Origin of the sequence: Cypionkella sp., from assembly GCF_030652235.1 — a bacterium.
Classification (GTDB): domain Bacteria; phylum Pseudomonadota; class Alphaproteobacteria; order Rhodobacterales; family Rhodobacteraceae; genus Cypionkella.
In genome coordinates, this window is record NZ_JAUSBA010000010.1 from 57,074 (window position 1) to 114,744 (window position 57,671).

Below are 57,671 nucleotides of genomic sequence, written 5' to 3' on the forward strand. Positions count from 1 at the left end.
AGATAGCTTGAGAGCAATTCGTCTACCAAGCACGCAAAAGTGGAGAAGGCGGTGGGTCGGAAAAGACGAAAGCCGCGTAACCCTTTAAGGATACGCGGCTTTTCGCATAGTAATGGTGCCCAGGAGAGGACTCGAACCTCCACGTCTTGCAACACTGGTACCTGAAACCAGCGCGTCTACCAATTCCGCCACCAGGGCAAGTGTCGTGAAGGCGATGTAGCCAAGCCGGATGGGGGAGTCAACGGTGCCCAAAAGAAAATCTGGGCGGCCGCACAGAAAATCTGGAAAATCTGTCGCGGTGAATAGACTTGCCGCTGTGGCCCGGTCAGATTATTCAGTCGGAAACGCAAAGCACGGCCAAAGGGGGTTCGCATGAGCAAACTTGTCACGATCTACGGCGGATCGGGTTTTGTCGGCCGCTACATCGCGCGCCGGATGGCGAAAGAGGGCTGGCGCGTCCGCGTCGCCTGCCGCCGCCCGAACCAGGCGTTGTTCGTCAAACCCTACGGCACCCCCGGCCAAGTTGACCCGGTGTTCTGCAATATCCGCGACGATGCCTCGGTTCTGGCCGCAATGGCCGGATCGGATGCCGTGGTGAACTGCGTCGGCACCTTTGATCGCGGCGGTAAGAACAACTTCATCGCCGTTCAATCCGAAGGCGCCGCCCGCATCGCCCGCCTTGCTGCCCGGCAAGGCATCGCTGCCCTCGTGCATATCTCGGCGATCGGTGCCGATGTGAACGGTGCCAGCCTTTACGCCCAATCCAAAGGCGCAGGCGAAGCCGCCATTCTTGCAGCCTTCCCCACGGCAATGATCCTGCGGCCTTCGGTGATTTTCGGCAATGAAGATGGCTTCTTTAACCGCTTCGGGGCGATGGCCCGCTTGGGGCCGATCCTGCCCTTGGTCGGCGGCAACACCAAATTCCAGCCGGTCTATGTCGATGACGTCGCCCAAGCCGCCGTCAAAGGCATCAAGGGCGAGGCGCGTGGCATCTATGAACTCGGCGGCCCCGATGTGGAAACCTTCCGCACCATCATCACCAAAATGCTTGGCGTGATCCGCCGTCGCCGTCTGGTGCTGAACCTGCCGTTCCCCATCGCTTTGATTCCGGCCACCCTGCTTGATTTCGCGTCCTTCGCGACGGGCGGCATTTTCAAGAACAGCATGATCACCCGCGATCAAGTCGCCTCCCTGCGCAGCGACAACACCGTCGCCCCCGGCGCGAAAACCTTGGCTGACCTGGGCATCACCGCCACCGATTACGCGTCGGTGATCCCGGAATACCTCTGGCGCTACCGCCCCTCTGGCCAATACGCAGCCATCAAAGAATCGGCGAAGCACCTGAAGAAGGTCTAAATTTTGGAACACACCCTGACCGCCGCCCTGCTTGGTCTGCTCGAGGGGTTGACCGAATTTATCCCGGTATCCTCAACGGGCCACCTGCTGCTGGCAGGCCATTTTCTTGGCTTCCAATCCGCAGGCAAGACGTTCGAGGTGGTGATCCAGCTTGGCGCAGTCCTTGCCATTCTTACCGTCTATTTCGGCAAACTCGTCACCGTGTTCGGCACCGCCCACCGCGACCCTGCCGCGATGCGTTTCATCGTATCGGTGCTGCTGGCCTTCCTTCCGGCGGTGGTGATCGGCGTGATTGCCCACGATTTCATCAAAACCGTGCTGTTCGAATCGCCGATGCTGATCGCCATCATGCTGATCGTGGGCGGGATCGTCCTGCTGTTTGTCGAACGCATCGCCCCGCCCGCCACCATCGACAGTGCCGAAACCATCCCGTTCCGCAAAGCCCTCGCCATTGGCTTGATCCAGTGTCTTGCCATGGTCCCCGGCGTTTCGCGCTCTGGCTCTACGATCATCGGGGCATTGATGCTGGGGGTCTCAAAACGCGCCGCGGCTGAGTTTTCGTTCTTCCTGTCGCTGCCGACAATGGCTGGGGCCGTCGCGTACGACATCTACAAATCCCGCCACATCCTCGACTTCTCGGCGTGGTCCGACATTTCTGTAGGCTTTGTCGTGGCGTTCCTCACCGCCGTATTCGTGGTGCGTGGCCTGCTAAATTTCGTCAGCCGTAACGGCTTCGCGCCCTTCGCATGGTGGCGAATCATCATCGGATCACTTGCCCTCGGGGCACTTTTGGCAGGGTTCTAGGTCGATAGGTATCACGTGCTGACATAATATTGATGATATCAGTCAGAAATGTTGACCTGCCATCGAAAAAACCCAAACATAGGTCAGTCATGATGACTTTTATTTAACTCCGTTCCAAAGTATCAACGCCCGACAGTGACATTCCACCTAAGGGGCAGATTATGGCCGGGCAGAAAATGCTGAAATTCGTGACACTGGGCAAAGAGATGCCCACCAAGCGCGAAGCCGACCTCCGCAGCCATGATTTCGATGAAATCTATCGCCAATTCGCGGTCGATAAAGCCGCCGAGCAGGCGTCGCGGTGCAGCCAATGCGGCGTGCCGTATTGTCAGTCACACTGCCCGTTGCACAACAACATCCCCGACTGGCTGCGCCTCACCGCCGAGGGCCGCTTGGAAGAAGCCTACGAGCTTTCCCAAGCCACCAACACCTTCCCGGAAATCTGCGGCCGCATCTGCCCGCAAGACCGCCTCTGTGAAGGCAACTGTGTGATTGAGCAATCCGGCCACGGCACCGTCACCATCGGCGCGGTCGAGAAATACCTCACCGACAAAGCCTGGGAAATGGGCTGGGTCAAACCGATCAAAGCCCACACCCAGCGCATGGAATCCGTCGGCATCATCGGCGCTGGCCCCGGTGGCCTCGCCGCCGCCGATGTGCTGCGCCGCGCAGGCGTGCAAGTCACCGTCTACGACCGCTACGACCGCGCAGGCGGCCTGCTCACCTACGGCATCCCCGGTTTCAAACTGGAAAAACCCGTGGTCATGCAGCGCATTGAGCAGCTTGAAATCGCAGGCGTCACCTTCGTGCTGAACTGCAAAGTCGGCGAAGACCTGTCCTTCGACGCCATTCGTGGCCAACATGACGCCATTCTGATCGCCACCGGAGTCTACAAAGCCCGCGACATCGAAGCCCCGGGCGTCGGGGCCAAAGGCGTCGTCCGCGCGCTGGATTACCTTACCGCCTCCAACCGCAAATCTTTCGGCGATGATGTGGTCGAATTTGACTCGGGCGAACTCAATGCCGACGGCAAACGCGTCGTCGTCATCGGCGGCGGTGACACCGCGATGGACTGTGTACGCACCGCGATCCGTCAGGGCGCCACTTCGGTGAAATGCCTTTACCGCCGCGACAGAGCCAACATGCCGGGCAGCCAGCGCGAAACCCAAAACGCCGAGGAAGAAGGCGTCGAGTTCGTCTGGCTCTCGGCCCCGAAAGGCTTCACCGGCGGCACCACGGTTGAGGGTGTCATGGTGCAAAAAATGCGCCTTGGCTCACCGGATTCCTCTGGCCGCCAAACCCCCGAACTGATCGAGGGTGCCGATTACATCGAGCCCGCTGATCTCGTCGTGCAAGCCCTTGGCTTCGAGCCCGAAGCGATCCAAACCCTGTGGGGCGTTCCTGACCTCGCCGTCACCCGCTGGGGTACCATTAAGGCTGACTTCCGCAGCCACGCCACCTCGCTCGCCGGCGTCTACGCCGCAGGCGACATCGTGCGCGGAGCCTCGCTCGTCGTCTGGGCCATCCGCGACGGGCGCGATGCCGCCGACTCTATCTTGGCATATCTGGCGCAACCTGCTTCGGTTGCGGCAGAGTGATCGCACAGATCGCACCCACAAAGGACATCACCATGCGGACTGCCCTGCTTTTCCCGCTGTTCTTCCTAGCCACTCCGCTGCTCGCGGGCAGCTTCATCCCACCTGAAGGCTGCACCGCTACCCTCACCGTGCAATCGCGCGGCTGCTATGTGGCGAACTACTACACCTGCGAGAAAGACAATCCCGGCGACAAATGGCGTGCGGATTTTGATCAGGAAGGCATGTTCTACATGTCGAAAATCGACCGTGAAACCCAGTGGATCGAAAGCTATGACCTGAACCCGACGGTCGTTCAAACCCTCGATCCGAACCCCAAAGACCCGGCAAATTTCTCCAGCCTGCTGGCCACTGGCCGCGATGATTTCGACTTCAGCCTTAGCAAAGACAACGGCGAACACACCAATGTCAAAGGCTACGACAAGCTGACAGGCGAAACCGCCATCATCGACGGCGTCACCCTGCAACGCACCGAATTTGAATATGTCGAGACTGACGATGCTGGCAACGAATTGCGCAAGGCACGTGGCCACGAATACATCAGCGCCGAGTGGCGGAACTTCTTTTCCGGCCAGTCCGAATGGTGGGACGGCACGCAATGGCTACCCCTCGAAGGCAGCCCGGTGCAATTCATCCTGTCCGGCGAAAAAGGCTTCGCCGCCACCCAACCGATCTTTGAATGTGATGCCGTGATGTCCGAAGCCACGCCGCTTGAGCGGTTGTGGCGGGCATCATCCCAAAATCCGACCGGAGCCGCAGCCGCAGCCCCAATCGCCGCCAGCCCGAAGGAGTAAGCCATGACGATCTATGATGAAGCTTGGGTGAAGGCCGAAGAAGCCAAACGCGCCTATATGGACGCCAACAGCCTGTATAAAACCGAAGACGAACATTCGTCCTGCGGCGTTGGTCTGGTGGTGGCGATCTCGGGCAAACCCAGTCGCAAGGTCGTCGAACACGGCATCAACGCGTTGAAGGCGATCTGGCACCGCGGTGCTGTCGATGCCGATGGCAAAACTGGTGATGGTGCGGGCATCCATGTGCAGATCCCGGTGAAATTCTTCTACGACCAAGTCCGCCGCACCGGGCATGAGCCCGACATCCACAAGCTGATCGCCGTCGGTCAGGTTTTCCTGCCACGTACCGATTTCGGCGCGCAAGAACGCTGCCGCACCATTGTCGAGGCCGAAGTTTTGCGGATGGGCCACTACATTTACGGCTGGCGTCACGTTCCGGTCGATACTTCGGTGCTGGGCGACAAAGCCAACGCCACCCGCCCCGAGATTGAACAAATCCTGATCCGCAATGACAAAGCCATCGACGAAGAACAGTTCGAGCGCGAGCTGTACATCATCCGCCGCCGCATCGAAAAAGCCGCCCTCGCAAGCCAAATCCAAGGCATGTATCTGTGCAGCTTGTCGTGCCGCAGCATCATCTACAAAGGCATGATGCTGGCCGAACAGGTTGCCACCTTCTACCCCGACCTGATGGACGACCGCTTTGAATCCGCCTTCGCGATCTACCACCAGCGCTATTCGACCAACACCTTCCCGCAGTGGTGGCTGGCGCAACCGTTCCGCATGTTGGCCCATAACGGCGAAATCAACACGCTGAAAGGAAACATCAACTGGATGAAATCCCATGAGATTCGGATGGCATCGAACAACTTTGGCGATGCCGCCGAAGACATCAAACCGATCATCCCCGCAGGCACCTCTGACTCGGGCGCGCTGGATGCGGTGTTCGAAGCGCTGGTGCGGTCGGGCCGCAATGCCCCGCTTGCCAAGACAATGCTGGTGCCGGAAGCATGGAGCAAAGCCACCACCGATATGAAGCCCGCTTGGGCCGATATGTATGCCTATTGCAACTCGGTGATTGAACCTTGGGATGGCCCCGCCGCCTTGGCGATGACAGATGGCCGCTGGGTCTGCGGCGGGCTTGATCGCAATGGCCTGCGCCCGATGCGCTATGTGGTCACCGGCGATGGCCTGCTGATCGCGGGCTCTGAGGCCGGCATGGTTCCGGTGGACGAAGCCACCATCCGCGAAAAGGGTGCGCTTGGGCCGGGGCAGATGATCGCCGTCGATATGGCCGAGGGCAAACTTTACCACGACGTGGCGCTGAAGGATAAGCTCGCCGCCGCCCAGCCTTACGGTACATGGATTGAGAAGATCGTCGATCTCAACGTGTTGCTGCGCGACGTGCCGGAAGTGGCGATGTTTGAAGGCGCCGATCTGCGCAAACGCCAGATCGCGGCGGGCTTTACGGTGGAAGAACTGGAACAAGTGCTGGCCCCGATGGCCGAAGACGGTAAGGAAATGATCGCTTCGATGGGCGATGACACCCCCGCCGCCGTGCTTTCGTCGGTCTACCGCCCGCTGTCGCATTTCTTCCGGCAGAATTTCAGCCAAGTCACCAATCCACCGATCGACTCGCTGCGCGAAGGCCGGGTGATGTCGCTGAAAACCCGCTTTGGCAACCTGCGCAACGTGCTGGACGAAAACAACGCCCAGAACGAAATCCTTGTGCTGGAAAGCCCGTTCCTTGCCAACGCCGAGTTTGACGTGTTGGTCAAACGCTTTGGCGATCAGGTTGCCTTCATCGACTGCACCTTCCCGGCCAACGCTGGCCCCGATGCCCTGCGCCAAGGGCTGGAACGTATCCGCGCCGAAGCCGAAGACGCCGTGCGCTCGGGTGCAGGCCAGTTGGTGATGACCGATCAGCATCAAAGCCCTGAAAAGGTGGCGATGCCGATGATCCTTGCGACCTCGGCGGTCCACTCTTGGCTAACCCGCAAGGGCCTGCGCACCTTCTGTTCGATCAATGTCCGCGCTGCAGAATGTATCGACCCGCATTATTTCGCCGTTCTGATTGGCTCGGGGGCCACCACCGTCAACGCCTATCTTGCGCAAGACAGCATCGCTGACCGTATCCGCCGCAATCTGATCGACGGCAGTCTGGTCGATGCGATGCGCCGTTATGGCAATGCGGTCGATGCGGGCCTGCTGAAAATCATGTCCAAAATGGGCATTTCGGTGATCTCGTCCTACCGCGGCGGTCTGAATTTTGAGGCCGTCGGCCTGTCCCGCGCCATGGTCGCCGAATACTTCCCCGGTATGCAAAGCCGCATCTCGGGCATCGGTCTGCACGGCATCCAGATGAAGGTCGAAGAAGTCCACGCCAAAGGCTGGCTCGGTGGCGCAGACGTTCTGCCCATCGGCGGCTTCTACAAAGCCCGCCGATCCGGCGAAAAGCACGCGTGGGAAGCGCAGACCATGCACATGCTGCAATCGGCCTGCGACCGCGCCAGCTTTGATCTGTGGAAGCAGTATTCTGCCGCCATGCGCTCGAACCCGCCGATCCACATCCGCGATCTGCTGGACATCAAGACTTTGGGCAAACCGGTGCCGATTGAGGAAGTGGAATCCATAACCTCGATCCGCAAACGCTTTGTCACACCTGGCATGTCGCTGGGGGCCTTGGGGCCAGAGGCGCATAAGACCCTTAACGTCGCGATGAACCGCATCGGCGCGAAATCAGACTCAGGCGAGGGCGGCGAAGACCCCGCCCACTTCCTGCCCGAACCGAATGGTGACAACCCTTCGGCGAAGATCAAACAGGTGGCGTCTGGCCGTTTCGGTGTCACCGCCGAATACCTCAACGCCTGTGAAGAGTTGGAAATCAAAGTCGCCCAAGGTGCCAAACCCGGTGAGGGCGGCCAATTGCCCGGCATGAAAGTGACCGAGCTGATCGCCCGCCTGCGCCATTCCACCAAAGGCGTGACGCTGATCAGCCCGCCGCCGCACCACGATATCTATTCCATCGAAGACCTCGCGCAGCTGATCTACGACCTGAAACAGATCAACCCGCGCGCCAAAGTGACGGTGAAACTGGTCAGTGCGTCGGGCGTCGGTACCATCGCCGCAGGTGTCGCCAAAGCGAAAGCCGACATCATCCTGATTTCCGGCCATAATGGCGGCACCGGGGCTTCTCCGGGCACCTCAATCAAGTACGCGGGCCTGCCGTGGGAAATGGGCCTGACCGAAGCACATCAGGTGCTGTCGATGAACAACCTGCGCGAACGCGTGACGCTGCGCACTGATGGCGGCCTGCGCACCGGCCGCGATGTGGTGATGGCGGCCATGCTTGGGGCCGAGGAATATGGCATCGGCACCGCCGCCCTGATCGCGATGGGCTGCATCATGGTGCGTCAGTGCCAGTCGAACACCTGCCCGGTTGGTGTCTGCACCCAAGACACCGCTTTGCGCGCCAAATTCACCGGCACGGCGGATAAGGTCGTCAACCTGATCACCTTCTATGCACAGGAAGTCCGCGAAATCCTCGCCCAGATCGGCGCGCGGTCGATGGATGAAATCATCGGTCGCGCCGACCTTCTGTCACAGGTCAGCCGTGGCTCCGCCCATCTTGATGATCTCGACCTCAACCCACTGCTGATCACCGTCGATGGCGCGCAGAAGATCACCTACGACCGCTCTAAACCCCGCAACCATGTCCCCGATACGTTGGACGCCGAAATCGTCAAGGACGGCGCGCGGTTCTTTGAAGACGGCGAGAAGATGCAGTTGTCCTACGCGGTTCGCAACACCCTGCGCACCATCGGCACGCGGGCCAGCAGCCATATCGTCAAGAAATTCGGCATGCGCAACAACCTGCAACCCGACCATCTGACTGTGAAACTGCACGGCTCTTGTGGGCAGTCGCTTGGGGCTTTCGCGGTCAACGGCCTGAAACTAGAGGTCCAAGGCGACGCCAACGATTATGTCGGCAAGGGCTTGTCGGGTGGCACAATCGTGGTGCGCCCGCAAATGTCGTCGCCACTGAAAGCCGAGGATAACACCATCATCGGCAACACCGTGCTTTATGGTGCAACCGCAGGCTACCTGTTCGCCAGCGGTCGCGCGGGCGAGCGTTTCGCGGTGCGCAACTCCGGCGCGTCGGTGGTGGTCGAAGGTTGTGGATCAAACGGTTGCGAATACATGACCGGCGGCACGGCCGTCATCCTCGGTAAAATCGGTGCCAACTTCGGCGCGGGCATGACCGGCGGCATGGCCTATGTCTATGATCCCACCGCAATCGCGGAAGATTTCATCAACGATGAAACGGTTCTGACCTGCGCCGTCGCCCATCCGCATTGGGAGGCGCAACTGCGCCACCTGATTGAACGTCACGCCAAAGAAACCGGATCGCGCCTCGCCATCCGCATCCTTGCTGATTGGGCGACCGAGCGCGCCAACTTCCTGCAAATCTGCCCGAAAGAAATGCTGCCGCACCTCGCACATCCGTTGTCTGATGAAGTGCAGAAAGTCCCGGCCGAATAAGCCATAAAAAAAGGCCCCCAACCTGGGGGCCTTTTCCACACAAAACCGCCAAACTTACTTCAGGCGGGTCACTACGCCGTCAGCGAAGGCATTGACCATCGCATTGTAATACACCTTGGTATCCGCATCCGCCGCCGTGAAGTCATAGCCCGCCGGCAGCAACGGCTTGGCGGCATTCACATCTACGGTCAGGTCATAGGCATCGTCCTTGGTGTGGTTCATGTCGTCCTGCACCAGCACGTTGCCGGTCAAAGTCGTCTCACCCAAACCGAGTTTCTCCTGAAATCCATTCGCCAACGACACATCGTCGATGCGGATCTTGACCACGACGGCGGCCTCGTCATCGCTCGGCGCCACTTTGGTCAGGATCGAGGCCTTCAGATCGTCTTGCAGCGTGCCCCAATAAGCCGCTGCCTGCGGGTTGGCGATGCCAGCGGTATCAACGGTGACTTCAACCTCGCGCACGGGTTTCAGGTCTTGTGCGAAGGACGGAAAGGCCACGGCGGTTGCCATAAGAAAAGCTGCGATAGAAGTGCGAAACATGATGATCTCCATTGTTACACAGCGGCTCGGTTGCTCAAGCCCTATGCAGCAACAACCCCGCACATCGGTTTTCGTTCCCCCACCCGCCACGATTTCCACCGTGACGCCACGTTAGGCCCGCAGCCGCAGCCCTTCGGGATCAATGAACGCCCGCCGAGTGACCCGCGCTTTAACGCCGCCCACCGTCACCTCCGCGCCCTCCACCGCATGGCCCTTTTCGATATGGGCCGAGGCCAAAACCGCCCCCACCGAATAGCCGAAATCGCTGTAGGTCACATGGCCAATCTGCCGCGCTTCGGCCATCACCGCAGCGCCCTCAGCCGCCGGAACGTCGCCTTCCATCCGCAACCCGACCCAAGCCGTCGCCACCCCGGCATCGCGCAGCCGCAACAGCGCCTCGCGGCCAATAAAGTCGCCCTTGTCAAATTTGATGAACGCATCGGTGCCGACATGAAACGGCGTCAGCGTTTCATCCATATCAATGCCATGCGCCGGATACAGTTTCTCTAACCCCAAAGTGAACATCGCCTGCACGCCGTAGGGGCGCAGCCCAAAAGCCCCGCCCACCGTCAAAAGCCCGTTCCAAACCCCCGCCGCCTCATCCGCAGGCACGAACAACTCAAACCCCAATTCCCCCGTCACCCCGGTGCGCGAAATCATCACTTGCGTCTCGCCAAAATGCCCCCAAGTGAACTGCCAGCGCTTCAACGCGCTCAAATCCGCATCCGGGATCAATCCCGCCAACACCTCCCGGGCGCGCGGCCCCTGCACCGTCGGAAACGCAATCGCCGCCGTAATATCGGTCACATAAGCCCGCCTGCCTTGGGCGTGCTGCATCGCCCAGTCGCGAATTTTCAACCGATTGCGCGAACCCGACACCATCAGAAAATGCTCATCCCCCAACCGGAACACCGTCAGGTCGTCCATAATTCCGCCATCCGGCGTACAGACGCTGGCATAGCGCGCCGCACCCACCTTCATCGCAGCGGCGTCATTGACGATCAGATGATTGACCAAAGCCTCTGCTTCCGGCCCCTTCACGTCAATCTTGCCCATGGTGGAGAGGTCCTGCACCCCGACATTGGCGCGGGTGTTCAGATGCTCGGCCTTCACATCGCCATAATGATGCGCCGAGACAAAGCCGCCCCCCACAGGCCCCATCTGCGCGCCATAGGCCGAGGCCAGAGCATAAAACGGTGTGCGGCGTAGCGGCATAAGGGGCTCCGGGGTGAGAGTTTCACGAAACCTAGCAAGCTGACTTGCCATCGCAGCATCGCCAGCGACATTTTTTGTCGCGATCAGAGGGGCTCAGTCTCGTAAAGCAAACGGCAGATCACGCGCGGCATGTAGGACGCGCTGGATGATCACGCACCGTTCGGTTTCACTGTAAAGTGCCAGTTGTGGAAAACCCTTCACGGGCCAAAGGCGCAGCCCAGAAATCTCCAGCTTTTCTGCCAGTCGTGGCGCGCCGCGGGCCGGAAAACCTGCAAGGTGGTCCATACAGCGATCCGATGCGGTCAGAAAACCCGCCGCAACTTCGACACCTGCCGCGATCAGATAGTGATCAATAATTGCGCTCAGATCAGCCTCAGCCGCTGGGCTGATGATCACGGCCGTCATTCAGCCGCCTTCATCCCAGACCTTGCCGCCTCAATCCGCGCCCGCAATCGCGCCGACACATCCTCCGCAGGCTGCGGGGCGCCCGATTCCATGCCCTCCATCACCAAAGCCCGCAGCCGCTCAATCGCGTCTTTGCGCTCACGGATCAGCGCGCGCATGTATTCACTGGTGGTGGCAAAGCCGTTGATGCGGACCTGCTCGTCGACAAAGGCCTTCATGTCGTCGGGCAAAGAGATGTTCATGGTGCTCATGCCGGGCAGCTTAGCCGGATTGGCAAGATTTGACAAAATTTGCCATCGGCCAGCAGACACCTGCGGCAATGCTTAACAAATCCTGAACAGATCCCAGCTAACCCATTGAAATCATATAAACGCCCAACCTGTCCACGCGTGGGCACGGTCAAAAAACCCGTCAAACCCTTGACCAAACCGCAAGCTTCGGGCCTAAGCTGCGACATGGTCGACATCCCAAAGAAACCGCGCAAAAAGGCCGTGCCCCAGCCCCAGCTGATCGCCCCCTTGTCCAAGGGTGGTCAGATCAAACGCTGGCTTTTGCGGGGGTTGGCGGGCATCGCCGGGTTCTACGGAGTCCTGATCCTGCTGTTCAGCTTCCTGCCGCCCCCGATCAACCTCTACCAACTCGCCGAAAGCTGGCGGCTGGGGGGCATCCGCAAAGACTGGGTCAGTTGGGATGAGATTGCCCCGGTGATGGGTCGCTCGGTCGTCGCGGCTGAGGATGCCAATTTCTGCCTGCACTGGGGTTTCGATATGGCCGCCATCCGCGCAGCAGCAGAACAAGGCGGCAATCGCGGCGCGTCCACCCTGACCCAACAAGTCGCCAAGAACGTCTTTCTTTGGCAAGGCCGAAGCTGGCTGCGCAAGGCCATCGAGGCGACGCTGACCCCGGTGGTTGAGCTGGTCTGGTCCAAGCAACGCATCTTAGAGGTCTACCTCAACGTCGCCGAATTCGACGAAGGCGTATTCGGCGTCCAAGCCGCCGCCCAGCACTATTTTGGCGTCGATGCCCGCGATCTGTCTGCCCTGCAAGCCGCCCGCCTCGCCGCCATTCTGCCCGACCCGAAGGGCCGCTCGGCCAGCAAACCCAGCAGCTTCGTGCGCAAACGCACCGGGGCGATCATGTCAGGCGCCGAGACCATTCTGGCGGATGGCCGCGCGAAGTGCTTTCAGGACTGAAAACAGCCGGGATTGTGGTTGAATTCCGCGCCCCTTCGCGGCATTGAAGATCAAAACCCGCATACAAAGATCCATCCCGCATGATCCGCCTCTATCACTTCCCGCTCTCGCCATTCTGCCGCAAGGTGCGCCTGACTCTGGCCGAAAAACGGCTGGAGGTAGAGCTGATCGAGGAGCGTTATTGGGAACCCTCGCCAGATTTCCTGCGCCGCAATCCGGCGGGCAAAGTCCCGGTGCTGCGGATCGAAAACAAGGTGCTGTCGGAAAGCCAAGCGATCTGCGAATATCTGGAAGAAGCCTTCCCCAACCCAGCCTTGATGCCGCGCGACATCGACATGCGCTTTGAGGTCCGCCGCCTCTGCGCGTGGTTCGATGACAAATTCCACGCCGAAGTCACCTCAAAATTGCTGTATGAGCGGGTCAACAAAAAGATCATGGCGCATGGCTACCCGGATTCCAAAGCGGTGAAATCCGGCGCTGGGCGGATCAAATACCACATCGACTATCTGGGTTGGCTGCTGGATCAGCGCCGGTGGCTGGCGGGCGATGTGATGACTTTGGCCGATCTGACGGCGGCCGCGCATTTGTCTTGTCTGGATTATATCTCGGATGTCGATTGGAACCGCTCGGCCACGGTGAAAGACTGGTATGCCAAGATAAAATCGCGCCCCTCGTTTCGAAGCTTGCTGGCCGATCAGGTGTCGGGCTTCCCGCCGCCTGCGCATTACGCCAATCTCGATTTCTAGCTGAAACCACCGGGGCGCTGCCCCCAGTCCATTGGTTTCTCGAACCAATGGCGATACCAATGGACTACCCCGGGATATTTGAGCACAGAGGATGACCATGCAGTCTCTGAAGGATGCTCTGATCGCCAAGGCTTTAGAGGAAGGTTTCTCCAAAGTCGGCATTTGCGCCCCCGATGCGGTGCCGGAAACCGCAGGGCGCTTGCGGGGATTTCTGCAAGCCGACCGCCACGGCCAAATGACGTGGATGGCCGAGCGGGAACATTGGCGCGGCAATGCCGCAGCGCTGTGGCCCGAGGCGCGCTCGGTGATCATGCTGGCCGAGGTTTATACGCCCGAGGTCGACCCAATGGCAGTGCTGTCTCAGCGCGACCGCGCGGCGGTGTCGGTCTATGCGCAGGGCAAGGATTACCACGATCTGGTGAAGCGGCGATTGAAACGTCTTGGCGGTTGGTTTGCAACTGCCGCAAAAGCCGAGATCAAGGTGTTCGTTGACACCGCGCCGGTGATGGAAAAACCCCTTGCCGAGGCAGCGGGTTTGGGCTGGCAGGGCAAGCACACCAACCTGCTGTCGCGCGACTTAGGCAACTGGTTTTTCCTTGGCGCGATCTTCACCACTGCCGATCTGCCCAAGGATGCGCCCGAGGTCAGCCATTGCGGCACCTGCACCGCTTGCCTTGAGGCCTGCCCGACCAACGCCTTCCCTGCACCCTATCAGTTAGACGCGCGGCGCTGCATTTCCTATCTGACCATCGAGCATAAGGGGCCGGTCGATCCTGACTTGCGCGCGCTGATGGGCAACCGGATTTATGGTTGCGACGATTGTCTTGCCGCCTGCCCATGGAACAAATTCGCCCAAGCCGCCCGCGACATTGGCTATCAATCCAAGGTCGGCGCACCCGAATTGGCCGATCTGGTCAGCCTTGATGACACCGCCTTTCGGGCGCGCTTTGCGGGCAGCCCGATCAAGCGCATCGGCCGGGATCGCTTTGTGCGCAATGTGCTTTATGCCATCGGCAATTCTGGCCTGCCGCGGCTCGCGGCCCACGCAAGCCGCCTTTGCGACGATCCAGACCCGACCGTGGCCGAGGCAGCGGCTTGGGCGATCTTGCGGTTAAAGGGCAGCGCTCAGTAAGCGACGGTCACGGCGACATTGTCGCTATTGTTGACCGTGACGCTTGCGGTCTGGTCAACGGCTTGCGCCAACTGGGCCGGAACACTGCCGAAATCCAGCGCCGTTGTCGAGACATTGCAGCTAGAGGCCGCCATCCGGCGCACCGCAAAGCTGCCCGCCGCCACCTCCTGCCCAAGAAGATTGCAGGCCAACACGCCGACGCGCAGCTTCACACCGTTTGCCCACCACTGCGATAGGTGGCGTTGCAAGATGTGGTCGGCAGTTGCACCGCGGCTGACAGGATATCGGCAAAGATCGGCACGATGGCGCTGCCATTGCCAAGCACCATCACAACCGAGGCAAATATCTGCCTAATCATTGCTTTCCAGCCCATAGCGTTGCGCGCATCCCGCCTCAATCAAGAAATCCAGCAAGCCTTTCTTCAGCAGGTTGCGCGCAACATAGAACGACACCGAGTGGGTCAGCCGCCGCTACGCGTTCGACCGCTGATAGGTCGTCTTCAACCGCAACGTATCACTGCCGCCGCATCATATGGGAACCGACTGAAGCGCAAGCGACTTGATACCACTGCGGACGGCCCGTGTTGGCAGGTCAGAAAACTGCGCGGATTTGGGTGCAAACGTTAAGAAAGTGTAAAAACGGCCACCTTATGATATTGAATCAAAAAGAAAATTTTTGGTCCCGAGTTGGGACCACATCCCAGCCCATGCTCAAGGCGCCGTCAAATTCAGTAACCGCTGATCCATCGAGATCAGCTTCGTCCGCTTCACCCGCGCCACAAAGGCGTCCGCAGGCTCAATCATCGGCCCCGCCTCCAGCGCCGCCTCTGAACGCAGCACCAAAATCATCACCAGCCCCAACCCCGCCGGATTGACCACCAGCGCGGGCCTGCCGATGCCAGACTCTGCCACCGAAAACGCCACCCGCAGCTTGCCCGGATCGGGCTGCGAAACCCCCGGCAAAAGCTGCAGCACCTGCCCCGATCCATCTAGGACCGCGACCGAAACATACCCCGCGCCCTGCGGCACCGTCAGATCAATCACCGGGTTCTGCCCGGTCACATAGCGCCCCTCCGGATTAGGATCGGCGCTGTCACCATAGCCCAGCGCCACCGTAACGTTCCCCGAGCCCAGCGGCGGCAGCGCGTTCAGCACGGCGCAGATCGCGGGGTTCAGCGGCTTAATCTCCAGCTGCAGCGGGCGCTTTCCGGTCAGGGCGACGAGGCTGGTTTTCAGCGCGGTTAGGGCGGCAACAGAGGCAACATGGCCACTGATTTGCACCAGATCGGCCTCGGCATAGCCCGCAGCGGCTGGGTTGGTCAGACTCAGCGGGCCACAATCTTGCGATTGGGCCAGTAGGTCTGTCAGGTCTGTGACAGGCAGTGGCGCGGGGGCAGCCTGGGTGGGTTCGACCAGCGCGGGTTGCTCGGCGGGCGCCGCTTTTGCAGTGGCTGCCACACTGGGCGCAGGCGCAGCAGTGATCTGCACGGGTTTCGGGGCGAAGGCCCCGGAGAAATAGGCCATGGCGCCGGCGGCCAGAATAAGCGCCATCGCGATGGGCAGGATCAGCGATGTCTTCGCGGGCGCAGCGGCCTCGGTCCTGGACGGCGCGGGCGAGGCGGCAGCGCCGAACGGGCTGGCGTCTTGCGTCGCAGACGCGGCGGCATGCGGCAGCGAGCCGCCGATCTGGGTTTTGTTCGGATCTGGTAGCATCGGGATCAGCGCGGGGTTGTCCAGCGCCGCGATCACCTGCGCCATCGTCTCGGGCCGCGCGGCAGGGTCTGGCGACAGCATCCAGCCGAGCAGCGGCACCAGCCTGGCATCCACCCCCGTCAAGTCCGGCACAACTGCGCGCTTGCCGACGGCATCGACGATGGAATCGCCCATCGGCAGCACCGCCCCCTTGCTGGCCGCCGCCGCCACCAAGGCCAGCGAATAGATATCTGACCGCCCATCGACATGGCCGCCAAAGGCACCCAATTGCTCGGGCGCGACCCAGTTGAATTTGCCCGCGAACTGGCCTTGCAACAGCGTACCCGCCCCAAGCGCCGAAGATTTTGCGATGCCAAAGTCGATCAGCTTGGCATGTTCGACCAAGCCTTCCTCTAGGATGATGTTGTCGGGCGACATATCGCGGTGCACGACACCCGCACGATGGGCCTTTTCCAGCCCCGAAGCGACGCGGCGCAGCATCACCTTGACCTCGTCCAGCGGCATTGGCCCGGTTTCAATGCGTTCGGACACCGGGGTGCCAGCGACGAACTCCATCACCAGACAGGGTCGCCCGATCACCGGGTCATTGGTAAAGACATGATAGCGCACGATGGCTTCGTGGCTGAGCCGCGACAGCGTGGTGCTTTCTTTTTGGAACAGCGCCACGATTTTCGGGTCATGCGCGAGGCTGGGCAGCACGATCTTGATCGCAACCGGCTCGCCATTGTGGATGTTGTGACCGCGATAGACCTCGCCCATGCCGCCCGCGCTGATCAGCTTGTCGATCTCATAGGTGCCGATGATGCGGGTGCCACCCGAGACGGTGGTGGCGCGCTTTAGCGCGCGCGGGGTAGCGGTGCCGGGATCGGTGGGGGTCTGTGCCATCTACTTACACCCGCCCAAAGCCCATTCTTTCAGGCCGATTCTGAAAGGCACACCCAAGGGATGCTGCTTGGTCAATGCCTCTGCCGCTTCGGGTTTGGTGTAGGTTGTGGCCTGGTCGCACAGGCTGGCTTCGGTCCAAGCGTGGCAGTTGGCACAGGATTTGTCGCGCCAGACTTCTTCTGGCAGGCCCTCAATCGGGGCGAATTGTGGGCTGGCGGTGGCAATCAGACTGGCAATCGACCGACCCTGAATGTACTCACCCACCGGAAACGGCGTGGTAAAGGTCAACCCGGTAAGGTCTGCCATCGGAGCGGCGGCAGGATCAGGGGCGGACATAGGTTCAGCCGGAGGGTTCAGAGCCAACAATGCCAATTCGCTTTGCGCGAGGGTGGCGAACAGGCCCTGCGGATAGGCAGCAAGATAAGCCTGATAATCGGCGGCAGATTTCGAGGTTTGGGCGGTGGTGATCAGGTCGTGTTGCGCAACATAGCCTTCAACCGCCTCAATCGGCATCAGACCCAGCCCGCGCGCAGCCGCGATGTTTTTCGCCAGCAGGGCGTTCGCCTCGGCCAGATGCGGGCTTTGCGGGTGATCTTTCACGAAAGCTTGCAGCAGGCCGATGTCTTGCGACACGAGGGCCGTTTGCCACGCCGCAGTCTCATCGGTTTGCGACTGCATCGGCACCCCAAGAAAAGCCAGCACCAAAGCCAGCGCGTACATTACCCCACTCTGGCGCATCTATTGCTGCACCAAGGCAAATTCGATCCGGCGATTGCGGGATTTATGCTCGGGCGTTTCGTTGTCGAAGATCGGCTTGTCCTCGCCATAGCCTGTCGCGGTGAAGCGATCAGCGGTAAGGCCCTTGTTCACCAAGTAGCGCACCACGGCTTTGGCGCGTTGCTGCGACAGGTATTGATTTGCTGCGGGGGTGCCATCGGCGTCGGTGTGGCCGGACACTTCGATCTTGAGGCCGGGGCAGCGTGAGACAATGTCGGCCACGCTATCCAGCAACGGCGCGCTATCGGCTTGCAGCCGGGCCGAGCCGGAGTGGAAGTTGATATTGCCGCTGCGTGACAGGATTTCAAAGCGGCCCTTGCAGGCCTCAAGATCGAGATCGCCAGTGGGTTCTTGCGCAACAACCGCAGGGATAACGGGATCTGGCGCGGCGACTTCTGCGGCAGGCGCTTGCGGTGTGGCCGCCACGACAGGCACATCGGCGACGGGGGCAGTTTCTGCCGGGGCAGGGGCCGCAGGCGTCACCCCGCCACCGTTACGCTTTAAGGTCAGATCAAAGCTGATAGTGCCCGAGGGAATGATCACCACATTTGCCGCCTCTTGCAGCTTTTGCACGCCATCGGCCAGCCCAAAATCATCGGTGGCGATCACCACGGGCGTGGTGGAAGACACCACGACAGTATCATCTTGCACCATGGTCACGGCCACATCCGTCTCAAGCTCTTTCTTCACGCCGTGCAGATCAAGCGTATAGGTGAGGTGAATGGTTTTGCGCCGCAGCGTGGGCAGATCGGCCAGATCAGCGGCATTGATCTTGGCGGTGATCACAGCCTCGGGGAAGCGGAAGGTTTCAAACAGCAAAAACCGCATCCGCACATTGCGCAGGTCGATCTTGGTGTCGACAGAATCCAGAAACACATGCAGAGACAACGTGCCATCCGCCGAAAGCCCACCAGAGAATGCGGCAAAGGTGCTGGATTCAACCTTGGTGACGTTCTTGACCGACTGAAACCGCAGCTGCGAGCTTTGCGCGTCAATCTGCCAACCGGGCGCAAAGCTGGCATCTTGTGCGAATAGCGGCAGCGGGACCAAAAGCGCGATCAGCGCCAGAGTAAGCCGCATACGGATCAAAGCGTCAAACAAGCCGATCATCGAAAATGCTCCTGAATCACAATGGGTACGGGGCAGTCTGGCGGCGATTAAGACGGCAACAGGTTAAAAAAGGCCTATGCTGTAAGCGTATCGAAAGCCCACCCACCACGCAAGGCCGGCGGCATCATCTCGGTGGCAGCGAATCAGCCACTGGCCTGAAGCAAAAACTGGGGCTGCTGTGCGGTAAGCTTGCTGAATATATGGATTATTAGAAACAGCACGCTGATACTGTTTCCAACCTGGCGATAGTCCGAAGGGTGCAAATTGACGGTTTTGTCAGGCAAATCCCCCATGACCTGGTGCGGCTCAGATCTGCCACACCCCAAACACATTAATGCCGGGTTTCAATCTCAGGCAGTTAAGGGTAACTTGCAAAAACAACCTAAGGATGAGTCATGTCAGTTGTCATCTCCAGCGCTTCTGCTGCACCGGCTTCGGTGATCACTATAGCTGCCGGAAGCTCGGCTGCCACGATTCAAGCCGCAATCAACTCTGCCGCTATAGGTACGCATATTGTGCTGCAGCAGGGCACCTATACTTTCAACAAAACCGTGGTGTTGAACAAGGATGGCATCACGCTGGAAGGTCAGGGCAACGTCACCATCATCGCAGATAAATCGCTGGCCGGGGCGCCTGCGCTGCAAATCGGCTCGGCTTTGTTTCGCGAGGCCGAAACCAACGCCACCCACCTGACAGAGGGTGTCAATCTTGGCGCAACCTACCTGCACCTGACCAGCAGCACTGGCCTGAAAGTCGGCGACGTGCTTTGGATTGAACGCCCGAATGATGCCGCCCTGTTCACCGAGATCGGCGATACCCTGTGGCAGCAGGACAAGCCTTTGCGCACTGCGATGGTCACCGTCACAGCGGTGAACGGCAACACGGTCTTGCTGGACCGCCCGCTGCCCTTCGCCTTTGACGCCGCAACCACAACGGTGGCTGTGGCGCAGGTGGTCGAAGATGTGACCGTACGCAACCTCACGTTCAAAGGAGCCTATGGCACCGCAGACCCCGGTAACTTTAACAACATCAACAAAGCCGAAGATGGCGGCATGATGGTGCTGGTCAACAGCTCGGTGCACACCGTGATCGAGCATGTCGACATCGTCAATCCGGGCTCGAACGGCTTGGTTCTTGGCCGTTCGATTGATGCTGTTGTGGATGATGTGACCGTGACGGGTGCGCAGAACAAAGGCGACGGCGGTAACGGCTATGGGATTTGGATCCGCGATGTCTACGACAGTACCTTCACCCATCTGCAAGCGGTGGATACCCGCCATGCCGTGCTGTTCGCCAGCTATACTTCGGCGGCGAACAACACCATCGAAGTGGATTTCACCAACCGCGACATCAATTTTCACGGCGGGTTGGACCATGGCAATACGGTGATCGTACACAATTCGATCCGCACGACCGCCGAGCAAAGCTACATGGCGTCGGTCAGCTTTTTCAATTCCGGCACCAGCTATGGCGCGCCGACCGATGCCAATGCCAATGTGATCAAGTTTGAAAATGTCGTCGCAACCGTGCGGGCTGATATGGTGGCGGCGGTCGATACCGGGGCGCATATCAGCACATTGTCGGGCAATGACAGTGTGCAGGGCGGTGCAGGCAACGACTGGGTTGATATGGGCACTGGCTCGGATCTGGTGTTGGCCTCGGCCGGAGAAGACACGATCAACGGCGGACAGGGCGTTGATCGGCTGGTGTTCGGGCTGCACAGCTCGCAGGTGCTGGTGACCACAATCGGCGGCCAAAGCGTTGTGCTCAGTGCGCTGGGACATACCTTTATCTCTGGGATCGAGGAGTTTCAGTTCATCGACGGGGTCAAATCGGCCGCCAGCCAGCAGTTGACGGTGGTTTCGGCACCTGCAGCAGCGGCGCGTTCAACCCCGACCAGTGTAGATGTGTCTAGCGATAGCATGGCGGATGCTTCGGTGCATGACGTGCGGATGACCGGGCGGGCTGATCTCGATTTTATCGGCAATGCCAACGGCAACCGGATCATCGGCAATGCTGGCGGCAACATCATCTTTGGTGAAGCTGGCAACGACCGCTTGCATGGTTATGGCGGCAACGACATTTTGAACGGTGGCGCGGGTTCTGATGTGCTGGGCGGTGGATTGGGCAGCGACACGCTGAACGGCGGCACGGGCAACAACACATTGGTGGGCGGCAAGGGCTCGGACGTTTTCATCGCCAGCGATGGTATCAACACGGTGCGCGATTTTAGCATCGCTCAGGATGACACGCTGGTGTTCTTCGGCTTTGCCGAGGCCGATCTTGCAGACTCGCTAACACATTGGCTGGATGGCTCGGCGTCGAGCGCCGACGATTTCACGATTTCCACCCAGACGCGCAGTGGCGTGAGTTATTTGACCCTGACATCCGACCTTGGCGATTCGCTGATCATGGCCCATGTCGATGCGACCGATCTGCGCGACTACCTTCTGGCATAATCAACGGCATTTACCTGCAAGCGCTGTCGAAAATCTTTTGATATTCACGTGAGAATCTTAAGCATTTGCCTGACAATCATGTCAGGCAAATGCGCAGTTGCGAAACCCAACACGGCTGGCGAACGAAGCAACCGCCTGTTTTTTCGCCGATTCTACCGTTACGGCACGCGGGATTACGCTTAATGCTGCACTGCGTCATTGCGCTGTCGCAATCCAACGACATATATCGAAAGATGTAGATAACTGAGTGAAGCTGGTTCTGAGGCGGGGGGAGAGAGTTTACAATTCAACCTGTTCTCAGCGTCGTGAAGCCCGTTCTGGTGGCACGACGCATGAAAGCCTATCCCGAAGGAACGATGAAATTGGCCATTGAAGATCAGACGATCCGCATAGTGGTCATCGACAAAGATCCCATGTTTGCGCTGGGCCTATGCTCTTTGCTGGAAAAGCGACCGCAGATTCGTGCTTTGCCGCATGCCCCCTTCGATGTGCTTGGGTCACTTCAGGATCATCACACCAAAGATCAGATTGGGTCGCAGACAGATATTGTCTTGTTGGACCCGCCGCAGTTTGACCTTGTCCCGTCAAGGTTGGTGCAGCGCTTGCGAGAACGGTTCGGAATGGCCAGCTTGATCAGCTACACAAATGATCTGTCGATGACTCAGGCAAGATCTTGCCTTGCCGCAGGATTTCGTGGCGTGCTGCCACGTTCAATCGGGTTGGAGCAACTTGAGCAAGCCATCTCTGTGGTCCATGGCGGGGCGACCTGTATCGACCCGACCTTCGCAAACCTGTTCGAGTCAGCGCAATCCACCACATTAGTGTCCCGCCCGCGTGAACTGACCGAACGCGAGATCTATGTCCTGAAATCGGTGGCCTTCGGCAAAAGCCTGAAAGAGATCGGGTTGGAGCTAGAACTGTCATCGAAAACCATCGAGACTTACAAAGCGCGCGGCAGCAGCAAATTGAACCTGCAAGGACGTCGCGCCATCGTTGAATATGCGATTCGCAATGGTTGGGTTCAGTCCGAAGAACGATTCGGCTGACATTTAGAAAACAGCGAAAAATCTGCAGCACAGCGCATCCGAAAGGGTGCGCTATTCTCATGCCTACTTTTTCTGCAATGCAGCATAAACTTTTCGGCTTTTCCCTACGCTAGACCTAAAGACGTAAGGCATTTGGTAAAAATTACCCACAAAATAAGGGTTTAGCCTGACTTTCCAAATCTCTTTGACCGTCCTTAATGTGCCGTTAATGCTGCACTGCCGCATTTTCGCCGCAGGAATGCCACTTCAGAAGGACGATTGAGATGGCCAAAATTGTCGTATTCGGGATCGGATATGTGGGTGTGGTTTCGGCAGCTTGTCTGGCGAAAGACGGCCATGAGGTGATCGCGGTGGATGTTGATCCGGGCAAGGTCGCCTCGATCAATGCGGGGCTTTCCCCCATCGTGGAACACGGTCTGCCAGAGCTGATCGCCGAGGTTTTCGCAGCTGGTAAGCTGACCGCCACGCTGGATGCCGCCGCCGCCGTGCGCGCCGCTGATGCGTCGTTTGTCTGCGTTGGCACGCCATCGGCCGAGGATGGTTCCATCGGGCTGAAATATGTCGAAAGCTGCTGCTGGGCGATTGCGTCGGCACTTCCGGGCAAAGACGGTTTCCATTCGGTCATCGTGCGTTCGACCATTGTGCCCGGCACCATGGAGAAGGTCTGCATCCCGATCCTTGAGGAATACTCGGGCATGGAAGCTGGCGTCGGTTTCGGCGTCGGCTACTACCCCGAGTTCCTGCGCGAAAGCACTGCCATTCAGGATTACTACGATCCCGGCCTGATCGTATTTGGTGCGCTGGAACAGAAAACCGCCGACTTCCTGTCCATGCTGAACAAAGACCTGCCCTGCGATGTGAATGTCGTCGACGTGCGCTCGGCCGAGATGATCAAATACACTTCGAACGCTTGGCGTGCGGTGAAGGTCACCTTCGCCAATGAGATTGGTAACATCGCCAAAGCCTGTGGCCTCGATGGCCAAGCCGTGATGAAGATCCTCTGCTCGGATCACAAAGTCTCGATGAGCCCGTATTTCATGCGTCCCGGCTTTGCGTTTGGCGGCTCGTGCCTGCCGAAAGACGTGCGCGCCCTCCGCTCCATCGCTGCCGATATTCAGGTCGCCTCGCCGTTGCTGGATGCGGTGCTTGTCGCCAATGCCGAACAGATTAACCGCGCCGAAGCGATGGTGATGGCGTCCGGCTCCACCTCGGTCGGTCTTGTTGGCATCAGCTTCAAACCCGGCACTGATGACATGCGCGAAAGCCCCCTCGCCGAACTCGCCGCCCGTCTGATCGACCAAGGCATGACGCTGAACGTCTATGACCCCTTCGTGCATGAAGCCTACGCCAATGACATGAGCGCGGCAGGCCGTGGCAATGATTACAACATTGATCTGAAGGATCGTCTGGTGCCGACGATCAAGGAACTGCTGGCGAAATCTGACATCGTGCTTGTCGGCAACAAATACGACGACACTCTGGAAGAACTGAACGCCTCGACTCATCCGGTGATCGACCTGACGCGGATCAAGGCGGGCAAACGCTCGGGCGGCACCTATCAGGGCATTTGTTGGTAATGATGATGTTGGGCCATATCGCCTTTATCGCTGCGATGGTTGGGCTTGGCCTAAGCCTGCCGTTCCACGCGATGGGCGATGTGGGCAGCGCCTTGGTGGTGGTCGGGGTGATTGGGCTTTGGCGCTACACTTGGGCCGCGATCAACTTTTCGCGGGCGGCGCTGTTCCTGAAATGGGTGTATCCGCAGCGTAAGGCGCGGGCGATGGCAGCCTATGCGGCCTTGCCCACGCCAGCCCATGCGTATTTTCTGGTGACCAGCTACAAGATCGAACCCGAAGTTACCACGCGGGTCTATCAAGCCCTGTTCCGCGCGGCGGCTGCCTCGGCTGGCGGGGCCACCGTGGTGTGCTCGGTGGTCGATACCGCCGATGCCCGCCTGATCCGCAATATCTTTGACCGGATGGCGGTCGATACGTCGAATACCCGCCTGATGGTCGACCAAATCGCAGGCACCGGCAAACGCGATGCTTTAGCGCGTTCACTTCGTCTGATCGCAGGTGAGGCCCCGACCCGCCGCGACATCGTGCTGTTTGTCGATGGCGACAGTTGCGTGCCGGAAGATATTGTGGCCGCCACAGCGCCTTTCTTCACCAACCCCGATATGGGTGCTGTGACGACGGATGAAGAAGTCGAAATCCGCGCCACCGATATGCCGCTGTTCCGCGATTGGTTCATGCTGCGCTTCAACCAACGGCAAGTGATGATGTCGTCGATGGGGCTGTCGGACCGCGTGCTGACCCTTACCGGGCGGATGAGCGTGGTGCGGGCCGATCTTGCCACCAACGCGGGCTTCATCAATCAGGTGCAAAGCGATTTCATCGACCATTGGCGCTTGGGCCGGGTGAATTTCCTGACCGGCGACGACAAATCGACTTGGTTCTGGCTGCTGAAGAACGGCTACAAGATGGGCTACCTGCCCGACGTGGCCTCGCTGTCGATGGAAAGCCAACCGCGCCCCGGTTTTGTGGATTCCGCCCTGACTCTGATGATGCGTTGGTTCGGCAACATGCTGCGCACCAATGGCCGGGCTTTGTCTTTGTCGCCCAACAGCATCGGCTGGTTTACCTGGTGGTCGATCCTTGATCAGCGTGTCGGCATCTGGACGACGCTGGCAGGCCCGATCTCCGTCCTGTTCGGAGCGGTGTTTATTGAGCCGTTAGCGCTACCCATCTACATCGCCTGGATCATGTTCACCCGCTACACCTATTGCTGGATTCTGGCGACGGTGCGGATGCAGCCCTTTCCGATCACCTATCCGTTCTTGCTGTACTTCAGCCAGATCACCGGGGCGGCCGTCAAAAGCTTCGTGCTGTTCCGCTTGGATCGTCAACGCTGGACGCGGCAATCCGCTCGCAAAGCCCGCGCCATTACCCTGCCGTTCGGCCAACGCCTGCAAGGCTGGTCGTCGACGTTCTCCCACTCCCTCGCCCTCGGATGGCTGACTTTGGGTGTGATTCTTCTGTCTGGCATTGTCTGAATTCGCGAAGGAATACGAAAATGGACATCAACACCGCTGAGAGCCAAACCATCGGCCACCTGCCCAATCTGCCCGTGCAAGGCGAGCATCCCTTGCTGGATATTCCCTTTGTCGTGGGTATCGACGGGCGGCAGTTCAAAGGCGAACGGCTGTCTCTGGTCGCTGCCGAAATCACTGGCCTGATGGACCCGGCCTTGGACGGGGCCACGCGCCTGATGCGCTTCATGTTCCCGTTCAAAGGCTTCAGCGTCACGCTGGAAGTCTTGGGGCAAGTGCAATCGCTGGATCGCGGCAACGGTCACGCCACGGTCAATTTTGTTGACCCCGCAGGCGAGCATCTGCCGCAACTGCGCCATCTGATCAATTCCTACATCGCGGGCGATCTGGTGGCTTTGGGTGAGGTGATCGGCGTCGCTCCCTCGATCCCATCGCCTGCCAACCGCGCCACCGCGCCGAAGGCTAAGGGCCTGACCTTTAGCCGGGTCTTTGGCAGCGCTGGGCTGGCACTCGCCACTCTGGCTTTGGTCGCAGCGGTCGGCACCTTGGCCTATAACCGGATCTTCACTCTGCCGCTCGCCGCCCCCGGTCTGGTTGCGCAAGACGGCATGACGCTAACGGCGACCGCGGGCGGCCAAGTCGATTACGTCAACCTCGCCGCCGCCAAGGGCGAAGTCGCTTTCACGATCCGTGCCACCTCTGGCGAGATGCTGTCGATTGCGATGCCTTGCGACTGCATAGCAACAGCCCTTGCCGCAACTGTCGGGGCTACCGTCAACGCGGGCGAGCCGATGCTGAACGTGCACACCGCCGATGCGCCGATGGTGCTGACTGCAACCGTACCTGCCACCGATGTGCTGACGCTGGCCTTTGCCGATCACGTCAAGGTGCAGTTCGGCGACGGCAGCACGATCAACGCCGCTGTCGATCCCGCCAGCCTGCGCGCCGAGGCCACCAATATGGGCCTGCCCGTGCGGCTGATCCCGGCCACCCCTTTGCAAGCCGAGCAGCTGGGCCATTTGGCCAAGCTGACCATCATCAAGAAGCCTTGGTTTTAAGCCAACACGCTACCCCCGTCACTACCTTTCAGATTTCCCCTTCGGGCAATGACCCAGCGGAGCGCGCCATGAAAACGTCGATTTACCCCTTGGTTCTGTGTGGTGGCATGGGATCGCGACTCTGGCCGATGTCCCGAGTCGAGCAGCCGAAGCAATTTCAGCCGGTGCAAGGCAAAGGCAGTCTGAGCTATTTTCAGACCACCCTGCAGCGCCATCGCGGCGGTGTGTACAAGCCGCCGATCATCGTGACCAGCGCGGGGCAAACCCAACTGGTCGCGCGTCAGATGCGCGATCTGCAACTGACCGGATCGGTGATTGCTGAACCGATGGGCCGCAACACGGGTCCGGCTGTTTTGGCAGCCGCGCTTAGCATCATCGTCGAAGATCCCGAAGCGCAGCTTCTGGTGCTGCCGTCCGATCACATCATCACCGGCGATCTGAACGCCACCGTGGTCGCCATGCAGCAAGCGGCAGACAACGGCCGCATCGTGCTGTTCGGCGTGCCACCCGCTTACCCGGAAATCGGCTACGGCTATATCGTCGATGGTGGCGGTTACACAAATTATCCCGGCTTGCATCGCGTTGAAACCTTTATCGAGAAACCACCATATGAGCGCGCCCAAGCCCTGATCTCCGGCGGCTATTCCTATTGGGCCTCAGGCATCAGCCTGTTTCGCGCCGATGTGCTGATCGAAGAATTCCATCGGTTCGAGCCTGAAACCTTCTACGCCGTCTCAGCCGCCGTCAGCGCAGGCAAAATGATCAACGGCGCGTTGCATCTGGAAGAAACCTCTTTCGTCAAAGCCAAGTCAGAGCCGACTGAGCGGCTGGTGTTTGAACGCTCCACCGCTGTCGCTTTGGCCCCTGCGCGGGACATTCAATGGGATGACGTTGGTGCGTGGAATGCGGTGCAGAAAATCTCGACCCGCAATGAGCATGGCAACGTGATCAACGGCGACGTGTTCGCCTTGGATACGCAAAACTCGTTGATCCAAAGCGACTCGCGCTTGGTCGCGGTGATCGGGCTGCGCGATATGATCGTGGTCGATACGCCGGATGCGCTGTTGGTGATGAACCGTGATCATGCCCAAAGCGTCAAGCAGGTGGTCGAGCACCTCAAGGGCATGAACCGCCCCGAAGTTTCCACCCATCTTTTGCGCGACACCAACTGGGGCCAGGTCGAACTGCTGGCCAAGGACGACGGCTATGACATGCGGATGCTGGTCATAGCCCCCGGCGCATCTTTGCGCGTCAACGGCACGGGGCACGGTCCCAGCCTGCTGACCTTCCTGAACGGCGGCGGTGTTTACGAGCGTGAAGGCAAGATGGTCGCGGTCGCGCGCGGTGATTCAGTCACCATTCCCGCCGATGTGACGCTGCCCCTGACCAACACCGGTACCAAAGAACTGCGCGCGATGCAGCTTTTGATGACCTATGACGCCGAGAACATCGCTGAAGTGGCGGCCTCGACCGTCAAAGCGGTGGCGTCTTTGTTCACCAAACCCGCGCCTTTGGAGCCCGCAGTCGGGGCGGTGCAATAGGATGACCCGCGTCTTGGCATATTTGGCGAGTGTTGTGTTGATCAGCGCAAGCATGGGGCAAGCCGCCCCTAAACTTGCCGAAAGCGCGGCGCTGCACGCAGGCATCGCCGGATTGCAGCAAGACGCCAGCGTGATGAGCGCGCAGGGCTTCGCCTATGATGCGGTGGCGCAGATTGCAGAGCTTTACGGTGTGAAACCTGCGCCCCGCCCGAAAGCGCTGGCCGAGGTGACGCTGCCTTCGGGCGATGCCGCCAAGGTTGCGGCAGGGGATACCCAGATCGCGCTCACACAGCTGTCGATCTCGGAAGGCACCAACAACCAGCTGCGCGTGCAGCAGGCCCAGCACAGCAGCAAGGCCGGGATTTTCATCAGCGCGGGCGTAATCAACCTGCAAGATCTCGCGACCACCGCACAAGAGCAGGGCATCGCGGGCATTGCGATGGCGGATGGCGTTGTCACTTTGTCGCGTCCCTTGGTGATCTGGCAGGGCGCGACCTTGCTGATCCACCCCGGCGATGTGTTGCAGATGCAAGCGGCCGAGGGCGCCTTCCTTCTGAACTTCGGCAAGCTTGATCTGCGCGGCGCAACCCTGCGCAGCGATGTCGCCGCCGACGCACCCGAAACCCGGTATCGCCCCTTCGTGCTGACCTCGGGCTCCGGCCAAGTCTATGCCGAGGCCAACCAGTTTCAAGCTTTGGGCATGGCCGAGCTTGGCCCCTTCGCGGGCTTTGTGATCTCGACCCAAGGTCTGTTTGCCTCGACCACCCCATCTGTGCTGCGCGGCAATCGCTTTGAAGATATCGGCGGCGTCGCTCTGATCGGCACCAAAGCCGCACAAGTGACGCAGAACGCGTTTCTGGCTTCGCGCGGCGGTGCTTTGATCTTGGCACAAGTCGGCGCAGGCGCGGCGCTGGGCAATACGATTTACAACACCAAAGCCGGGGCTGGCCTGCGCGTCACCGCGCGCTCAAAAGACACGCTGATCGCGGGCAATCTGGTGCTGGGCGGGCAGGGCAATGGCGTGCAAGTCGATGGTGGCAGCTTTGGCATAACCCTGCGCGGCAACGCAGTGCTGGATAATGCGCAAAGCGGGCTTGCCGCCAAGACCGCCTCGTGCCTTTCGGTGAAAGACAACGTCATCGCCGCCAATGGCGCGGTTGGCCTGCGGTTGACCAAAACCGGATACGTTCAAGTCGCGGGCAATGCGCTGGTCGGCAATGCAGGCTCTGCCATTGCCGTTGGCGCGCAACTGACTAAAGCCCGGATGGAGTTGAACAGCAATCTGATGGCTCAGAATCAGATCGGGCTGACCGGCGCGGCTTTGCACCTTGTCACCCTGCGCGACAACGATCTAAGCGCGCAGTTGCCCCGCATTTTCGACGGTGAATTCGCTCAATATCAGGCGGCATTCCTCACCTCTGGCCGCACCGACCACGCGGCTGTTTTCCAGATTTCGAGCGTTGCGGCAGAGGATGCCGATTTCGCCTCGATCTGCAGTCAGGAGTAACTTTATGGTCTTTTCATCGGAAACCTTCCTGTTTCTATTCCTGCCCTTGTTCCTGTGCATCTACTATCTGACGCCCGCCAAGGGTCGCTCGATGGTGATCCTGCTCGCGTCCTATTTGTTCTACGGCTGGTGGCGGTTCGACTTTCTGCTGCTGCTGTTCGGCACAACTGTCTGGACCTTCTGCATCGGCCTGATGATCGCGAAAAACCTTGACACGCCGCGCGCGAAGATGTGGTGCGGTATTGGGGTTGCGGGCTGTCTGGCGGTGCTGGGCGTGTTTAAATACCTCAACTTCTTCATCGACAGTCTGGCGCAACTGTTCGGCACCGATGCCGCAGGGCTTGGCGTGCACTGGCGCTTGATCCTGCCGATTGGTGTGTCGTTCTATGTCTTTCACTCGATCAGCTATCTGGTCGATGTCACCCGCAAAGACGCCGATGCCACACTGAAATTCTTCGACTTCGCGGCCTTCATCGCGTTGTTCCCGCAGCTGGTGGCAGGCCCGATCCTGCGCTTCAAGGATCTGGCCGATCAGTTCAAACACCGCACCCATTCGCTGGTGTTGTTCGCGGATGGCTTGGCCCTGTTCATCGTGGGCTTGGGTAAAAAGGTGCTGCTGGCCGATACCGTCGCGCCGCTGGCCGACATCGCCTTCAACACCCCGGATCCTTCGGCGGCGCTGTCATGGCTGGGTTCCATCGCCTATATGATGCAGCTTTACTTCGACTTTTCGGGCTACTCCGACATGGCCGTCGGCCTTGGGTTGATGATGGGCTTCCGGTTCCGCAAGAACTTCGACATGCCCTATATCAGCCGCTCGATCACCGAGTTTTGGCGGCGCTGGCACATCTCGCTGTCGGTCTGGCTGCGCGACTATCTCTACATTCCGCTGGGCGGTAACCGCGTCGGTCCCGGCCGCACCTATGTCAACCTGATGATCGTGATGGTGCTGGGCGGGCTGTGGCACGGGGCGAACGGTACATTCCTGGCTTGGGGCATCTGGCATGGCGCATGGCTGGCGATAGAGCGCGCCACCGGCTGGGCCAACCGCTCGTCTTTCATCGGCCTTGTGCAAACTCTGCTGCTGGTGTTGATCGGCTGGGTCGCGTTCCGTGCCGTAGATATGCACCAAGCGATGGATGTCTATGCGGGCATGCTCGGGTTGCACGGCTTCGCCATTCCGATGGACATCGCCTTCCAGATCAGCGGGGAAAGCATGGCGATGCTGGTGATCGCGATGATCTATTGCGCCGCTGAACCACACATTAATCGCATCGGCAAAGACATGTATTTCGCGCCGCAAGGGGGCATCGGTGTCAGTGGCAATGGCACGCTGACCGCTGCCACCTCTCTGCTACCCGTCGCCGTTGTATCACTGATCGCCATGCTTGCGATCATGAAACTGGCCGAGGCAAGCTTCTCGCCCTTCCTGTATTTCCAGTTCTGAAGGAGGATCGCCATGCAGCGCTTCTATCGGATATCTCGCTACTTCTTGCCGGTGATGTTTTTCGGCTACGTCCCCTTCGCCAATCTGGCGGTCTATGAACAACCCGGCGGCAAGCTGGCGGCGTTTGACGTGGCCGCCCTGCGCGGCACCGTCACCCACAGCTTTGACACGCTGTACAAAACCGCGATGCCGCACCGCGAGCCTTCGATCGGCGTCATGGGTGCGGCCCGCTATCTGCTGATCGGCGAAGGCCGCAAGGGCGTCGTCGTGGGTCGCGACGGTTGGCTGTTCACCTCGGAAGAAACCCGACCTTTGCCTGCAAGCCTGTCGCCTTCCGTCGCCAAAATCGCCGAGATTCGTGATACGCTCGCCGCCCATGGCACCAAGCTGATCGTAGTGCCGCTGCCTGCCAAGGTCGATGTGCAATCGGCTGAAGCCTCAGCGCCTGAACTCTCAACGGAGATGGCGGGCTTTTATGCTGAACTTCTGGCCAAGCTGAACGCCGCCCAGATTAAGGCCGTCGACGCCCGTACGCCGCTGGTCGAACTCGTGAAAACCAAACCCGCGTTCTTCGCCACCGATACCCACTGGACGCTGGACGGTGCCGCCACCGTGGCCGCTGCCGTGGCAAAATCCGGCCTGATCCCGCTGGGCACGGCCCAGATGACCCGTACCGAAGCACCCAAAACCGAATTCGCGGGCGATCTGGTGTCCTACGTCACCACCGAAGGCATCGCCCCAATGCTGGGTTTGGATCGTGAAGACGCCAATCCCTATGTCGTCGCAGCCCCCGCTGACACCTCTGACATCTTCGCCGCTGCCCAAGTCGATGTCGTGCTGATCGGCACCTCTTACAGCGCCAACCCGCATTGGAGCTTTGCTGAAGCCCTCAAGCTTGACCTGTACCAAGACGTGCTGAACGCGGCTGAACAGGGCCTTGGCCCGATCAAGCCGATGGACAAATACCTCGCCTCCGACAGCTTCCGCGATGCGCCGCCGAAAGTGGTGATTTGGGAAGTTCCGCTGCGCTATCTGACCGATCCGAAACTTTGGGACGGTCATAAAATCGGACAAGAGGTCGCAAGTGCAGATTAAATCTCTGATCATCGCCAGCGTGATTCTGACCAGCTTTATGGCGGCTCCGGTGCGGGTGCAGGCAGAAGGCCGAGTGGTGCCGCCAACCGTGGTGTCAAAGGTCTATCTCAGCAAAGAAGAAAAAGCCGCGAAACTGGCCGAAAGGTTAGCGCTGCAAAAGGCCGCGCGTTTGGCCGCCAAACCTCCGGTTGACCCAGTGGTGTCACGCCTGAAAACGCTGCACAAACGCATGGTCGCGAAGGAAGAACTGACCGCCAGCGAAATGCAGGAACTGGCGGATTCCGGGGATGGCCTCGCGGCGTTCTATTACGCCCGCAAGCTGGAGGAATCCGGCAGACCTAGCGTGCTGCCCACGGCGGTGCATTACTATGCGATGGCGTCCTATCTGGGCCGCGAATTCGCCATGAACCGCATGATCGCGCTGATGAAATCGCCCGAAGTCACCCTGTCCGACAGCCAAATCAAGAACGGCAAGGATGCGCTGGTCAAGCTGGCGCGGTCTGGCACACCCGCCGCCGCCCTTGGCCTTGCCGATATGTACGCCATCGGTCAACCATTTCCCCAAGACACCGCCGAGTCGCGCAAATGGCTGATGCAGGCCGCCAAGGCTGGCGATGCCAATGCGGCGCAAAAACTGGCGCAAGCTGCGATCATGCCGCAAGACGGCAGCGCCCCCGATGTGCTCGCTGCCCGCGCAGCACTTGCGCTGATGCTCGCCTCGAATGAACCCGGAAAAGTCGCGATGGCGCAGACCCTGCTCGCCCGCCTTGACGCCACAAACCCCTTGGAGGTTTCCCAATGAACGCAGCATTCCAGCTTGCGGCGGCGCTGGGCCTAGCCCTGAATGCCGCGCCCGTCCTGGCGCAAAGCGCATCAAACTTCGATTGCTCGGCCTATGAGTTCAACACCGTTCTGCCCGCGATTGAAGGCAAAGATGGCGTGTTCTTTCGCACTTTTGCCGATCTGCGGATGCAGCACCCGCTGGACGCGCGCACCGTGCATATGATGGGACAGCTGGCGAAGGTGCTGAAAGAAAACGGCACCACGCTGGTCTATGTGACCATTCCGACCAAGTCGCAGGTGATGCCGCAATACCTGCCCGACCACGCCGCAGACTATGGCTTTCAGCCCGAAGTGGCGAATGCGATCTATACCGATTTCATCACCCGCTTGAACAAAGCGGGCATCGTGGCGCCCGATATGATGACCGCCCTGCGCAACAACAAAGGCGGCGAGCGCGCCTTGTTCGGCGACGACTTCCACTGGACCTCGCAAGGCGCGCGGCTGGGCGCTCAGGCGATTGCCGAACAGATCAAGGCCGACCCCGCCTATGCCGATCTGCCGAAGCAAACCTTCGTGACCACCGCGATTGCGCCCGAAGTCGCCTTCTCGGGGATGCGCCGCACCCTGCAAGGCTATTGCGCGAAATCGCTGCCGCCGACCGAGACGATGGCCTATAAAACCGAAGCCGTTGCCAGCACCGATGCAGCAGCCAGCGGCCTGGATATCTTCGCCACCCCCAGCGAGGTTCAGCCTGCAGTTCTGATCGGCACCTCTTATTCTGACAGCCCGATCAACAACTTCGCGGGCTTTCTGGCGGAATATTCGCAACTGGAGATCGTTAACTACGCGATCACCGGCGGCAACCAGTTCGGCTCGATGACTTCTTACATGACCTCGGATGAATTCAAAGCGCAGCGCCCGCGTTTTCTGATCTGGGAAAACCCGATCTACAACAATCTGGCACAATATGGCGCAGCGCCGATGGAAGAGTTGATCGCCGCTGCGGGCAATACCTGCACCACCGCTTTGCCCGTCACCAAGCTGGATGCCAACACGGTCGAGGCCACTCTGGACGGTTTCAAAGTCGGTGCTGATGATGCGATCTTTGCCGATTTCGGCGGAGAAGGTCCGCGCATCGCCAATTTTAGCATCGAAGGTGCCGACGGATTAATCCGTCACTCAAAAGTTGAGCGCAGCCAAAGATTGCGCTCAACTGGAAATTTCTACCTTGGGTTGTCGGCTTTCACGATGCCGAATATCAAGAAGGTGACGGTGCATTTCGATCGCCCCGTCAGTGAATCGACCACCTTGAATTTCTGCGCGAATACCAAAGGAGACGCATCATGACGAAGAACAGCAGCTGGTTGATTGCCCTATGTACAGGGCTTTGCGGCATCTATGCCACGGCGGGGTTGGCTCAGGATGGTGGGCTCTATGAAGACGTGCCCGACCCCAGTGCCAGCTTTGTGCGAGTCGTTGCGGCGGCCCCGACCAATGCGGTGATCGACACCAAAACCTTCGATCAACTGGATGGCGGGATTTCCGGCTACGTTGTTGTCGCCAAACCCGGCGAGATCAAATTGGTGACCGGGGTGGATGACGCCACGGTGAACGTCGAGGCGGGCAAGTATTACTCCTATGTCGTCGGCGCTGATGGCACCAAAACCTTGGTGCCGGAAGATATCACCTCAAATCCCGCCCAAGCCGTGATCAGTTTCTTCAACCTCAGTGATCTGCCGAAGGTTGATTTGTATGTGCCCGCCGCCAAAGCGGTGGCCCTGCCGGGTGTGCCGATGAATGGCGCAGCCAATGTGGCGCTGAAAGCCCCGCTGACCTTGGACTTTGAGGTTCGCGATGGCGACAAGGTCCTCGCCACCCTGCCTGCTGTTGATCTGCAACGGCGCGGCGGTGTGGCGATCGTGCTGCGCGGCTCTGCAGGCAACTACACTGTGGCGGGCTCAAACTCGACGCTTGCCAACTAAGCACAATCGCCGCGCAGACACCCTCTGCGCGGCGGTACATCGGCAAAAGGATACACCATGACACGCGCCGCAGCCTTGCTTTCCCGCCCGTTCTTGCCGCTTTGCGTGGCCGCTCTGGCTGGCCTTCCAGCCTTTGCACAAACCGCGAGCCCGCAAACCGTCGCGGTAAACTTCGAGCCGCCCCGGATCGAGGTGGAAAAGATCTGCGCGCCGAGCACGCCCGACGAACAACTCGCCGCGCAATGGACAGCTTGGGATGGCAAAGTGCTGCCCGAGATGGCCCCCGATCTGATTCAGCGTGATCTGCGCCGTCTGATGGATGCCGATGCGATCCGTTGGTTTCACACCATCGAAAAAGCCCACGCCCTGATGCCCTCGGTTGATCCGCAATTCGACGCGAACAAAGCCCTGTTGGCACGGGTGGAACTGCTGATCGCGGCGGGCCGTCTGAAAGAATTGACCAACCAACGCCTTGTCGATCAGCTGATGGCGACGGAAAACGGTGGTTCACCCCGCTTGCAAAACATTCTGGCCGATTACCTGATGAACGGCACCGGCATCGCGGTGGATAAAGAAAAAGGCCTGCAAATGCTGGTTGCCGCCGGCTATGGCGGCAACGCCGATGCATTGCTGAAGATCGTCGAGTTGCAGGAAAAAGGCACCAAAATTCCCGGCTGGGATGTGCCCTCGGATATCGCCGTCACCATGGCCTTCGGGGCTTTGGTCGGCAAGATGGACCCGATGATCTGCGACCGCGTCGCCCGCATCGCCCGCGAATATATGAACGGCACCATCGTCACCCGTGATGTCGGTCTGGCTGAAAAATGGTTCCGCTTTGCTGCTGATATGGGCGATGGCGTCTCGGCTTGGAAAGTTGCCGAGATGCATATGCGCTCGGAAGATCTGGTGAAATCGAACGACACTCTGATCGCCTATATGACCAAAGCCGCCGATGCTGGCCTGCCCTATGCCCAAGTGGCGCTGGGCCGTCTGTATGAACAAGGTGCTTTGGTCGGCAAGAAAGACATCGAACACGCCCGCGCGCTGTACGAGCAAGCCGCCAGCTTCGGTGACCGTGCGGGCCTGTTGCGCAACGCGCTGTTCCTGCAATCCGAAGCGAAAGTCGATGGCGCTTATCAGCCCGCCTATCGCGCCGCTTTGGAACAATTCGCCAAACGCGCCGATGCTCCGGCTTGGATTTTCATCGCTCTGGGTGATTTTGAAATCGCCGACAAAGGCCGCTGGGGCGGTGAATCTGCCGCTGTCGCTTACTACGAAAAGGCCGAGGCGATGGGCGATGCAGGTGCCACCAAACGCCTGACACCGATCCGGTTCCGTTATGCTGACACGCCGAAACAGTTCTACAAAGTCATCGACGCGGTGATCGACACCGTCCACACTGGCGGTGAGATTGACCCGATGAACGGCCTGAAAGACGCCTTCAGTTGCCGTGCGCCACAAGCACCACAGCGCACAGAGGCGCAGTATTGGGAAGGCATTAGCGCGGCCACTGGCACCAAAACCGTCGAATTCACGCCGACCGAGCTGTTGGCCCTGATCGCTAATCCCAACCCCCAAGACATTGCCCGCTTGCAAACCCAGGCGCTTTACGGTCGGCCGACGGCCATCGCACAATATATGGAGGTGCTGACGCGCAGCAACGCAGCACCCGAGGAGATCGCCTTCTGGGAGTCTTATGCCAAACGTTTTGAAGGCGTCACCGCCGCACGCGGACGCTTGGAGAACAAATTTGCCGAAATCGGCCAGAACCGAAGCGATCCCACAACCATGCTGCGCGCCGCGATTGCCGAAGGTGACACTTCCGCCGAAGTTGATTTGGCCGAGATCCTGCTCAAGCAAGACCCGCAGAAAAACGCAGCCGCTGCGCTTACGGCAGTGGAACCTATGGCCGAGATGGGCAATGGTGCCGCATTGCGGTTGCTGCCGCAGCTTGACCCCAAACGCTTTCCCGATCTGAAAACCGTGTACGCCAGCTACGCGGATGTCATCGAAGCCCGCGGCGACTTTGACGCCCTTGTGCTCGCATTGCCGTTCCAGCCCGATCTCGGGCGTCGGGTCGATTACATGCGCCGCGCCACCACCGCCACCGATTGCAGCTTTGACGAAATCAAAACCCTTGTCGATGCGATGGGTCAGGTGGGCGATCAGGCGGCCTTTATGAAATGGGTGGATGTGGCCGAGTTCCTCAGCGAAAATGACAGCTGGCGGCTGGTGCAACTGGGCGATCTGCTGCGCCATTACGGTGACGAGTCGATGGCAACCGCCCAACTCGCCTATTATCAGCGCGGCTATGAAGGCGGCAACACCACCGCCATTCACCGCCTGCTCGATGTCTACGGTGACGATGGTGCCCCGCAGTTCAATGCATCGACGGCGGCCGATCTTTACGTCGCTTTGGTTGAACGCAGCGCGCCAAAAGACATTCCCCGCGCGCTTTCCCGACTGGCGGTTGCCTCGCAGCCGATCCAAGACAATGCCTATGCTCGGCTTGACGTGCCAAAACTCTACCGCACCGCTGCCGAAGCCGGCAATCCGGCAGGGATGCGCGAATATGGCAAGCTGTTGCAAGTCAGCGCGAAATCTACCGCTGAACTGGAGGCCTCGACTCAATGGATCTCCAAAGCCGCCGAGGCAGGCGATGTCCCCGCCATGCTGACGTATGCCGATGCGCTGGCCTTTGGTCTGGGCGTGCCGGCCTCGCGGGAAGATGCGCTGGTCTGGCTGCAAAAAGCCGCAGACGCAGGCAATACCGATGCCACCGCCAAAGTGCGCAGCCTGACGTTGCAACCGGAGGTTAGCCAATGAGCGCCCACATCACTCGCCTAATTTTAGCCATCAGCCTCGGCCTTGGCACGCAATCCGCCATCGCCGAGACCACGCCCAAGGCCGAACCAGAGCCTTTCGCCTGCTTCGATCCGGTCCCCCCGGTGACGGAACTTGCCATCCCCAGCCGCTACAAGGATGACAGCAAGAACCGTTCTGATTTCGACGCTGAAGCCAACGCCGCGGTTGAGGCTGCGCTGAATCCGGTCGATGATTTCATCAACGCTTTGGTCAAAAATGCCAACGCAGCCCTGCAGATCACCACAGCACCCGAGGTTGACCCAAAGGCTCCGGTTGATCCCGCAGCCGCAGCCGCGCCCGAAACCTCGCCCGATCAGGCCCAAAAAACCCTGATCGCCGATTGCGTGGTCGATCGCATCCATGACTGGGCCGCCGTCGATGCTTTGGCCGATATGAAAACCCAAGGTGCACAACTCTCGGTGCCCAGCCGCATTGGTGGCATCGCCATGGCCTATGCCCAAGTGCGCGGCCTTGCCACCCAAGACGACCGCCAGCCTGCGATTGAAGCTTGGCTGACGGCCCGGATGCAAGCCAGCATGCTGTTCTTCGACACCGAAGCCCCGCCGAAGTCGCGCGAAAACAACCTGCGCGCTTGGGCTGCTTTGGCTGCGGCGCAGGTCGGTTTGCTGCAAAACGACGCGGTAATGACCACTTGGGCCGCAGACTCTGTCAAACTGGTGCTCTGCACCGCCACCCCCGAAGGCGCTTTGCCGAATGAAATGTGGCGCGGCAAACTGGCGCTGCACTACCAAATCCACGCCGTGGGTCCCTTGGTCGTCGCCAACGCCTTGCTGCAACCGACGCATCCAGATCTGCTGGCCACCTGCGACAACGCCCTGCTGCGCGTCGTCCGCTTCACCTTGAACGCCGTCGAAGACCCCAAACTGGTCGAGGCGATCACCGACAAACCGCAAAAGTTCGACTCCGCCACCGAGATGAAACGTGCCTTTCAATTCGCGTGGCTCGCCCCGCTGGAAACCTTGGTGCAAGAACCCGACTTCACCACCTTTGCGGCGAAGTTTGAGCTACTGAGCAACTCTAAAATCGGCGGCAAGCAAAGCCTGCTTTGGCCCGCGCTGGACGTAAAAGACCCCGCTGTGACCGAAGAAGCGCCCGCCGCGACGCCATAACGGAACGCGCGATTTTCGAAAGGCACAAACGGGGCAGGGGGCAATCCTCTGCCCCTTCGCTATGTTACCCTCGACATTCACGCCGGATATTTTATATTTAAAGCAATTTCCCATCGGAGCCCGCCATGACCGAGGTCTACATTTGCGACTATATCCGCACCCCGATTGGGCGCTTTGGCGGCAGTCTGTCGTCCATTCGCACCGATGATCTCGCCGCCATCCCGCTGCGTGCGCTGATCGTCCGCAATCCGGGCGTCGATTGGGCGGCGGTCGATGATGTGGTGATGGGCTGCGCCAACCAAGCAGGCGAGGACAACCGCAACGTCGCCCGCATGGCTGCTTTGCTTGCGGGCCTGCCGCAAACCGTCAGCGGCACCACCATCAACCGCCTCTGTGGCTCGGGCATGGATGCGATCCTGCTCGCTGCCCGCCAGATCAAAGCAGGCGAGGCCGACCTGATCATCGCAGGCGGCGTCGAATCGATGTCCCGCGCGCCTTTCGTGATGCCCAAAGCCGAAACTGCCTTCTCGCGCGCCGCCGAAATCCACGATTCCACCATCGGCTGGCGTTTTATCAACCCGGCGATGCAGGCGCAGTACGGCACCGATTCCATGCCCGAAACTGCCGAGAACGTCGCGGAAGACTGCGCCATCACCCGCGCTGACCAAGACGCCTTCGCTTTGCGTTCTCAGGTCAAAGCCAGCGCCGCGCAGGCCAATGGCCGCCTTGCGCAGGAAATCATCCCGGTCAGCATCCCGCAACGCAAGGGCGATCCCCTGCTGATCACCCAAGATGAACATCCCCGCGCCACCACCCTTGAAGCCCTTGGCAAACTCGGCACGCCGTTCCGCAAAGGCGGCAGCGTCACCGCAGGCAACGCCAGCGGCGTCAATGACGGCGCCGCCACGCTGATCATCGCCTCGGCCAAAGCTGCGCAGAAATACGGCCTGACCCCTATCGCCCGTATCCTCGGCGGGGCGACGGCTGGCGTGGCCCCGCGCGTGATGGGTCTTGGCCCCATCCCGGCCAGCCAGAAACTGATGGCCCGCCTTGGCCTCACCCCATCCGACTTCGCGGTGATTGAGTTGAACGAGGCCTTCGCCAGCCAAGGCCTCGCCACGCTGCGGGCTTTGGGGATTGCCGATGATGACCCGCGCGTCAATCCCAATAGCGGAGCCATCGCGCTGGGGCATCCTTTGGGGATGACCGGGGCGCGGATTACCGGGACGGCGGCGTTGCAACTGCAACCGGGTCAGCGGGCCTTGGCGACCATGTGCATTGGGGTCGGGCAGGGTATCGCTATTGCGCTGGAGCGGGTCTAACGCCTGCTGGCCCAAGGCACTTTTACCGCTGAATAGTCTTCCCCGCGGGGAATGACTTGTGGAAAGGGTGCATTATTTATGCCACTTTCCACAAGATGTTGTGTGTATAAGCCGAAACTTTACGAAAACCGCTTCTGCCAGAACCAGCGCCGCCCTTCGCGCAAAGACCGATTAGACCGGCTGACCAGCATCAGCAGTGACGGCGTCACGATCAGTGTCAGGATCGTCGCAAACGCCAAACCGTAGACGATGGCCGAGGATAGCGAGATCCACCATTGGGTGGACGGCGCGCCAATCGTCGTCTCGTGGCTGAGCAGTTCAAGGTTCAGCCCGAAGGCAATCGGGAACACTCCGAAAATCGCCGTCAGCGCGGTCAGCACCACCGGACGCGCGCGCTCGCGGCAGGTCTCCAGCACCGCGTCGATCTTATCCATGCCCTCATCGCGCAACTGGTCATAGGTGGCGATCAACACGATGTTGTTGTTCACCACCACCCCGGCCAGCGCAATCACCCCGATCCCGGTCATCACCACGCCAAAGGGTTGGCCCATGATCATCAGCCCCAAGAACACCCCGATGGTGGACATCAATACCGCCGACAATACCAAGCCAACCGAGATGAACTTGTTGAACTGCGCCAGCAGCACCACGAAAATCAAGAAGATCGCAGCCCCAAACGCCTTGGCCAAGAACGCCCCGGCCTCGGCCTGTTCCTGATCTTCCCCGGCCATGTTCCAGCGCAGCCCGGCCTTGGTATAGCCCTCCTCGGCGAAGGTTTTCTCGACCATCGCTTGCACCTTGCCGCGCACCAGATCGGGCTGCACGCCATCGGCCGCCGCAATGCCGGCTTGCACCGTGATCGTGCGTGCGCCACCCAACCGGGTCAGCGTGCCTGTGGTCGCCGCCGCAGAGCGGGTGACAAAGTTCGAGATCGGCACCGGACCATCGGGCGTCTCAATCCGCAACTGGTCCAGCGCGGAAATCGTCCGCTGTTCGGGCGGCAAGCGCAGCACGATATCCACCGGATCATCCGACCCCGCCGGGCGATATTCCGACAGCTTCAGCCCGGATGTCACCATCTGCACCACGGCCCCCACGGCAGCGGGCGATGCGCCATACCGCGCGGCTTCACCGCGATCGACTTGCAATTCCCAATCCACGCCCGGCAAAGGCAAACCGTTCGACACATCAATCACATTCGGGATCGTCTTCAGCTTTTCGGCAATCGCCCGGGCTGCATCATTCAGCCCTGCCGGATCATCGGCAGACAGTTGCAACTGAATGGCCTTGCCTGTGGGCGGGCCAGCGGCGGGCACCGAGACTTCGATATCCACCCCCGGAATGCCCTGCATCGCCACGCGCAGATCGGCCAGAATATCATTGGCGGGCTTGCGTTCGCGCCAATCGACAAATTCGTACTGAATGGTGCCAATCGTATCGGCGGGGGCTTCACCGCCGCCCTGCGCAGTGCCGCCCACCCGGGTGTAAACCGTCTTCAACCCCGGCCAACCCAGCATCCGAGACTCGGCCTGCCGCACCAAAACGTCCTTCTCGTCAATCGACAGGTTGCCACGCGCCTTCACATACAAAAGGCCATAATCCGGCTCGACATTCGGGAAGAACTCGACCCCGTTGCCGAATTTGGTATAGCTGTAAGGCACCGCCACCAAGGTCGCCACCGCCAAAAACAGCACGGTGAACGGATGCCGAATGGCCTTGCCGACCACCCACATATAAGCGCCGTCCTTGTGCTGGGGCGGATGCGCGAACGGCTTGGCGATGATGGCGCCCAAGGTTGGCACAAAAATCAGCGCATAGAGCATGCTGGCCGAAAGCGTGGCGATCAGCGTGATCGGCATGTATTTCATGAACTCGCCGACCACCCCCGGCCAGAACAGCAAGGGCGAGAACGCCGCAATCCGCGTCAGGGTCGAGGCGATCACCGGCCCCGCCATCCGATGACTGGCCTCGGCAAAGGCATCGCGCTTGTCCATGCCCTCGCCCATCCGGCGCTCGGCATATTCCACCACGATGATGGCATCATCCACCAGCATCCCCACGGCAAGGATCAGGCTGAACAGCACCACCAAATTTACCGTCAGCCCGGCCATTTGCAGCCCCAAAATCCCCATCAGGAACGACGACGGAATGGCCAGCCCGATCAGAATGGAAGACCGCACCGACAGCGCATAGAGGATCACGATGAACACCAAGACCACCGCCGTCAGCACCGAGTTCTGCAAATCAGACAGCATCTGCCGGATGGTCGTCGATTTATCCTGACTGAAGGAAACCACCACCCCCGGCGGCATCTGCTTTTGCAATTCGGCGGTCACGGCTTTCACCTTATCCACCGTGTCGATCAGGTTCGAGCCGATGCGCTTTGAGACCTCGATCGCCACCGCCGATTTGCCATCCAGCCGGGTGATGGTTTCGGGGTCTTTCAGCGCGGGCCGGATTTCCGCCAAATCGCTAATCCGCACAATCGCGTTGCCCTCGGCCACCACCGGCAGCCCGGCTAAATCCTGCACCGTCTCAATCAGTGACGGCACTTTGATGGCATAACGGCCCTCTGCCCCCTCCAACGACCCCGCCGCGATCAACCGGTTGTTGGCATTGAACCCGGCGATCATCGTGTCAGGCCGCAGCCCGTAAGATGACAATTTCGCCGGATCAATCACGATCTCAACCACATCATCGCGCACGCCCTGCAAGGCGGCGTCCAGCACGCCCGGAACATCCTCGATCCGGTCGCGCAACGCCCGCGCCGTGGCGTTCAAGGTGCGCTCTGGTACATCGCCCGACAGGGTCACCACCAACACCGGGAACTCCGACAGGTTGACCTCGTTCACCGTCGGCTCGTCAACCTCGGCAGGCAGATCGGGGCGGGCATCATCGACGCCGTCCTTCACATCCGACTTCGCCTTGGCCAGATTTGCCCCGGCCTGAAATTCCAGCAGCACGTTGCCGCCGCCCTGAAAGGCGGTGGCGGTCATCTTCTTGATGCCTTGAATGGACTTCAGCGCGGTTTCCATCGGACGCAGCAACAGCCGCTCGGCATCCTCGGGCGAAATCCCGTCCAAGGACATCGAGACATAGATGATCGGAATTTGAATGTCCGGCTCGGCTTCTTTCGGGATGGTGTAATAGGCCAGCCCACCTGAAAAAATCAGGAACACCAGCACCGAAAGCGTCAGCCGCGCATTGCGGATTGCAAGTTCTACCAGCTTCATTTCAGCGCCTCAGCCGCTTGCGCCGGGGTCAGTTCCGACACCGTCACCACATCGCCGTCCGACACCAAATCCTGCCCCGCCACGATCACGCGCAGGTCTGTCGGAACCCCGGTCACCACCATGCCCGCTTCGCCATCATCAATCACCGTCACAGGTGCGAATGCCGCCTTGTTGTCCGGCCCCACCACCCGCAACCCGATCACGCCATCTTCGTTGATCGTGATGATCGAGCGCGGCACCACCACCGCAGGCACCGCCGCCGTATACAGCCGCACCTCTGCCGTCATGCCCGCAGGGATCGCATGATTGGCGTTCGGCAAAGCCACCTCAACCCCAAACGTCCGCGTTTTTACTGAGGCCTGCGCCGACACATGCCGCACCACGCCCTCCATCTCGACGCCGTCGACCAGCCGCACCTTGGCCTTCGATCCGATGGTCACAAACGCCACATCGCGCTCGCTGACTTCGGCTTTCACCACAATCGGGTCCAGCGCCAGAATCGTGGCAATCGCAGCGCCAGTCTGCACCCATTCGCCCAGTTCAACATCCACCGTATCCACGGTGCCCGCGAAGGGTGCTTTCAGCAGCAGCCGATCCTGCGCCGCATTGGCCTGCGAAAGCCCCGCCTCTGCCGCAGCTTTCGCCGCCTTCCGGGTGATCAACTCCAACTCGGGCAGGCTGCCCTTGTCATACAAAGCCTGTCCCACCCGCAACGTTTCCGTCGCCTGCTCCAAGGCCGCCTGCGCAGTATCCACCCCGGCGATCACCTCTGAGCCTTCCAACTCCACCACCAGGGCATCTGCCGCAATTTCACCGCCCTGCGCGACACCCAGCTTATGCACTATGCCCGAGGCCCGCGCCGCCAGCACCGCCTGCTTGTCGGCCTCGGTCGCCCCCGAAATCCGGATTTCGCGGGCATAGTCGATGAACATCGGCGCCACCGCCGCCACCGTGCGCTGCGTCGCTACAGCCTCGGTTGTCGCAGTTTCCGCCGCCGCAGCCTCAGGTGTCCCCGCCGCCGCGCCCGGCTTCAACTCTTCGCTGCCCACAGCCGAGAATTCCCCTGTGGCCACCCAAGCGGCGGCGGCGACAAAGACGACAATGGCAGTAATCCGATGGGCGGTAAAAAATGACATGAATGCAACCCTGACTGATTCCGAAAATCCGCAGCAATGCGCAGGCTTCCGCTGTATCTGTTTCGATCACCAAGAATTTATGTCTTTGCCGCAAAGGTCAATGCAGCGCATCGCTTTGACTGCGGTATTTGAACGGCGCAGTTCGATTTAGGCCTCAATCGGTCTTGGGTTGATCCAAATCTGCCAAAGCAATCAGCATCTCCACCAGTTGCGCGGTGCGCTCGGCGCCATAATCGGTCTCCAACTGCCGATAGATCGCCGTCGAATCCGGGGCCACCAGCCCCAAAAGTGCGCGCCCCTGCGGTGCAATCGACAGCATCACCCGCCGCCCATCGCTGGCATCGCGCGCCCGGCTAATCAGCCCACGCTCGGTCATCGCCTTGATCATCCGCGTCAGCGACGGCGCAAGGATGTTCGCCCGCACCGCCACTTCCGTTGCATCCAGACTGTCAACCTCGCCCAAAACCCGGATCACCCGCCATTGCTGTTCGTTGATATCATGCGCCGCCAGCATCGGGCGAAACCGCGTCATCACCGCCTCGCGCGCCCGCAACAGCGCCATCGGCAAAGCATGGCGCGTGTCGCGCGGAGGGGGGCTATCTTGGCTCATCCCCCCAACTATCGCCTTTGGGCCGATTGGTGCAAGCTGCCAAAGCTACGGTTCAGCCGCCCCTGTTCCCCGCCGTCATCCGTGCTATGAAATGTTGCAAACGCCGCCGCACCCCCGTCAATCCCCCCGTCAATCCGTAAGAGGATCGCCCATGCCCGCGCCGAAAAACCACCTGAAAGCCGCGCTGGCTGCAAAGCTTCCGCAATTTGGCATCTGGCTGAACCTCGCCAGCCCCTATTCCGCCGAACTGCTGTCGGGCTGTGGCTTTGACTGGCTGCTGATCGACGGCGAGCATGGCCCGAATTCGATCCCGACCATGCTGAGCCAAGCCCAAACCGTCGGCACCCGCACCAGCACCGTCGTGCGGATCCCCGTGGGCGAGACGCATCTGGTCAAACAAGTCCTCGACCTTGGTATCCAGACCGTGATGGTGCCGATGATCGAAACCGCTGCCCATGCCGAACAGATGGCAAAAGCGATGAAATACCCACCCGAAGGCGTGCGCGGCTTAGGCGCTGCCGTGGCACGGGCTGCCGATTTTGGCCGAGTTGGTGACTATTTGTCCACCGCCAATGCCGAAACCTGCCTGATCCTGCAAATCGAAAGCCGCGCAGGTCTGGCTGCCCTGCCCGAGATTCTGACCCTCTCCGGTATCGACTGCATCTTCATCGGCCCCTCCGATCTTGCCGCCGATATGGGCTTCCCCGGCAACACCGCCGCGCCCGAAGTGCAAGCGGCCATCGACGCGGCAATGCGCCAGATCATCGCCAGCGGCAAAGCGGCGGGAATTTTGACCTTTGATCTGAAACTCGCCAAGCATTACCGCGAGATGGGTGTGACTTTCCTTGGCGTCGGTGGCGACATTCCCCTGCTGCTGAACGCCGCCAACACCTTGGCCACCGCTGCACGCGAATAGGCTCTAACCCGCCTGATTGCGCGCCCGAAACGCTGCCAGCTCCGCCGCTGTCGGCGCTTTCCCGGTGAAGATCAGCACATAATCCGGGATATTGTGCAGCCGGAACTCCAGCGACTCTTCAGTCCGCATCGAGATATAGCCCACCTGCGTCAGATACACCGTCTGCGCCCGCACCCGTGCCTCATGAGGCGGATAGGAAAACGTCTCGAACATCCCAGTTAGAGCCTGAACGCGCGCCAAATCCGCCGCCTTCAACACCTCGGCCAAAGAACTGTCCGTCAGCGCCCAAGTGCGAATGGCAAATTCCATCCGGCTGTCAAACAGCGCGGGCGTGATCCAGCAATCGTTGACGTTCAGCATGGCTTGCGCAATCGTCGCCGCCGGGGCCTGCGTGCGGGCGATCAGATTGGCGGTGTTTTGGCTTTGCCAGCGCGCGATCAACCCGGCCAACAGCGCCTCGCGATCGGCGAAATGCCAATAGAAACTGGTGCGCGACAGCCCCAGACGCGCGGCCAAAGGCATCACCTTCACCGCTTCAACCCCGCCTTCAACCAGCAGGGCATAGGCCGCGTCCAGCCAGATTTCTGGCGTGCCGCGCCAGCCGCGTTCTGATGTTTGCCCCGTATCCATAGCACCAACCTAAAGCCGCCGCCGCCGTATATCAACCACACGACAGAAAACTTGACACATATGTCGATTCCTGTTTTCCTGCGCGAAACCCCAGCCCCTGCGAGGCCAAAATGTCTACCGATCCGCTGCTGCAACCCTACCAGCTGAAACACCTGACCCTGCGCAACCGCATTATGACCACCAGTCACGAACCGGCCTACCCAGAAGATGGCATGCCGAAGGATCGCTACCGCCTCTACCACCTCGAACGCGCCAAGGCAGGCGTCGCGCTGACCATGACCGCAGGTTCGGCGGCGGTGTCGAAAGACAGCCCCCCGGTGTTCAACAACATCCTCGCCTACAAGGACGAGGTGGTGAAATGGATGAAGCAACTGACCGATGATTGCCACGAGGCTGGGGCCGCCGTGATGATCCAGCTGACCCATCTGGGCCGTCGCACCCGCTGGGACAAGGGCGATTGGCTGCCGGTTGTGGGGGCCAGTTCCGCCCGCGAACCCAGCCACCGCGCCTTCCCGAAGGTGATCGAAGATTGGGATATCGAACGCATCATCCAAGACTACGCCGACGCCGCTGAACGGATGAAAGAAGCCGGCCTCGATGGCGTGGAATTCGAATGCTACGGCCATCTGATGGACCAGTTCATGTCGCCGTTCACCAACACCCTTGCCGCGCCCTATGGCGGTTCCTTGGAAAACCGCGCCCGTTTTGCGATGGATGTGCTGGCCGCCTGTCGCAAGCGTGTCGGGGAAAACTTTCTGCTGGGCGTCCGCTACACCGCCGATGAGGTCGAGCAGGGTGGTATTTCCGCCGATGAAGGCGTGGAAATCGGTAAGATGTTCCGCGACTCTGGCCTCGTCGATTTCCTGAACATCATCAAGGGCCGCATCTTCACCGATGCCGCGATGACCGATGTGATCCCGATTCACGGCATGAAATCTGCGCCGCACCTTGATTTTGCAGGTCGTATCCGCGCCGAGGTTGGTCTGCCCACCTTCCACGCCGCCCGCATCCCCGATGTGGCGACCGCCCGCCATGCCATCGCCTCTGGCCAGCTCGATATGGTCGGCATGACCCGGGCCCATATGGCCGATCCGCATGTGGTGCAAAAGATCATCGAGGGCCGCGAGGATGACATTCGCCCCTGCGTCGGTGCCACCTATTGCCTTGACCGGATTTACCAAGGCGGCATGGCTTTGTGCATCCACAACCCCTCGACGGGCCGCGAAGAAACCCAACCGCACGCCATCAAACCCGCGGCCACGAAACGCCAAGTTGTTGTGGTCGGCGCAGGCCCGGCAGGGCTTGAGGCTGCTCGCGTGGCCGCCGAACGCGGCCATAAGGTGACGGTGTTTGAAGCAGCCCCCCAGCCCGGCGGCCAAGTCCGTCTGACCGCGCAAACCAAACGCCGCGCCGAGATGATCGGCATCATCGACTGGCGCATGGCACAATGCGCCGCCCTCGGTGTCGAGTTTCGCTTTAACGCCTGGGCCGAAGCTGATGAGATTCTGGCCGAGAACCCCGATGTGGTGATCATCGCGACCGGGGGCCTGCCGGAGAAGGACGTGCTGAAGTTCGGCAATGACCTAACCGTCTCGGCTTGGGACATTCTGTCAGGTGATGTGAAACCCGGCAGCAACGTCTTGCTTTACGACGACGCGGGCGACCACACCGCCCTGCAAGCTGCGCAAACCCTGACCGAAGCCGGCGCGAAGGTGGAAATCATGACCCCGGATCGCAGTTTTGCCCCCGAGGTTATGGCAATGAATCTTGTGCCCTATATGCGGGCTTTGCAGGATAAAAACACCACCTTCACCGTGACGTATCGCCTGACCGGGGTGGAAAAAGACGGCAACCAGATTAAGGCCACGGTGGATTCAGACTATATGACCTTGGGCAAGACCAGCCACTACGATCAGATCGTGGTCAACCATGGCACCCAGCCCCTCGCCGACATCTACTTCGATTTGAAGCCGCGCTCGGTCAACCTTGGCGCTGTCGATTACGACGCCTTGATCGCAGGCCAGCCGCAAACCTATGGCGGTGGCCCTGCAGGGTTCCAACTGTTCCGCATCGGTGACGCGGTCGAGGCCCGCAACATTCACGCCGCGATTTATGACGCGCTGCGGTTGGTGCGGGAAATCTGAATAAACATTGCGGCGCGCCCCAACCCGGCGCGTCGGCCTCAGGCCAGACGGTAGCAGCGGCTTTGCTTGTCGTAGCCGACAATCCGCTGCCCCTGCGCCATCCGCTTTTGCAACGCCTGCCGCAACTGCATCCGCAGCGCCGAGGCCGCCGCCATATCCTGCGCCAACAGCGCGTCGAGATCTTGCGGCAAGGCCAGCGGCAGCAGCTCGCCGCCAGCCGTCAAATCCGTCTCACCCAAAGCCAGCGCCGCGACCCGCGGCGCCTCAAGCGCCCAGTCGACCAACAGCCGATCCGAGGCGATGCCGCGATTGATCCCCGCCATCGCACCATAATAATCGACCAAATAGCGGCCCGATTGCGCCCCCAGACGGTGAATGTTCAGCGCCGCGTTGATAGGACGCAGCGGATCATAGGTCCATTGCACGGTGCTTATCCCCCGCGCCAAACACCACTGGCGCTGATAGAACTTCAGCCGCACGCCCAGCCCCAGCCCGCGTGCCTCGGACAACACCGCCAAGCGATGCGAATGCTGCACCGCAGGGTCGCGTGACGGCAGGCCAAAGATGTAGCCCGGCAACACCTCGCCGGCAAAAGCCCCGCCGACCAACCCGCCCAAACCCTGCACCACCATCATCAGATCGGCCGGATCGGGCTGATCCCCCGCGCCCCAGACGCTGCGCTGCAAGTCTTCAGCGGCGCGAAACTCGTCCATGCCCGACAGGTCGCGAAAGACAAACGCGCTCATGCCGTGATACTTTCAAAGCTGAGCGTTGCGGTTTTCAGATAATCCAGATCTAGGCTGACCCCGATGCCTGCCCCCTGCGGCACCGGCATCCGCCCCGCTGTGGTTTCCAGCTTTTGCTCGATAATATCCCGCGTGAAATAGCGGCTCGCTGAAGACGTATCGCCGGGCTTGGTGAAGTTTGGCAGGGTGGACAGATGGATATTGTGCGCGCGCCCAATCCCCGATTCCAGCATCCCGCCGCACCAGACGGGCACCGCAAACGCCTCGCACAGATCATGAATGCGCAAGGCATTGGCATAGCCGCCAACGCGTCCAACCTTGATATTGATCACCTGCGCCGCACCCGTTTGCAGCGCCTTGCGGGTGTGTTCAACGGTGCGGATGCATTCATCCAGACAGATCGGCGTGCGCAACCGGGTTTGCAGCGTGGCGTGGTCGTGAATGTCATCCCAAGCCAGCGGTTGCTCGATGTAATCCAGATCAAAATCATCCATGCGCTGCAACAGCGCCGTATCAGCCAGCGTATAGCAGGAATTGGCGTCTACTGTCAGATGCGCCCCCGGAAATTCCGCCCGCGCCGCCCGCAACAATTCAAGATCATGCCCCGGTTTCACCTTCAACTTGATCCGTTGATAGCCCTGCTCTAGATGGCTGGAGATCCGCTGCATCGTTGCAGCAATCGGCCCGATCCCTAATGAGACCCCCACATCAATCGCATCGCCCGACCCACCCAGCACGCTTTGCAGTGGCAAGTTCAGCGACTTCGCCCACAGATCCCAGAACGCCATCTCAAGGGTCGCCTTAGCCATGTGGTTCGCGCGCCATGGCACCAGCTTACGCGCCAATTCCTGTGGATGTGCAAAGCTTTGGCCGACCAGTTGCGGCAGCAAAACATCGCGCAGCAGGCCCATCGCCCCCGCCACGGTTTCCTCCAGATAATCTGGCAGCGGGTCCATCACGCCCTCGCCATAGCCCTCAATCCCATCGGCTTTCAGCACCAGCAGCGGGAAGATTTTCTCGGTCATCGTGCCCGTGGCAATGGTGAACGGCGTCACCAGTGGCAGGCGCACAAGCCGCAGATCGGCGGCATCAATGCGCAAGGGCGCGCGGGTCTGGGTCATGGCTGGCCTCCTGTCAGCGGTGGCGTCACGCTAGATTTATTTCAGTTTACTTGCAAGCTTGACCGAATGACAGAATCCTGACAGTCTTTCTGGATACCCGAAAGGAACCCCGGATTTGCCGCAAGACGACCCGCCCGTTTCGCAAGACCCAACCGCCGCTTCGGGCGATCTGCGGCAACGTCTGGCCACGGCCAATACAGAAGGCACCCCATCGGATCGCGCCATTGCGGGCTTTCTGCTGGCCAATCTACAATCTCTGCCATTCGAAACCGCCGCTTCGGTGGCAGCAAAAGTCGGTGTGTCCGAGGCCACTGTGGGCCGATTCTGCCGCACCTTAGGCTACCGCCATCTGAAAGACCTTAAAGGCAGCCTTCAGCTTGATCTGGGCGATACGGCGTGGTTGATCGGCGATCGCCTGCAAGATTTCCACCGCCGCAGCGAAAGCGGCAACGCCGAACTGTCCCGCGCGCTGGACCGCGAGATGGCGGCGCTTGTCGCCGTCTACGAAATGGCCGCCAGCCCCGCCTTTGATGCCACCGTCAAACGCCTGTCGCACCGCCGATCCGTCTGGGTGGCGGGCTTTCAGACCGAACGCGGTCGCGCTGCCGAACTGGCGCACAACCTGCAATACCTACGCGCGGGGGTGCATCTGTGCGATGTCGCCGCAGGCCACTTTGCCGAGGTTTTGCTGGACGATCCCACCCAAACCACCCTCGTTCTGATCGACGCGCGGCGCTATTCCCGGCTGACCCGCGATCTGGCCTTGGCCGCGCGTGACGCGGGCATCCCGGTGACGCTGATCACCGATCCCTATTGCTCGTGGGCGCATGACACCGTGACAGAGGTGTTCGCCGTGCCCACCGATCTCAATCATTTCTGGGATGCCACCTCGGCGATGTCCTCGCTGGTGGGCCTAATGATCAACGGCGTGTTCCGCGAACTCGGCGCGGCGGTTGAGGCGCGTATGGCCCGCGTCTCGGCGCTACACGGCAGCTTTATCGGCCATATCGGCTCGGCCCGTGGCCCCACCAAGCCCACCACATAACAAACAAAAAACCAACAAAGGAGGATCTGTCCAATGACCATAAGTATCCGCAAAACGCTTCTCACCGCCAGCGTCAGCCTGTTCGCGCTGTTCGCCGCCCAAGCCGTCAGCGCGCAAGAAGCCGTGTTCGTGCTGAACACCAGCGAGGTCGGCGCGCCCACCTATAACCCGATCAAAGCCAACAACCTGAACAAAGCCACCACACTGATCTTCGACCGCATGGTCAGCCAAGCTGCCGATCTGTCGTTTCACCCGTGGCTGGCCTCCTCGTGGGAAGAAGCGCCGGATGGCATGTCCTGGACCTTCCATCTGAAGCCCGGCGTCACCTTTCACAACGGCGAGCCGTTCAACGCCGCCACCATCGGCCCGTGGCTAGAGGCCTTCAAGGGCAGCGAAAACGCCTATATGACCGAAGCCGTCGCATCGGTCGAAGTGGTCGATGATCTGACCGTGAAATTCGTCATGGCGCGGCCCGAGCCGAACATGCTGTATAACCTGTCCTCCAGCTTCATGTCGGTGATCGAGCCGAAATCCTACGCCGCTTTGGGTGACAATTATGGCGTGACCGAGGTTTACGGCACAGGCCCGTTCAAGATGGAAAGCTTCACCATCGGCCAGGAAACCGTGCTGGTGCGCAATGACGATTACACCTGGGGCTCGCCTCTGGCGAAAAACACCGGCCCGGCCCATATCGCCAAAATAACCTTCCGTGAAATCGCCGAAGATTCCACCGCGTTTCTGGAGTTGAAAACCGGCGGCGTCGATATGCTGTTGGGCGTGCCCGCAGACTTGCTGTCAGAGGTCAAAAAAGAGCCTAACCTCGCGGTTGTGACCCTTCCGGGCCAAGATGTGTACTACATGCCGATCAACGTCACCAAAGCCCCCTTCGATGACATCAAAGTGCGCGAAGCCGTTGCCAAAGCGATCAACCAAGAAGAAATTCTTGCCTCGGTTTTTGGCGGGGTGGGCGCGGTTGCCGATACCTTCCTGATCTCTGCGCTGCCAGAAGGCCATGTCGCGGACAGTGCCAAAATCCACTTCGACCCCGCCCGCTCCAATGCCCTGCTGGATGAAGCTGGCTGGGTGATGGGTGCCGATGGCGTCCGCGCCAAAGACGGCGTGGCGCTGAAAGTCAGCCTGTGGACCCAAAGCGACAGCATTTTCCGCCGCCTGACTGAAGTCGTCCAAGCCCAGTTGAAAGCTGTGGGGGTCGAGGCCGAAATCACCACTTTCGACAGTTCGATGATCCGCGATCAATACAAAACCGGCACCCAGCAACTCGCCGTCCGTTCCTATGATTGGGACAACGCCGATATCGTCGATTGGTTCTTTGGTGCCGACCGTCTGGGCTATCCGAACATCTCGATGTTCAATGACCCCAAAGCCGAAGAATTGCGCAAAGCTGCGATGACGGGCTCGAAAAACATGGCCGAGCGGGTCGCCAATTTCACCGCTTACCATGAATATGTGCTGACCCAGTTCCCGATGGCGCCGATCTATCAACCGGTCGAAAGCGTCGCCTACAACGCCGATCGTCTGGTGATGCCAGCCGAATTGAACGCGCCCGTCGTCGGCTCTACCGCCGTGATGGACATGGAAGTGAAGGAATAGCAGCGTAGGGCAGGGGACACGGGCATGTATTCTTATCTGATCCGTCGGGTCGTGATGCTTGTGCCGGTGTTCCTTGCCGTCTCGCTGGTGATATTCCTGATCCTGCATTTCATCCCCGGCGATCCGATCGACAATCTTCTCAAGGTCGGATCGTCCCCCGAAGCCCGCGCCCAGATGGAGGCCCGCTATGGCCTCGATCAACCGCTGCCGGTGCAATACGGCATCTGGTTGTCGAAAGTGATGCAGGGCGATCTTGGCACCGCCATCGTCGCCCGCCGCCCGGTGTCGGATCTGATCCTGCAAGCCCTGCCGCATTCGCTGCGGTTGGGCGGCTTTGCGCTGCTGTTCTCCTCCGTCGTCGGCGTTGGTCTTGGCGTACTGGCAGCCCTAAACCGTGACAAATGGCCGGACAAAGCCATAATGGGCGGTGTTCTGCTCGGCTCCACCATGCCCAGCTTTTGGCTTGGGTTGATCCTGATGCTGATCTTTTCGGTGTGGCTCGGCTGGTTCCCGGTCTCGGGTGCGCGCAGCGCCAGCGCCTTGGTGTTACCCGTTCTCACCATCGGCTTGGGCGGCACCGCCCTCGTCGCCCGCATCACCCGCATAGCGATGATCGAAGCCTCTGGCCGCGATTTCGTCACGCTTCTACACGCCAAAGGTCTGTCGCCCCTGCGCATCCAACTCCGCCACGTCCTGCGCCACGCGCTGATCCCAGTTGTCACGATCCTTGCCCTGCGCATCGGCTGGATCTTGGGCGGTGCGGTGACGGTCGAGGTGGTCTTCGCCCGCCCCGGCCTCGGCACCCTGCTGATCAAATCGCTCAGCCAACACGATTACCCCGTGGTGCAAGCTTGCCTCTTGATGCTGGCAATGGCCGTCATGCTTGGCACCCTGTTGGGCGACATCCTGCAAGCCGCGATGGACCCCCGCGTGCGGGCGGCCCTCGCATGACCCTGCCCGCCCCGATCCGCGCTTTGCGCCGCCCCGCAGGTGCCCTAGCTGGCCTTTGGCTGATCCTTGTCATCCTCGCCGCCATAGCAGCCCCGCTGCTGACCCCCTATGCCTATGATATCCAAGAGCTTAAATCCGCATGGCAACCGCCCTCCGCCAGCCATTGGCTGGGCACCGATGAATTTGGCCGCGATCTGCTCACCCGTTTGATGTATGGCGCGCGCACCTCGCTGTCGGTCAGCAGCATCGCCATCACAATTTCCGTCTTGTGTGGCATGACCCTAGGGGCCGCCGCCGCATGGTTCGGCGGCTGGTTTGACCGCGCCGTCACCACGATCGTCGATCTGACATGGAGCTTCCCCGAAATCCTGATCGCCCTCATCTTGGTGGCCATCATCGGCCCCGGCACCACTGGCACCATGGTCGCCATTTCAGTCGCCTATCTCGCGCAATTCACCCGCCTAACCCGCGCCCAGATCATGACCCTAAAAGGCGAAACCTTCATCGAAGCCGCCGCCAGCCTTGGCGCGGGCAACGGCCATATCCTATTCCGCCACCTGCTGCCCAACGCCCTCGCCCCCGTCTTGGTCAGCGCCATGCTGGCCACCGGAGACGCCATCATCTTGGAGGCCACCCTCGGCTTTTTCGGTCTGGGCGCACAGCCCCCGGTGCCATCCTGGGGCGGCATGATGTCGGCAGGCTCGGCCCTCGTGTTCAAAGCCCCGTGGATCATCATCTTCCCCGGCCTTGCTGTCGCCATCACCGTCGTCGCCATCAACCTCTACGGCGACGCGCTGATCGCCGAGTTAGACATCCGCGCCCGGATGCGGAGGGCGGTATGAGCGCGCTGCTAGACCTGCAAAACGTCAGCGTTGCCATCGGTTCGGCGCACCTGCTGGATGGCGTCAGCCTGCGGTTGGAACGCGGCCAAACCCTTGGCCTTGTCGGCGAATCCGGCTCGGGCAAATCCCTTACCGCGATGGCGGCGATGGGCCTGCTGCCCTTGATCGGCGGTCGCGTCAGTGCCGGAACAGTGCGGTTTGACGGCCAAGACCTTGCCAGCCTGACCGATGCCCAACGCCGCGCCCTCCGTGGCCGCCGCATCGGTTTTGTCACCCAAAACCCGATGACGGCGCTGGACCCCGTGCAACGCATCGGCGCGCAGATCGACGTGGTTTCCCGTCTGCATCTTGGCCTGACCAAACACGCCGCCCGCGCCCGAACCCTCGATCTGCTGACCCAACTCCGCATCCCTGAGGCGGCAGCGGTGGCTGAGGCTTGGCCGCATCAGTTGTCCGGCGGCATGAAGCAGCGCATCGTCATCGCCATGGCCCTTGCGGGCGACCCCGAACTGATCGTCGCGGATGAGCCGACCACAGCGCTGGATGTCACTGTGCAGGCCCAAATCATCCAAATCCTTGCGGGTCTTGTGCGCGAAAAGGGCGTGGCCCTGCTGCTGATCACCCATGACATGGGCGTCGTCGCGCAAATCTGCGATCGAGTTGCGGTACTTTACGCGGGCCGTCTGGCCGAGGAAGGCCCGGTCGCCCCGATCTTTGCCGCCCCGCAGCACCCCTATACCGCCGCCCTGATCAACTGCATCCCGCAAGAAGGCATGGCGCGCGGAACCCTGCGCGGCATCCCCGGTGCTGTGCCATCGGCCCGCCAATACCCCAGCGGCTGCCGCTTTCATCCTCGTTGTGTCAAGGCCACCGCCGAATGTGCGACCCATATCCCGCCCCTGACCCAACGCGGCGATGGCCAAGCCGCCTGCCTGCACCTGCCAGAGATCGCACCATGACCGCCCCGATGCTACAGATCGAAGCCCTCACCAAACGCTTTCAAACCGGTGGCGGCTTTCTCAAACGCCCCCGCGCCATGCTCGCCGTCCGGGATGTGTCACTCGCCATCGCCAAGGGCGAAGTCGTCGGCGTCGTCGGTGAAAGCGGCTGCGGCAAATCTACCCTTGCCCGGCTGGTTTTGCGCTTGTTAGAGCCTTCTTCGGGCCGTGTCATCCTGGATGGCACCGATCTGACCAGCCTTGGCCCAAGCGCGCTGCGCGCCGCGCGCAAGCGGATGGCGATGGTGTTTCAAGACCCCTATTCCTCGCTCGATCCGCGCTTTTCCGTGGCCGATGTGCTGACCGAACCCTTCACCGTGCAACGCCGCCCGCTGCCCCCCGGCCAAATCGCCGAGATGCTTACCGCGGTCGGTCTGCCGCCCGAGATGGCCAGCAGCCACCCGCATCAGTTGTCCGGCGGCCAGCGCCAGCGCGTCGGCATCGCCCGCGCCCTCGCGCTGCGCCCCGAATTCGTCGTGCTTGATGAACCCACGGCCTCGTTAGACGTCTCTATTCAGGCCCAAATTATTGATCTGCTGGCGGGCCTGCGTGATCAGATGGGCCTGACCTACCTGTTCATCAGCCATGACCTTGGCCTTGTGCGCTATTTCTGCGACCGCATCGTGGTGATGTATCTCGGCGCCGTGGTGGAAATTCTGCCCACCGCCGATGCACAACCGCGCCACCCTTACACCCGCGCCCTGATCGACAGTGGTTTTACCCCGGACCCCACCCGCCGCCGCGCCATCGCGCCGCTCAGCGGTGAAATCCCCAGCCCGTTCGATCTGCCCCCCGGCTGCGCCTTTGCCGGACGCTGTCCGCACGCGACAGACCGCTGCCGCACTGAACGCCCGGTGCTGGACGCCACCATGCATCCCACCGCCTGTTTCCACCCGCTTTGAAAGCCCAAATATGCCCTTCCACATCCTGACCGCCGCCTTCGTCCACGAAAGCAACACCTTCAAGCGCGGCGAAACCACCCTGCAAGACTTCCGCAACGATGTGCTGGATCTGGGCCAAACCGCCATCGACCGCTTCGGCGACGTCAACGAAGAACTCGCCGGGTTTCTCGACATAGGCCGCAAGGCAGGCTGGCTGATCACCCATACCGTCTCGGCCCACGCCACCCCCGGCGCGCGTGTGGCGCGTGAGGCGTTCGATCATATCGCGGGCCTGATCTGCGACGGCGCGCGCCAACATCGCGACAGCCTCGATGGCATCCTGCTTAGCCTGCACGGCTCGATGGTCCCCACCTTCTGCGAAGATGGCGAGGGCGAACTCTTGCACCGCCTGCGCGCCATTGTCGGCCCCGATATGCCCATCGCCGTCACCCTTGATCTGCATGCGATGGTGACGCCCGCGATGGTCGCGGCAGCGCAGATCATGGTCAGCTACAAAACCTACCCACATATCGACATGCGCGAAACCGGCCGCCACGCCGCCCGCCTGTTGGATGCGACGCTGCGCGGCGAAACAAACCCCACCACCCTGCGCGTCCACCTTCCGATGCTGGATGAAGCCAACGCGGGCCGCTCTGATGTCCCGCAAACCGCCGCGCTTTATACCCGCGCGACGCAGCACGAATCCGAACC

General features: G+C 60.5%; 47 protein-coding genes and 1 tRNA gene (1 of these 48 cut by a window edge). 32 read left to right on the top strand and 16 right to left on the bottom strand.

Annotated features, from left to right (window positions below):
* Positions 1–113: 113 nt before the first annotated feature.
* A tRNA-Leu gene (locus tag Q7V03_RS02335) sits at positions 114–198 on the bottom strand.
* 174 nt (positions 199–372) lie between these two features.
* Between Q7V03_RS02335 and Q7V03_RS02340 the strand changes: the two genes are divergently transcribed.
* From Q7V03_RS02340 to gltB, 5 genes are all read left to right on the top strand, one after another.
* Entirely contained in the window at positions 373–1,356 is a 984-nt protein-coding gene (locus Q7V03_RS02340) for a complex I NDUFA9 subunit family protein (protein ID WP_304924001.1), read from the top strand.
* Between the two features lie 3 nt (positions 1,357–1,359).
* Positions 1,360–2,160 carry an undecaprenyl-diphosphate phosphatase gene (locus tag Q7V03_RS02345; protein WP_370651062.1) on the top strand — a complete coding sequence of 267 codons (801 nt, stop codon included), beginning with the start codon at positions 1,360–1,362 and terminating at the stop codon, positions 2,158–2,160.
* Between the two features lie 161 nt (positions 2,161–2,321).
* Positions 2,322–3,758, top strand: a complete 1,437-nt coding sequence (locus tag Q7V03_RS02350; RefSeq protein WP_304924002.1) for an NAD(P)-dependent oxidoreductase — start codon at positions 2,322–2,324, stop codon at positions 3,756–3,758.
* A gap of 32 nt (positions 3,759–3,790) precedes the next feature.
* Positions 3,791–4,549: a hypothetical protein gene (locus tag Q7V03_RS02355; protein ID WP_304924003.1), complete on the top strand. Its 759-nt coding sequence runs from the start codon at positions 3,791–3,793 to the stop codon at positions 4,547–4,549.
* 3 nt (positions 4,550–4,552) lie between these two features.
* Positions 4,553–9,091 (top strand): glutamate synthase large subunit, encoded by a 4,539-nt coding sequence (gene gltB, locus Q7V03_RS02360; protein ID WP_304924004.1) that lies wholly within the window; start codon positions 4,553–4,555, stop codon positions 9,089–9,091.
* 54 nt (positions 9,092–9,145) lie between these two features.
* Here gltB and Q7V03_RS02365 read toward each other — a convergent pair whose 3' ends face one another.
* The 4 genes from Q7V03_RS02365 to Q7V03_RS02380 all read right to left on the bottom strand — a co-directional run bounded on the left by Q7V03_RS02365 (position 9,146) and on the right by Q7V03_RS02380 (position 11,505).
* A complete protein-coding gene (locus Q7V03_RS02365; protein ID WP_304924005.1) occupies positions 9,146–9,634 on the bottom strand; it encodes a hypothetical protein in 489 nt (162 codons plus the stop codon).
* A gap of 111 nt (positions 9,635–9,745) precedes the next feature.
* Entirely contained in the window at positions 9,746–10,849 is a 1,104-nt protein-coding gene (locus tag Q7V03_RS02370) for an aminomethyltransferase family protein (RefSeq protein WP_304924006.1), read from the bottom strand.
* Between the two features lie 93 nt (positions 10,850–10,942).
* Positions 10,943–11,254, bottom strand: coding sequence for a type II toxin-antitoxin system RelE/ParE family toxin (locus Q7V03_RS02375; RefSeq protein WP_304924007.1), 312 nt, complete (start codon positions 11,252–11,254; stop codon positions 10,943–10,945).
* Positions 11,251–11,505, bottom strand: a complete 255-nt coding sequence (locus Q7V03_RS02380) for a type II toxin-antitoxin system ParD family antitoxin (protein ID WP_304924008.1) — start codon at positions 11,503–11,505, stop codon at positions 11,251–11,253. The genes Q7V03_RS02375 and Q7V03_RS02380 overlap by 4 nt, the downstream gene beginning before the upstream one ends.
* A gap of 204 nt (positions 11,506–11,709) precedes the next feature.
* Between Q7V03_RS02380 and mtgA the strand changes: the two genes are divergently transcribed.
* The 3 genes from mtgA (at position 11,710) to queG (ending at position 14,325) form a co-directional block, all read left to right on the top strand.
* The gene (mtgA, locus tag Q7V03_RS02385) at positions 11,710–12,447 is read left to right on the top strand and encodes a monofunctional biosynthetic peptidoglycan transglycosylase (RefSeq protein WP_304924009.1); all 738 of its coding nucleotides are present in this window, start codon (positions 11,710–11,712) and stop codon (positions 12,445–12,447) included.
* A gap of 80 nt (positions 12,448–12,527) precedes the next feature.
* A complete protein-coding gene (locus tag Q7V03_RS02390) occupies positions 12,528–13,193 on the top strand; it encodes a glutathione S-transferase family protein (protein WP_304924010.1) in 666 nt (221 codons plus the stop codon).
* 97 nt (positions 13,194–13,290) lie between these two features.
* Positions 13,291–14,325 (top strand): tRNA epoxyqueuosine(34) reductase QueG, encoded by a 1,035-nt coding sequence (gene queG, locus Q7V03_RS02395; protein ID WP_370651065.1) that lies wholly within the window; start codon positions 13,291–13,293, stop codon positions 14,323–14,325.
* Here queG and Q7V03_RS02400 read toward each other — a convergent pair.
* The 5 genes from Q7V03_RS02400 to Q7V03_RS02420 form a co-directional block, all read right to left on the bottom strand.
* Positions 14,319–14,537 carry a spore coat protein U domain-containing protein gene (locus Q7V03_RS02400; RefSeq protein ID WP_304924012.1) on the bottom strand — a complete coding sequence of 73 codons (219 nt, stop codon included), beginning with the start codon at positions 14,535–14,537 and terminating at the stop codon, positions 14,319–14,321. The genes queG and Q7V03_RS02400 overlap by 7 nt on opposite strands.
* A complete protein-coding gene (locus Q7V03_RS02405; protein ID WP_304924013.1) occupies positions 14,534–14,683 on the bottom strand; it encodes a hypothetical protein in 150 nt (49 codons plus the stop codon). The genes Q7V03_RS02400 and Q7V03_RS02405 overlap by 4 nt, the downstream gene beginning before the upstream one ends.
* Before the next feature lie 352 nt (positions 14,684–15,035).
* Positions 15,036–16,922, bottom strand: coding sequence for a serine/threonine-protein kinase (locus Q7V03_RS02410; protein ID WP_304924014.1), 1,887 nt, complete (start codon positions 16,920–16,922; stop codon positions 15,036–15,038).
* Positions 16,923–17,642: a hypothetical protein gene (locus Q7V03_RS02415; protein WP_304924015.1), complete on the bottom strand. Its 720-nt coding sequence runs from the start codon at positions 17,640–17,642 to the stop codon at positions 16,923–16,925.
* Positions 17,643–17,660: 18 nt separating this feature from the next.
* Entirely contained in the window at positions 17,661–18,809 is a 1,149-nt protein-coding gene (locus Q7V03_RS02420; RefSeq protein ID WP_304924016.1) for an OmpA family protein, read from the bottom strand.
* A gap of 395 nt (positions 18,810–19,204) precedes the next feature.
* Between Q7V03_RS02420 and Q7V03_RS02425 the strand changes: the two genes are divergently transcribed.
* The 15 genes from Q7V03_RS02425 (at position 19,205) to pcaF (ending at position 40,096) form a co-directional block, all read left to right on the top strand.
* Complete coding sequence (locus Q7V03_RS02425; RefSeq protein ID WP_304924017.1) at positions 19,205–21,268, top strand: hypothetical protein; 2,064 nt, start codon at positions 19,205–19,207, stop codon at positions 21,266–21,268.
* A gap of 356 nt (positions 21,269–21,624) precedes the next feature.
* Positions 21,625–22,314, top strand: coding sequence for a response regulator transcription factor (locus Q7V03_RS02430; RefSeq protein ID WP_304924018.1), 690 nt, complete (start codon positions 21,625–21,627; stop codon positions 22,312–22,314).
* 263 nt (positions 22,315–22,577) lie between these two features.
* Positions 22,578–23,891 carry a nucleotide sugar dehydrogenase gene (locus Q7V03_RS02435; RefSeq protein ID WP_304924019.1) on the top strand — a complete coding sequence of 438 codons (1,314 nt, stop codon included), beginning with the start codon at positions 22,578–22,580 and terminating at the stop codon, positions 23,889–23,891.
* Between the two features lie 5 nt (positions 23,892–23,896).
* Entirely contained in the window at positions 23,897–25,369 is a 1,473-nt protein-coding gene (locus Q7V03_RS02440; protein ID WP_304924020.1) for a glycosyltransferase, read from the top strand.
* A 20-nt stretch (positions 25,370–25,389) separates the two neighbouring features.
* Complete coding sequence (locus Q7V03_RS02445) at positions 25,390–26,424, top strand: hypothetical protein (RefSeq protein WP_304924021.1); 1,035 nt, start codon at positions 25,390–25,392, stop codon at positions 26,422–26,424.
* A 68-nt stretch (positions 26,425–26,492) separates the two neighbouring features.
* Positions 26,493–27,965: a sugar phosphate nucleotidyltransferase gene (locus tag Q7V03_RS02450; protein WP_304924022.1), complete on the top strand. Its 1,473-nt coding sequence runs from the start codon at positions 26,493–26,495 to the stop codon at positions 27,963–27,965.
* Position 27,966: 1 nt separating this feature from the next.
* Positions 27,967–29,472, top strand: a complete 1,506-nt coding sequence (locus tag Q7V03_RS02455; protein WP_304924023.1) for a right-handed parallel beta-helix repeat-containing protein — start codon at positions 27,967–27,969, stop codon at positions 29,470–29,472.
* Positions 29,473–29,476: 4 nt separating this feature from the next.
* A complete protein-coding gene (locus Q7V03_RS02460; RefSeq protein WP_304924024.1) occupies positions 29,477–30,919 on the top strand; it encodes an MBOAT family protein in 1,443 nt (480 codons plus the stop codon).
* Positions 30,920–30,931: 12 nt separating this feature from the next.
* Entirely contained in the window at positions 30,932–32,014 is a 1,083-nt protein-coding gene (locus tag Q7V03_RS02465) for a hypothetical protein (RefSeq protein WP_304924025.1), read from the top strand.
* Positions 32,004–32,816: a hypothetical protein gene (locus Q7V03_RS02470; RefSeq protein ID WP_304924026.1), complete on the top strand. Its 813-nt coding sequence runs from the start codon at positions 32,004–32,006 to the stop codon at positions 32,814–32,816. The genes Q7V03_RS02465 and Q7V03_RS02470 overlap by 11 nt, the downstream gene beginning before the upstream one ends.
* Positions 32,813–34,144 (top strand): hypothetical protein, encoded by a 1,332-nt coding sequence (locus Q7V03_RS02475; RefSeq protein ID WP_304924027.1) that lies wholly within the window; start codon positions 32,813–32,815, stop codon positions 34,142–34,144. Before Q7V03_RS02470 ends, Q7V03_RS02475 begins: the two co-directional genes overlap by 4 nt.
* Positions 34,141–34,779, top strand: a complete 639-nt coding sequence (locus Q7V03_RS02480) for an alginate O-acetyltransferase AlgF (RefSeq protein WP_304924028.1) — start codon at positions 34,141–34,143, stop codon at positions 34,777–34,779. The genes Q7V03_RS02475 and Q7V03_RS02480 overlap by 4 nt, the downstream gene beginning before the upstream one ends.
* 57 nt (positions 34,780–34,836) lie before the next feature.
* A complete protein-coding gene (locus Q7V03_RS02485) occupies positions 34,837–37,605 on the top strand; it encodes a tetratricopeptide repeat protein (protein WP_304924029.1) in 2,769 nt (922 codons plus the stop codon).
* The gene (locus tag Q7V03_RS02490) at positions 37,602–38,774 is read left to right on the top strand and encodes an alginate lyase family protein (protein WP_304924030.1); all 1,173 of its coding nucleotides are present in this window, start codon (positions 37,602–37,604) and stop codon (positions 38,772–38,774) included. The genes Q7V03_RS02485 and Q7V03_RS02490 overlap by 4 nt, the downstream gene beginning before the upstream one ends.
* A 125-nt stretch (positions 38,775–38,899) precedes the next feature.
* Entirely contained in the window at positions 38,900–40,096 is a 1,197-nt protein-coding gene (gene pcaF / locus Q7V03_RS02495; protein WP_304924031.1) for a 3-oxoadipyl-CoA thiolase, read from the top strand.
* A 119-nt stretch (positions 40,097–40,215) separates the two neighbouring features.
* Here the strand turns inward: pcaF and Q7V03_RS02500 are convergent, their stop codons facing one another.
* From Q7V03_RS02500 to hpaR, 3 genes are all read right to left on the bottom strand, one after another.
* Complete coding sequence (locus Q7V03_RS02500) at positions 40,216–43,329, bottom strand: efflux RND transporter permease subunit (protein ID WP_304924032.1); 3,114 nt, start codon at positions 43,327–43,329, stop codon at positions 40,216–40,218.
* The gene (locus Q7V03_RS02505; protein WP_304924033.1) at positions 43,326–44,465 is read right to left on the bottom strand and encodes an efflux RND transporter periplasmic adaptor subunit; all 1,140 of its coding nucleotides are present in this window, start codon (positions 44,463–44,465) and stop codon (positions 43,326–43,328) included. The genes Q7V03_RS02500 and Q7V03_RS02505 overlap by 4 nt, the downstream gene beginning before the upstream one ends.
* Before the next feature lie 154 nt (positions 44,466–44,619).
* Entirely contained in the window at positions 44,620–45,075 is a 456-nt protein-coding gene (gene hpaR, locus Q7V03_RS02510; protein ID WP_304924034.1) for a homoprotocatechuate degradation operon regulator HpaR, read from the bottom strand.
* 151 nt (positions 45,076–45,226) lie between these two features.
* On the opposite strand from hpaR, the gene Q7V03_RS02515 reads away from it, so the two are divergent.
* Positions 45,227–45,991: an HpcH/HpaI aldolase/citrate lyase family protein gene (locus Q7V03_RS02515; protein WP_304924035.1), complete on the top strand. Its 765-nt coding sequence runs from the start codon at positions 45,227–45,229 to the stop codon at positions 45,989–45,991.
* A gap of 3 nt (positions 45,992–45,994) precedes the next feature.
* Here the strand turns inward: Q7V03_RS02515 and Q7V03_RS02520 are convergent, their stop codons facing one another.
* On the bottom strand, positions 45,995–46,621 hold the full coding sequence (locus Q7V03_RS02520; RefSeq protein ID WP_304924036.1) for a TetR/AcrR family transcriptional regulator: 627 nt from the start codon (positions 46,619–46,621) through the stop codon (positions 45,995–45,997).
* Positions 46,622–46,731: 110 nt separating this feature from the next.
* Between Q7V03_RS02520 and Q7V03_RS02525 the strand changes: the two genes are divergently transcribed.
* The gene (locus Q7V03_RS02525) at positions 46,732–48,765 is read left to right on the top strand and encodes an NADH:flavin oxidoreductase (RefSeq protein ID WP_304924037.1); all 2,034 of its coding nucleotides are present in this window, start codon (positions 46,732–46,734) and stop codon (positions 48,763–48,765) included.
* A gap of 38 nt (positions 48,766–48,803) precedes the next feature.
* Here Q7V03_RS02525 and Q7V03_RS02530 read toward each other — a convergent pair whose 3' ends face one another.
* Together Q7V03_RS02530 and menC are read right to left on the bottom strand one after the other, a co-directional pair.
* Positions 48,804–49,511 (bottom strand): GNAT family N-acetyltransferase, encoded by a 708-nt coding sequence (locus Q7V03_RS02530; RefSeq protein WP_304924038.1) that lies wholly within the window; start codon positions 49,509–49,511, stop codon positions 48,804–48,806.
* A complete protein-coding gene (gene menC, locus Q7V03_RS02535) occupies positions 49,508–50,632 on the bottom strand; it encodes an o-succinylbenzoate synthase (protein ID WP_304924039.1) in 1,125 nt (374 codons plus the stop codon). The genes Q7V03_RS02530 and menC overlap by 4 nt, the downstream gene beginning before the upstream one ends.
* Positions 50,633–50,747: 115 nt before the next feature.
* On the opposite strand from menC, the gene Q7V03_RS02540 reads away from it, so the two are divergent.
* The 7 genes in view from Q7V03_RS02540 to Q7V03_RS02570 are tightly spaced (at most 33 nt apart) and all read left to right on the top strand, a layout consistent with a single transcriptional unit that may run on beyond the window.
* Complete coding sequence (locus Q7V03_RS02540; RefSeq protein ID WP_304924040.1) at positions 50,748–51,677, top strand: MurR/RpiR family transcriptional regulator; 930 nt, start codon at positions 50,748–50,750, stop codon at positions 51,675–51,677.
* 33 nt (positions 51,678–51,710) lie between these two features.
* A complete protein-coding gene (locus tag Q7V03_RS02545; protein ID WP_304924041.1) occupies positions 51,711–53,288 on the top strand; it encodes an ABC transporter substrate-binding protein in 1,578 nt (525 codons plus the stop codon).
* 24 nt (positions 53,289–53,312) lie between these two features.
* Complete coding sequence (locus tag Q7V03_RS02550) at positions 53,313–54,239, top strand: ABC transporter permease (RefSeq protein ID WP_304924042.1); 927 nt, start codon at positions 53,313–53,315, stop codon at positions 54,237–54,239.
* Positions 54,236–55,081 (top strand): ABC transporter permease, encoded by an 846-nt coding sequence (locus Q7V03_RS02555; protein WP_304924043.1) that lies wholly within the window; start codon positions 54,236–54,238, stop codon positions 55,079–55,081. The genes Q7V03_RS02550 and Q7V03_RS02555 overlap by 4 nt, the downstream gene beginning before the upstream one ends.
* Positions 55,078–56,040, top strand: a complete 963-nt coding sequence (locus Q7V03_RS02560) for an ABC transporter ATP-binding protein (protein WP_304924044.1) — start codon at positions 55,078–55,080, stop codon at positions 56,038–56,040. The genes Q7V03_RS02555 and Q7V03_RS02560 overlap by 4 nt, the downstream gene beginning before the upstream one ends.
* Positions 56,037–56,981 carry an ABC transporter ATP-binding protein gene (locus tag Q7V03_RS02565; RefSeq protein WP_304924045.1) on the top strand — a complete coding sequence of 315 codons (945 nt, stop codon included), beginning with the start codon at positions 56,037–56,039 and terminating at the stop codon, positions 56,979–56,981. The genes Q7V03_RS02560 and Q7V03_RS02565 overlap by 4 nt, the downstream gene beginning before the upstream one ends.
* Positions 56,982–56,991: 10 nt before the next feature.
* Positions 56,992–57,671: the start of a M81 family metallopeptidase gene (locus Q7V03_RS02570; RefSeq protein ID WP_304924046.1), read on the top strand. It continues 832 nt past the right edge of the window; 680 of the gene's 1,512 nt are visible here — the first part of the coding sequence; its start codon is at positions 56,992–56,994; its stop codon lies off the right edge, out of view.

Excerpts from the sequence above, each read along its gene's own strand:
- Q7V03_RS02340 (WP_304924001.1), top strand. The coding sequence starts at position 373 with ATGAGCAAACTTGTCACGATCTACGGCGGATCGGGTTTTGTCGGCCGC.
- Q7V03_RS02350 (WP_304924002.1), top strand. The coding sequence starts at position 2,322 with ATGGCCGGGCAGAAAATGCTGAAATTCGTGACACTGGGCAAAGAGATG.
- Q7V03_RS02355 (WP_304924003.1), top strand. The coding sequence starts at position 3,791 with ATGCGGACTGCCCTGCTTTTCCCGCTGTTCTTCCTAGCCACTCCGCTG.
- gltB (WP_304924004.1), top strand. The coding sequence starts at position 4,553 with ATGACGATCTATGATGAAGCTTGGGTGAAGGCCGAAGAAGCCAAACGC.
- Q7V03_RS02365 (WP_304924005.1), bottom strand. The coding sequence starts at position 9,634 with ATGTTTCGCACTTCTATCGCAGCTTTTCTTATGGCAACCGCCGTGGCC.
- Q7V03_RS02370 (WP_304924006.1), bottom strand. The coding sequence starts at position 10,849 with ATGCCGCTACGCCGCACACCGTTTTATGCTCTGGCCTCGGCCTATGGC.
- Q7V03_RS02375 (WP_304924007.1), bottom strand. The coding sequence starts at position 11,254 with ATGACGGCCGTGATCATCAGCCCAGCGGCTGAGGCTGATCTGAGCGCA.
- Q7V03_RS02380 (WP_304924008.1), bottom strand. The coding sequence starts at position 11,505 with ATGAGCACCATGAACATCTCTTTGCCCGACGACATGAAGGCCTTTGTC.
- mtgA (WP_304924009.1), top strand. The coding sequence starts at position 11,710 with ATGGTCGACATCCCAAAGAAACCGCGCAAAAAGGCCGTGCCCCAGCCC.
- Q7V03_RS02390 (WP_304924010.1), top strand. The coding sequence starts at position 12,528 with ATGATCCGCCTCTATCACTTCCCGCTCTCGCCATTCTGCCGCAAGGTG.
- queG (WP_370651065.1), top strand. The coding sequence starts at position 13,291 with ATGCAGTCTCTGAAGGATGCTCTGATCGCCAAGGCTTTAGAGGAAGGT.
- Q7V03_RS02405 (WP_304924013.1), bottom strand. The coding sequence starts at position 14,683 with ATGATTAGGCAGATATTTGCCTCGGTTGTGATGGTGCTTGGCAATGGC.
- Q7V03_RS02410 (WP_304924014.1), bottom strand. The coding sequence starts at position 16,922 with ATGGCACAGACCCCCACCGATCCCGGCACCGCTACCCCGCGCGCGCTA.
- Q7V03_RS02415 (WP_304924015.1), bottom strand. The coding sequence starts at position 17,642 with ATGTACGCGCTGGCTTTGGTGCTGGCTTTTCTTGGGGTGCCGATGCAG.
- Q7V03_RS02420 (WP_304924016.1), bottom strand. The coding sequence starts at position 18,809 with ATGATCGGCTTGTTTGACGCTTTGATCCGTATGCGGCTTACTCTGGCG.
- Q7V03_RS02425 (WP_304924017.1), top strand. The coding sequence starts at position 19,205 with ATGTCAGTTGTCATCTCCAGCGCTTCTGCTGCACCGGCTTCGGTGATC.
- Q7V03_RS02430 (WP_304924018.1), top strand. The coding sequence starts at position 21,625 with ATGAAATTGGCCATTGAAGATCAGACGATCCGCATAGTGGTCATCGAC.
- Q7V03_RS02435 (WP_304924019.1), top strand. The coding sequence starts at position 22,578 with ATGGCCAAAATTGTCGTATTCGGGATCGGATATGTGGGTGTGGTTTCG.
- Q7V03_RS02440 (WP_304924020.1), top strand. The coding sequence starts at position 23,897 with ATGTTGGGCCATATCGCCTTTATCGCTGCGATGGTTGGGCTTGGCCTA.
- Q7V03_RS02445 (WP_304924021.1), top strand. The coding sequence starts at position 25,390 with ATGGACATCAACACCGCTGAGAGCCAAACCATCGGCCACCTGCCCAAT.
- Q7V03_RS02450 (WP_304924022.1), top strand. The coding sequence starts at position 26,493 with ATGAAAACGTCGATTTACCCCTTGGTTCTGTGTGGTGGCATGGGATCG.
- Q7V03_RS02455 (WP_304924023.1), top strand. The coding sequence starts at position 27,967 with ATGACCCGCGTCTTGGCATATTTGGCGAGTGTTGTGTTGATCAGCGCA.
- Q7V03_RS02460 (WP_304924024.1), top strand. The coding sequence starts at position 29,477 with ATGGTCTTTTCATCGGAAACCTTCCTGTTTCTATTCCTGCCCTTGTTC.
- Q7V03_RS02465 (WP_304924025.1), top strand. The coding sequence starts at position 30,932 with ATGCAGCGCTTCTATCGGATATCTCGCTACTTCTTGCCGGTGATGTTT.
- Q7V03_RS02475 (WP_304924027.1), top strand. The coding sequence starts at position 32,813 with ATGAACGCAGCATTCCAGCTTGCGGCGGCGCTGGGCCTAGCCCTGAAT.
- Q7V03_RS02480 (WP_304924028.1), top strand. The coding sequence starts at position 34,141 with ATGACGAAGAACAGCAGCTGGTTGATTGCCCTATGTACAGGGCTTTGC.
- Q7V03_RS02485 (WP_304924029.1), top strand. The coding sequence starts at position 34,837 with ATGACACGCGCCGCAGCCTTGCTTTCCCGCCCGTTCTTGCCGCTTTGC.
- Q7V03_RS02490 (WP_304924030.1), top strand. The coding sequence starts at position 37,602 with ATGAGCGCCCACATCACTCGCCTAATTTTAGCCATCAGCCTCGGCCTT.
- pcaF (WP_304924031.1), top strand. The coding sequence starts at position 38,900 with ATGACCGAGGTCTACATTTGCGACTATATCCGCACCCCGATTGGGCGC.
- Q7V03_RS02500 (WP_304924032.1), bottom strand. The coding sequence starts at position 43,329 with ATGAAGCTGGTAGAACTTGCAATCCGCAATGCGCGGCTGACGCTTTCG.
- Q7V03_RS02505 (WP_304924033.1), bottom strand. The coding sequence starts at position 44,465 with ATGTCATTTTTTACCGCCCATCGGATTACTGCCATTGTCGTCTTTGTC.
- hpaR (WP_304924034.1), bottom strand. The coding sequence starts at position 45,075 with ATGAGCCAAGATAGCCCCCCTCCGCGCGACACGCGCCATGCTTTGCCG.
- Q7V03_RS02515 (WP_304924035.1), top strand. The coding sequence starts at position 45,227 with ATGCCCGCGCCGAAAAACCACCTGAAAGCCGCGCTGGCTGCAAAGCTT.
- Q7V03_RS02520 (WP_304924036.1), bottom strand. The coding sequence starts at position 46,621 with ATGGATACGGGGCAAACATCAGAACGCGGCTGGCGCGGCACGCCAGAA.
- Q7V03_RS02525 (WP_304924037.1), top strand. The coding sequence starts at position 46,732 with ATGTCTACCGATCCGCTGCTGCAACCCTACCAGCTGAAACACCTGACC.
- Q7V03_RS02530 (WP_304924038.1), bottom strand. The coding sequence starts at position 49,511 with ATGAGCGCGTTTGTCTTTCGCGACCTGTCGGGCATGGACGAGTTTCGC.
- menC (WP_304924039.1), bottom strand. The coding sequence starts at position 50,632 with ATGACCCAGACCCGCGCGCCCTTGCGCATTGATGCCGCCGATCTGCGG.
- Q7V03_RS02545 (WP_304924041.1), top strand. The coding sequence starts at position 51,711 with ATGACCATAAGTATCCGCAAAACGCTTCTCACCGCCAGCGTCAGCCTG.
- Q7V03_RS02550 (WP_304924042.1), top strand. The coding sequence starts at position 53,313 with ATGTATTCTTATCTGATCCGTCGGGTCGTGATGCTTGTGCCGGTGTTC.
- Q7V03_RS02555 (WP_304924043.1), top strand. The coding sequence starts at position 54,236 with ATGACCCTGCCCGCCCCGATCCGCGCTTTGCGCCGCCCCGCAGGTGCC.
- Q7V03_RS02560 (WP_304924044.1), top strand. The coding sequence starts at position 55,078 with ATGAGCGCGCTGCTAGACCTGCAAAACGTCAGCGTTGCCATCGGTTCG.
- Q7V03_RS02565 (WP_304924045.1), top strand. The coding sequence starts at position 56,037 with ATGACCGCCCCGATGCTACAGATCGAAGCCCTCACCAAACGCTTTCAA.